This window comes from Dyella ginsengisoli LA-4, from assembly GCF_000334915.1.
Lineage (GTDB): Bacteria > Pseudomonadota > Gammaproteobacteria > Xanthomonadales > Rhodanobacteraceae > Dyella_A > Dyella_A ginsengisoli_A.
Genome location: NZ_AMSF01000098.1, coordinates 1 through 55726, shown reverse-complemented (window position 1 = coordinate 55726; position 55726 = coordinate 1). Strand labels below are relative to the sequence as shown.

Genomic DNA, 55726 nt, shown 5'->3' with positions numbered 1-55726 from the left:
GGGCATGACGATGGGCGCCATGCAGGGCGGCAAGGCCCCGCCGGATGCGCGCAGTCCCGATTATTCCGACGGCGTTGGCTACGGCGGCATGCCGGGCATGGACATGGTGCCGCCCAAGGTGGGGCGATTGCTGCTGGACAACCTCGAAGCCGTGCACGGCCGGGACGCCAACGGCCAAGCCTGGGAGCTGCAGGGCTGGTACGGCGGCGACACCGACAAGCTGTGGCTGCGCAGCGAGGGCGAGCGCAGCGCTGGGCGTGTGGAAGACGGCAGTGCCGAAGTGCTGTGGAACCACCTGATCGCCACCTACTGGTCGACCCAGCTGGGTGTTCGGCGGGACCTCGGCGTGGGCCCCGGGCGCACCTGGGCCGCCTTCGGCGTGGAGGGCCTGGCGCCGTACTTTTTCGACGTGGAAGCCACGGCCTACGTCGGTCAGTCGGGTCGAACCGCAGCGCGCTTTCGGGCCACCTACGACGTGCTGTTCACCCAGCGGCTGATCCTTACGCCGGAATTCGAGCTCAACGCGTACGGCAAGGCCGACCCGGCGCGTCGCCTTGGCGCAGGCGTCTCCGACGCCTCGCTGGGGCTGCGCCTGCGCTATGAGATCCGCCGGGAGTTCGCGCCGTATGTCGGCGTGAACTGGGTGCGCCGCTTCGGCGCCACCGCCGGTTACGCGCGGCGCGACCATCAACCCGTATTCGACCCGCAGCTGGTGGCGGGCGTGCGCATCTGGTTCTAAGGGGAAATCCATCATGAAAAAACACATCAAGCATCACGGCATCACGGTGGCGGTCGTTCTGGGCGTGCTGGCCATCGGTGCCGGGGCGTTCGTCTATTCAGGCGTCTACAACATCGGCGCCGACGACCACCACACCAAGCCGGTGTTTGCACTGCTGCAGACACTGCGCGAGCGCTCCATCCAAGCGCGTTCGGCCGACCTCAAGGTGCCCGACCTGAACGATCCGCAGCTCATCCTCAAGGGTGCCGGCCAGTACGCGGCGATGTGCACGCAGTGCCATCTCACTCCGGCAATGAAAGACTCCGAACTGCGCCCGGGGCTGTATCCACAGCCGCCCAACCTGAGCCAGGTGCGGGTCGATCCGAAAGAAGCATTCTGGGTGATCAAGCACGGCATCAAGATGAGCGCGATGCCGGCGTGGGGCGCCAGCCATGACGATCCGACCATCTGGAGCATGGTCGCCTTCCTGCAGAAGCTGCCGGACATGACCGCCGCGCAGTACAAGGACATCGTCGCCAAGGCACCGCCGGACGACGACATGGACATGGATGGCGGCGATGGTGGCCACAGCCACACGCATGGGGACGCGGCGCAGGCGATGCCGGCCATGGCGATGCCGGATGAGCACAGCCACGCCGACGCGCACGACCACGACCAAGGCGCCAAGGGGCCTGCCGCCGAAGCCCCGATCTCGCTGGAAGGCCTGCGTGCCGGCGCCGCGCCGGGTGCCGAAGCGGTTGCACGCCGGTTCCATGAGGCCCTTCAACGCGGCGATCGCGAGGCGGTGCTCGCGGTGCTGGCGCCCGACGTCAGCATCCGCGAAGGCAGCGAGACGCAAACACGCGATGCGTATGCCGGCGGCCATCTCGATGCGGATATTGCCTTCCTCAAGCAGGCCAAAGTGACTTCAGGAGCGTTCGGCTCCATGGCGATGGGCGACACCGCCATGGTCGGCAGCGAAACCACCATCGCCGGCACCGCCAAGGGCAAGCCGTTAACGGTGCGCAGCCGCGAGATGCTCACCCTGCGCCAGCACGACGGCGCCTGGCAGATCACAGCGGTTCAGTGGCAGTCCGCGCCGGTCGAAGGAGACTCCCGATGATCCGCGCGGGAGTGCGCGGTGCGCTTGGCCTGGCACTCGCGCTGGGCCTGCCGCTGGTGGCCATGGCCGCGGGGACTACGGCCGTCGTTTATCGCGATCCCTCGTGCGGGTGTTGCCACGCGTGGATCAGCTACCTACGCGATCACGGCTTCGATGTCAGCGTGCACGAGAACGAGCCCATGTCCGCCGTCAAGGCGCGGTTGGGCGTGCCGGTCCAGCTGGCGTCGTGCCATACCGCGCGCATCGGCCGGTATGTGATCGAAGGCCACGTGCCTGTGGAGGACATCCAGCGACTGCTGGCCGAGCGTCCCGACGCATGGGGGCTTGCCGCACCGGGTATGCCCATGGGCTCGCCCGGGATGGAGATGGGGCCAGCCCAGTCTTACGACGTACGGCTGGTCGATGGCGACGGAAGCTCACGCGTATTCGCCCACCACGGATCGCCCGGCTGAGGCTCAAGGCAAGGGCGGCCATTCGGCCGCCCTTGCGCATGATCGGTTTGCGGGAACAACAAAGCGTCGGCGGGCTGATGATGGACGCCAATGGCCTTCGCTGCTCAGGCCGCCTATCTGATGAACCGAAGCACCAGTAACACTGGTTGCATGAACTTGACCTGCGTCAGCGCGCGCCTATCGCCAAGGGATACACTACTGACCTCATGCTGCATCATCGCCGCCTCCGACCGATCACCCGTCGCCGCCTGACTTGGGCGATGGTGCTGTGGCTGGTGTGCCAGCAACTGGCGCTGGCGGCGTACGCGTGTGCTGGTCTGCCCGTCACTGAGCCGCTGGCCGCGGCGACCGGCACCGCGATGCCGACGACGGCCCACCGCGAGGCCGCCGGCATGCGCATGGCCGGCATGGACATGGCCGACACCGGGGTGACCGGCGCCGAAATGGGCCCGGACTGCGCCGACATGCGCACCGGGGCGCCGGCGCATGCTTTGTGCGAAGGCCACTGCCATCCCGATCAAACCGTCCAGCCGGACGCGCGCACGCCGTCGGTGCCTCTGGCGATGGTCGGCATCCTCACCCCGCTGCCGGTGATGCCGGCGATCGTGCAGACATCCAGCGGCCATGTGCGGCTGCGCGCCGAGCGATGGTGTCCCCCCGCGCCACCCCACACGCTCCTGTACTGCTCGCTCCAGATCTAGCCGGCCGCTGCTGGCTGCCTTGCGTTCGCTGGGCCATTGCGTCCCTGCGTTTGTGGATCCCTGGAGTGTCTGACCATGTTTTCTCGATTGCTTGTCCGGCGCCTGATGCCGGGCCTGTTTCTATGCGTTTTCGCTGCGGCGTTGACACCGCGTGCCCATGCCGACGATGCGCAGCCGCTGACCCTCGACCAGGCGGTACGCCTCGGCACGCAGCGCGCGCCTCTGCTCGACAGCCGCGACGCCGAGATCGCCGCCAGCCGTGACGATGCGGTGCGCGCCGGCCGGCTGCCCGATCCGGTGCTCAGCTTCGGCGTGGCCAATTACCCGGTGAGCTCGCCCGGGGCCTTCAGTCTGCGCTCGGACGGCATGACCATGCGCACCGTCGGCGTGATGCAGGCCATTCCCTCGCGTGCCGCCCGCCAGGCCGAGAAGAACGCCGCCGCCGCGGGGGTGGAAGCGGCGCAGGCCGATCGCCTGGCGCTGGCGAAGGACGTGCGCCAGCAGGTCGCCGAGGCCTGGATAGAAACCTGGGTGGCCCGGAAACGGCTCGACCTTCTGCACGCATTGCAGGAAGAAAGCGACCTCGCCGTGCGCATGGCACGGGCGAGGCTGCGCGGCGGCGAAGGCGGCGCGACCGATGCGCTGGCCGCCCGCGCCGAACAGGTAGCGCTGGCCAACCGCATTGATGCGGCGAGGGCCGGGCTGGATCGCGCGCGGGCGAGTCTGGCGCGCTGGCTTGCGCCACCGCAGGCAGACGCCCCGCTGGCCGATCCACCCGATTTCACACGGCTGCCGGTGCCGTTGCCGACCCTGCAGCGTGAGGTGGACCGACAGGCGCCAATGCAGCCGTGGCAGGCGCGTGAGCAACAGGCACAGGCGGCGCTTGATCAAGCCAAGGCCAGCTTGCATCCCGACTGGAGCGTCAACCTGATGTACGGTCAGCGCGCCCCGCGCCTGTCGAACATGGTCACGCTGCAGGTGGGCGTGAGCCTGCCGCTGTTCACTCGCAACCGGCAGGACCGTGCCGTCAGTGCCCGCCAGGAGGCCCGTGACGCGGTGCAGTTCGCCCGCGAGGACGCGCGCCGCGCCCAGCACGAAGCGGTGGCGCGGACGGCCGCCGATTGGCAGGGCTGGAATCGCCAGGTGGCTCGCGACCGCGAGGTGCTGTTGCCGCTGGCGCGTGACCGTGCGCGGGTGGCGCTGGCGGCGTACCGGGGAGGCGGAGCGCTGCAGCCTTGGCTCGATGCCCGCCGTGACGACATCCAGTTGCTCCTGGACTACACCGACGCACTCGCCGCACAGGCCCGGAACTGGGCCGCGCTCGCTTACCTGCTGCCCGCCGCGGAGACCGCCCCATGAAGCGCTGGACCCTTGTTCTCGCCGCGATCGTGGTGGCCATCACCCTGCTCGCCATCGGCATCCTGGTCGGCCGGCACAGCGCTCCTGCGCCCACCGCCCCGGCCGCGGCCGCAGACGCAGGCAGCGGTGGCAAAAAGATTCTCTACTGGTACGACCCGATGGTCCCCGCGCAACATTTCGACAAGCCGGGCCTGTCACCGATGGGCATGCAGATGGTGCCCAAGTACGCCGACGGTGCGGGCGCCAACGACGCGTCTGTGCGCATCGATCCGGCCGTCCAGCAGAACCTCGGCCTGCGCACGATGAAGGTCGAGTCCGGACGGCTGCAGCGCGATGTCAGCGTCCCCGGCACGGTGGGCTGGGACCTGCGGCAAGCGCAGACTGTCAGCGCGCGGGCCAGCGGCGTGATCAACCAGCTGTTCGTCCGGGCACCGTACGAGTCGGTAAAGGCCGGCCAGCCCCTTGCTGCGCTGATCTCGCCGCAATGGAACGCGGCCGCGCAGGAGTACCTGGCGCTGGCCGGCGCGCCATCCGCCGATGCCCGCGCACTACGCGGTGCGGCCCGTGCGCGGCTGCGCGCACTGGGCATGGACGAGCAGCAGATCCGGTCCCTGCACGGCAACACCGTCCGGGTGCTGATCCGCGCACCGAATGACGGCGTAGTGAGCGCGCTCGATGTGCGCGAGGGGCAGCAGGTCGCCAGTGGCATGCCGTTGATGACCATCAACGGCCTCGACACAGTGTGGCTGGAGGCGGCCCTGCCGCAGTCGCAGGGTGCGAATGTGGCTGCCGGCACGCCGGTGCAGGCGCGGGTCAGCGCGCTTCCCGGCACCATCATTCGGGGCCGGGTCGAATCGCTGCTGCCGGACGTGGATCGGACCACGCGCACGCAACGCGCCCGCATCGTTCTCGACAATCCCGGTCACCAGCTGGCGCCGGGCATGTTCGCGCAGGTGAGCTTCCGCGGACCGGACGACAGCGCCACCCACCCTCTGGTGCCGGACGAAGCATTGATCAGCACGGGCACCGATACGCGGGTCATCGTCGCCGACGGCAAGGGGCGCTTCCGCCCGATCGCCGTGCGACCCGGACGCTCGGCCAACGGCATGACCGAGATCCTCGCCGGCCTGCAGGGCGGCGAACAGGTCGTGGTCTCCGGCCAGTTCCTGATCGACTCGGAGGCCAGCCTGTCCGGAGCTCTGCAGCGGCTGGACGCTGGCGCTGCGGACGCAGCCGCAGGCCCGATGTCCGGGATGGCCATGCCCGCGCCGGCGAACTCGTCATCGGCCGCCCCAGGCAAGGCGATGGAGGTGCATCCCGACGGGACCGCCGAACCGGCCCGGTCCATGCTCGCGGACGACCCCTCCGGGCCAATGAAACCGATGGATGGCCTGCCGATACAGCAGACGCCCACGAAGAGCGCGTCCGCCCGGCAGGGCGCCATGTCGGACATGGCCATGCCGGCCGCGGCCGCCAGTGCGCCGGAGCATGCGCGATGATCGCGCGGCTGATCCACTGGTCCATCGCCCACCGCATCATGGTGCTGCTGGGAGCGCTGGTGCTGGCCATCGCCGGCGTGCTGGCGGTGCGCAGCACGCCGCTGGACGCCCTGCCCGACCTGTCCGACACCCAGGTGATCATCCGCACCTCTTGGCCGGGGCAGTCGCCGCAGGTGGTCGAGGACCAGGTCACCTATCCGCTGGTCACCACCATGCTGTCCGTGCCGGGGGCGAAGGTGGTGCGCGGTTACTCCTTCTTCGGCGACTCCTACGTCTACATCCTGTTCGACGACGCTACCGACCTGTACTGGGCGCGCTCGCGGGTGCTGGAGTACCTCAGCCAGGCGCGCAGCCAGCTGCCCACTGGCGTCGATCCCACGCTGGGACCGGATGCCACCGGGCTCGGCTGGATCTACGAGTACGCCCTGGTCGACCGCAGCGGCCGGCACGACCTCGGCCAGCTGCGCGCGCTGCAGGACTGGTTCGTGCGCTACCAGCTCAAGACGGTGCCGGATGTCGCCGAAGTGGCCAGCCTCGGCGGGATGGTGCGGGCGTGGCAGATCTTGCCCGATCCGGCCGCGCTGGCCGCGCGCGGCATCACCGTGGCGCAGCTGACGGCAGCGGTGCAGGCGGCCAACGGGGCCGACGGTGGCTCGGTGATCGAGCAGGGCGAGGCCGAGCTGATGGTGCGCAGCCAGGGCTACCTCACCACCCCCGCCGAGTTCGAACGGATTCCGCTCGGCACCGGCGTCGACGGCGTGCCGGTGCTGCTGCGCGACGTGGCCACGGTGCGCCGCGGGCCGACGTTCCGCCGCGGCATCACCGAACTCGACGGCCAGGGCGAGGTGGCCGGTGGCGTGGTGCTGCTGCGCAGTGGCAAGAACGCCCGGGCGGCGATCGCCGCAGTCAAGCATCGGCTGCTCGAGCTCAAGCGCAGCCTGCCGCCGGGGGTGGAGATCGTGCCGACCTACGATCGCTCGCAGCTGATCGACGCGGCGGTGGACAACGTCCGCGGCAAGTTGCTGGAGGAGTTCGTGGTGGTGGCACTGGTCTGCGCGTTGTTTCTTGGCCACCTGCGCTCGGCGCTGGTGGCGGTAGTGACGCTGCCGCTGGGTGTGCTGGCGGCCTTCATCGTGATGGATCTGCAGGGCGTGTCGGCCAACCTGATGTCACTGGGCGGCATCGCCATCGCGATCGGTGCCATGGTCGATGCGGCGATCGTGATGATCGAGAACGCACACAAGCACCTAGAGCACTGGCGCGCCGAGCATGACGGCGAGGATCCCCGCGGTGCCGTGCGCTGGGGGCTCATCGGTGACGCGGCGGCCGAGGTCGGGCCGGCGCTGTTCGTGAGCCTGCTGATCATCGCGCTGTCGTTCATGCCGGTGTTCGCGCTGCAGGGCCAGGAAGGCAAGCTGTTCAAGCCGCTGGCGTTCACCAAGACCTACGCGATGGCCGCGGCGGCGGGTCTGGCGGTAACCCTGGTGCCGGTGCTGATGGGATACCTGGTGCGCGGGCGCATCCGCGCCGAGCACGACAATCCGCTCAACCGCATGCTGATGCGCGCTTACCGTCCGATCCTGGACGCGGTGTTGCGCTTTCCCCGCTCCACGCTCTTGATCGCCGCGCTGGTGATGCTCAGCGCACTGGTGCCGCTGCACCGGCTCGGCAGCGAATTCATGCCGGCGATGGATGAAGGTACGCTGCTGTACATGCCCACCGCGCTGCCCGGCCTGTCCGCCGGCAAGGCCGCGCAACTGCTGCAGCTGACCGACCGCATGATCAAGACCGTGCCCGAGGTGGCACACGTGTTCGGCAAGGCCGGGCGTGCCGACAGCGCCACCGATCCCGCACCGCTGGAGATGTTCGAGACCACCATCACCTTCAAGCCGAAGGCGCAGTGGCGGCCGGGCATGACCATGGACAAGCTCAAGGCCGAGCTGGACCGCGCGGTGAAGGTGCCGGGACTGACCAACCTGTTCGTGCCGCCGATCCGCAACCGAATCGACATGCTCTCCACCGGCATCAAGAGTCCGATCGGCATCAAGGTGCTCGGCAACGACCTGGACACGCTGCAGGCCGTCGCCGATCACGTCGAGGCGGTGGCGAGCACGCTCCCCGAGGTCGCCTCGGCGATCGCCGAACGCCCCGCCAGCGGCCGCTATCTGGATATCCACGTCAGGCCCAACGCCGCCGCGCGCTACGGTCTCACCCAGCGCGACGTGCAGCGGCTGATCGCTACCGTGGTCGGCGGCGAGCCGATCGGACAGACGGTGCAGGGCCGCGAGCGCTTCCCGATCGTGCTGCGTTATCCGCGCGCGGCGCGCGACTCGGTGGCGGCGATCAGGCAGCTGCCGATCGTGGCTCCCGGCGGCGCCCAGCTGGTTCTTGCGCAGGTGGCCGGCGTGACGGTAACCAGCGGTCCGTCGATGCTTCGAAGCGAGGACGGCCAGTTGGCCACCTACGTCTACGTCGATACCGCCGCCGGCAGCGACCTCGGCGGCGTGGTGGCGCGGCTGAAGCGGGCCATGGCCGACCGTGTGCCTCTGCCGCCCGGCGTCACGCTGGCGTGGTCGGGCCAGTTCGAGTACCTCGTCAGCGCGATGCAGCGACTGAAGCTGGTGGTGCCGGTCGCGCTGGCGATCATCTTCGGGCTGATCTACGCGGTGTTCCGCCGCGCCAGCGAGGCCGCGCTGATCATGGCCAGCGTGCCGCTGGCGCTGGTTGGCGGGCTGTGGCTGATCTGGGCGCTCGGACATGCCGTGTCGGTGGCGACGCTGATCGGCTTCATCGCGCTGGCCGGCGTAGCCGCCGAGTTCGGCGTGGTTATGCTTCTCTACCTGCGCCAGGCCTGGGACAGACGGCTGGCGCTCGATCCCCATGCGGATGCGGCCGCGCTCGATGCGGCGATTCGCGAGGGCGCCGTGCAGCGCGTGCGGCCCAAGGCGATGACCGTGGCGGTGATCCTCGCCGGCCTGCTTCCGATCCTGCTCGGCCACGGCGCGGGGTCGGAGGTGATGCAGCGCATCGCCGCGCCGATGATCGGCGGCATGGTCACCGCGCCGCTGCTGTCCATGCTCGTGCTGCCGGCCGCCTACCGGCTGCTGGTGCTGCGCCGGTTGCGCCGAGCCAGCTCCCCCATAGCCACCGTTTCCAACCTCTCAGTTTCCAACCCACCCGGAGAAGCACCATGAAACATGGTTTCCACATCGCATCGGCCCTCGTTGCTCTCACCCTGGCCAGCACCTCAATGGCAGCGACTCAGGCCAAGCCCATGAAAGGCATGGCAGGCATGCAGGACATGCAGAGGATGCAACATCCTCAAGAAGCTCAGGGTATCGGCATCGTCAAGGCCATCGACATCCCCAACGGCACGATCACCCTGCAGCATCAGGAAATCTCCTCGATCGGCTGGCCGGCTATGACAATGGCCTTCAAGGTGGCCTCACCGCATCTGCTCCAAGTCGCCAAGATTGGCGACACGGTGAATTTCACTCTGCACCCGAGCGGCATGACGAGCACGGTCACATCCATCACGGTGCAGCCATAAACCGATACACGCACACCTGCACGGACTGGCGGAAGCTACTGCTGTCGCAGCAATTCCAAGGTGGGACAGTGTCCACCACGTGGTGCGTGCACACAGTCGTCGGCAAGCTGAACGAGCTCCGCCTCCAACCGCTGCAGTTCCTCCAGCTTGCGGCGTACGTCGAGGAGCTTGAGCTCGGTCAGCCGACGTGTCTGCGCGCAGGCCCGCTTACCCCTCAGTTGCAACAGCCCGGCAATCTCCTCCAGCGTAAAGCCCATGGTCTTGGCGCGTCGGATGAACTGGAGGCGCGCCAGATCCTGACGCTCATAACGACGCACCCCGCCCAGAGGGCGCTCGGGCTCACGCATCAGTCCGACACGCTGGTAATAGCGCACGGTCTCAACGTGCACGTAGGCGGCCAGGGCCAACCCGCCAATGGTGAGGGCAGAAGCCATGCTTGACTCCGTAGTCAGGTACGGAGGTTAGTATGCGGCCATGACTACGCTGCCGGCCAAATCGTCGCTGCCCGCCATGATCGTCGCGTTGCTCGCGGCGATCGGCGCCTCCGTGTGTTGCGTGGTACCGCTGGTGCTGGTCTTGCTGGGCATCAGTGGCGCATGGATTGCCCATCTCACGGCGCTCGATGCCTGGCGGCCGTGGTTCGTCGCGGCTACCTTGCTTTGCCTCGCGCTCGCGTTCTGGACGTTGTATGGGCGCGGGTCTCGTTGCCGTACGGATGGCGCTTGCGTTGATCCGCTGGCCTTGCGCCGACGTCGGCGCTGGCTATGGCTGGCCACGGCGCTGATCGTGCTTCTATTGCTATTTCCCTATGCGGTGGGCTGGTTTCTGTAGGAGATGAACGATGCGTAACGTGATAGCTGGAATGGTGGCAACGCTGTGGCTTGGCCTGGCGCAGGCGGCAACGCCAACGACGGCGGTGCTGCATGCAGCAAATATGACCTGTCCGGCCTGCAACGTGACGATCAAGAAAGCTTTGAGTCGCGTACCCGGGGTGACAAGCACGAAGGTCGACCTGAAAGCCGAGACAATCACTGTGACTTACGATGCCGATCGCACCACGGTGCCGGTGCTTATGCATACCGTCACCGATGCTGGTTTTCCGGCTACGGCGCAAACTCATGGCGGCTGAGCCGGTCCTGCAGAGCACGCTCACCTGTCCGCATTGCGGCCATCGAGTCAGCGAGACCATGCCGACCGATGCGTGTCAGTTTTTTTATGACTGCAAGGGTTGCGGCGAGTTGCTGCGTCCTCGACCCGGAGACTGCTGCGTGTTCTGCTCTTACGGTAGCGCACCATGTCCGCCGATCCAGCAAGAGAAATCCTGCTGTCGCTGAGCTGGTTACCTATGCCGGCACGGCATTCTGTGTCGTTCTTTAAGCAATGCAGCAGCACGGTCGGGCGCGGCACGCTCGATCAGCATGAGCGAGCTGTCCAGGTGCAGCCGATACCAGCTGACCGCGTCGGCGGCCGAGGTGCTATACACACCGTCCCAGTGCTGCTGGCAATTCATGTCGTGGCGGCTTCAGTGGTCATGACGATGATGCATATCCGGATAGTGCGGATGACTGTGAGTCATCGGTTCGTGCACGTGCGGATGCGTGTGCGGCTCTTCACCGTTCCAAAGGAAATCATGGGCGTGCTGGTGATGCGCGTCATGCCGATGCTGATGGTAATGCTCCAGTGTGTGGTGTTCATGCAGATGATCGTGGTTTTCGCTCACGTGCAGCCACACGCCGATAGCCATCAAGCCGCCAGCCAGCCAAAACGCCGTATTCGGTTGTTCGGTGAAGAGCAGCAGCGATAACGCAGCGCCCAAGAACGGGGCGGTGGAAAAATACGCGCCGGTGCGCGCGGTACCGAGCCCGCGCAAAGCCAGGACGAACAGTACCAAGCTCAACCCGTACCCCATGAAGCCGAGTACTCCGGTGGCCAACAGTGGCAGTGCGCTGGGAAAGCGGTAGCCCATGAGCAGCGCCAGCAGCACGTTGATGGTGCCGGCCACACCGCCCTTGATCGCGGCGATCTGCATCGGATCGCCGCCGGCCACCTGGCGGGTCAGATTGTTGTCGATCGCCCAGCACAGGCAAGCACCGGCGATCGCCAGGGCGCCCCATGGAACTTCGGTAGGCGTTTGTCGCTGCCAGGAAAGCAGCACGCTGCCGGCAATGATCGCCACCATGCCGAGGAACACCCGCCGGTCGACGTTCTCGCGAAACACCACCCACGCGATGACGGCGGTCAGCACACCCTCCAGATTGAGCATCAGCGAAGCGGTCGACGCCGATGTGTGGGTCAGACCAAGCATCAGCAGGATCGGACCGAACACGCCACCAGCCAACACCGCGCCAGCCAGCCACGGCACATCGCGACGCACCAGCGGGGCTTCGGTGATTGGCTGGCTGCGCAGGGCACGCAAAGCTATCAACAAGGCGAGCCCAATGCCTGAACCGGCATACAGCAATCCGGCTAGCAGCAGCGGAGGGATCGTGCCGACGAGCAGCTTGGCCAGCGGCGTGCTCAGTCCGAACAGGGCGGCCGCGGCCAGCGCCTGCAGAACGCTGCGGGTTTGATCACGTGTGGCGTTATTCATGGCCCATCATAAAACGATGTCCGTGCCGCGGATTGGTGGCGTCGTGAATGAGGTCAACTGCCCGGCGAGCCGGCCTTGGCTGTACGTGTCGTCATAGAAACCCTGGCCGATGAGACGATCATTCGGGAACGGCACACTGTCATGCTCGACGAGCGTTTTCATATCGAGCATGTCACGCTCCAGTTGGAACAGAGGGAGGTAACATGCTCCACTCCCGCCTGTGATGCTCACGACGTGCCCCATGGCGGCCACTTCCCTTAAAACCGCGGACACGGGAAACGTCCTAGCCCTAGCCTGACCATGCCCCCTCATACCCTTGAAACCTATCTGGAGGCGGCGCAGCGGGAGAACACCCAACGCAGCTACGCCTCCGCGGTTCGTCACTTCGAGGTGAGCTGGGGCGGGTTGCTGCCGGCCACAGCCGACACGGTGGCGCAGTACTTGGTGGCCCATGCGACCACGCTTTCGATAAACACGCTTCGGCAACGGCTGGCGGCGCTGTCGCAGTGGCACCAAACCCACGGCTTTGCCGACCCCACCACGGCGGCGCGGGTCAAACAGACCCTCAAGGGCATCCAGGCGCTCCACCCAGCCCGCGAGAAGCGTGCCGCTCCCCTGCAGCTGTCCGCGGTGGCTAGGGTTTCCGATTGGCTTGATGCCGCTGTCATTGCAGCGGACCAGCGACATGACCGAGCCGAAGGACTGCGCTGCCGTCGCGACCGCGCCATGCTTCTACTTGGGTTCTGGCGAGGCTTTCGCGTGGACGAGCTGGTCGGCCTGCAGACCGCAGATGTGGCCGCGGTACCGGGACAGGGCATGACCTGCTTCCTGGCCCGCAGCAAAACAGACCGGCAACTCGTTGGCACCACCTATCGGGTGCCCGCGCTTAGTCGGTGGTGCCCGGTGGCGTCCACGCTCGACTGGATTGCTGCAGCCGACCTCACCGAGGGGCCGCTTTTTCGCGGCATCACCCGTGCGGGCGGGATCAGGGAGGGCTCGCTGCACTCCAACAGCGTCGTGCCCCTGCTGCGGCGGCTTTTCACGCGCGCGGGCATGGCGTCGCCGGAGACCTACAGCGGCCACTCGCTACGACGTGGGTTTGCTGGCTGGGCCAGCGCCAACGGTTGGGACGTGCGCGCCCTCATGGAATATGTGGGCTGGAAAGACATGCACTCGGCCATGCGCTATATCGATGCGCCGGATGCGTTCGGCCAGCAACGCATCGAAACAGCACTCGCCAGCATGCCGGCTCCGGTAACGGGTGCTCCGCCGACGCCCTTGCCGCCACCCTCCGGCTCATCGTCAGTTACCGTCACCTTGATGCTAACGCTGCGCCTAACACCCCGCCGGAAGGGCCGCAGCGTCGCCAAGGCACGGCGGACAATCGAGACCCTTTGCCTGTCGCCACACCAAGGCGTTGCGGTGAATTCTGAGTGCACCCGGTACCGGCTCAAGGTCGATGTATCCGATGACGTCGATCTGGACGAGGTGGCATCGGCGCTGATCGAAGACCTCTACCGGATCGCCGATAACCACGACCTGCAGGCGGACGCCTCGCTTCACGATGAAGCGGGAGAGCGCCACTGGAACTGACCTCTCGTTCGATATTGGAGATGCACCGCGCATGACCGCACCTCACGAGACTGCCTATCCGCGACTGAAGCAAGACCCAACAGCCCGCGAGCTGAATCTGCACTTCACGCCCTCCGCGGACGACCTGGCCTTCGTGCAGGCGTTGAGCAAGCAGCCGGCCATCCGCTTGGCGGTGATGCTTCACTTGAAAACCCTTCCGCACCGCGGCGGCTTTGGCGCGCTGCGCGACATTCCCGAGCGCGTTGTGCGCCATGTGGCGGAAGCGTTGGGTTATCGTCGAGCTTTCACCGTCAGCGATCTGAAGGCTTACGACGCCTCGCGCATGAAGCGCGAGCACGTGGCCAAGATCCGGCACTACTTGAACGTGCGCCCGCTGGGAGAGCTTGGACGGCAGTGGCTGCGGACGGTGGCTGAGCAGGCTGCCCAGACCAAGCACATGCTGCCGGACATCATTAACGTGATGGTCGAGGAGCTTTACCACCACCGGTACGAACTGCCGGCCTTCCGCACGCTCGACGACATGGCCGCCGCCGCCCGCGAAAGCGTTCACGAAAGCCATTTCGAACGCATCAGCGCTCTGTTGGCGCCGGCGGCGCGCAAGAAGATCGACGAGTTGTTATCCGTCACGCCGGGGGACACCCATAGCGGCTGGCAGGCCCTGAAGCGCGAACCCAAGCGCCCAGGAAACAAGGAGGTGCGCTTTTATCTGCAGCACATTGACCGACTGCAGAAGCTAGCGGCGATGATCCCAGCGCTCGATGTACCGGTCCCCAAGCTGAAAAACTTTCGCGCCATGGCGCGGGCACTGGATGCCGGCGAGTTGGCCGAGCTCAAGCCCGCCAAGCGCTATGCGCTGGCGGCCGTGTTCATTCGCTCCCGGCACGGCAAGGCGCTGGACGATGCAGCGGACCTATTCATCCGATTGATGCAGAACCTGGAGAACACGGCCCAGAAGAACCTCATGGTCTACCAGGTCGAACATTTGAAGCGGACCGATCACCTGGTGGCGCAATTGAAGGAGATCCTTCGGGCTTATCAAGTCGACGGAACCGACAGTCAGCGAATCTCCGCCATCGGAGACGTGATCGGGCCGGACTTGACCCGAACACTTGCCGAATGCGATGAGCACATGGCCTACGCCGGCAAGAACTACCTGCCGTTCCTGGCCAAACCCTACGCTCAACAGCGCGCTTTGCTGCTCAACTGCCTGGACGTGATCGACCTGCGCACCTCGTCCCAAGATCCTGCCATGGAGCGCCTGATCAAGGCGCTAGCGACGTTGCGATCCCAAAGAAGAGACGTGGTGGAGGTGGCACCGCTGGGACTTAGCTTGGACCAAGACTTTGGCTGGATGACTGCCAACTGGCGCCGGCATGTGTTCCCGAAGGATTGGGGCGTGGATCGGGAAGGTTGGATGCAACGGCGGTACTTCGAGTTGTCGGTGCTCTTTCAGATCAAGGACGAGCTGAAGTCCGGTGACCTGTTTATTCCCGGAGGCGAGCGCTACGACGACTATCGCGAAGAGCTGGTCGACGAGGGCACTTTTCAGGAGGAGCTGGCCAGTTACGGCGAGGTGTCCGGGATCGCGACCGAGCCTGCGATCTTTATCCAAACGCTGCGCGAGCAGCTGCGAACGAAGTGCCGTGAGGTCGACGCTCGTTTCCCCGAGAACGCACACGCTGATATCGTTGATGGCAGGTTGATTCTTCGCAAGCTACCGCGAACGGAGTTGTCCAAAGTGATCGCCTTGGTCGACAGCCTCATCACCGAGCGCCTGCCCGAGACGAGCATTGTTGACGTGCTGGTGGATGCAACCAGCTGGGTGGAGCTGACCCGACACTTCAGGCCGCTCGCCGGAACCGAGGCACGCGTACGTGACTTGCACCACCGCGTGGTGACGACGCTGTTCTGCTATGGGTGCAACCTGGGGCCCACCCAGACGGCGCGGTCAGTCCGTGGGTTCAGTCGGCGGCAGACCGCTTGGCTGAACCTCAAGTACGTCACGGAAGATACCCTCCAGCGTGCCACGGTGGACACTATTAACCTTTATAACAAGTTCGAGCTCCCTGGCTACTGGGGTAGCGGCAAGTCCGCCTCGGCCGACGGCACGAAGTGGAGCGTCTACGAGCAGAACCTGCTCTCCGAATACCACATACGCTACGGCGGCTACGGTGGCATCGGCTACTACCATGTGTCGGACAAGTACATTGCGCTTTTCAGCCGTTTCATTCCCTGCGGCGCCTACGAGGCCATCTACATCCTCGATGGCCTGATCGAGAATCGATCTGAGATCCGGCCTGACACTGTGCACGGCGATACCCAAGCCCAGAATTTCCCCGTGTTTGGCTTGGCTCACTTATTGGGCATCGAACTCATGCCTCGCATCCGCAACATCAAGGACCTCGCGCTGTCCAGGCCGGACCCGCAAGTGTCGTATCCGCACATCCAGGCACTCTTCGGGGACGGAAGCATCGACTGGAACTTGATCGAAACCCACCTGCACGACATGCTGCGTGTGGCTGTTTCGATCAAAACCGGCAAGATTTCTGCCTCTACGATTCTGCGTCGGCTGGGTAATTACAGCCGCAAGAACAAGCTCTATTTCGCCTTCAAGGAACTGGGCCGTGTCATCCGCACGCTGTTCCTGTTGCGTTACATCGACGATGTCGAGGTGCGCAAGACCATCCAGGCGGCGACCAACAAAAGTGAGGAGTTCAATAACTTCACCAAGTGGGCGTTTTTCGGCGGGCAGGGGATCATTGCCGAGAACGTGCTGCACGAGCAGCAGAAGATCGTCGGCTACAACCACTTGGTGGCCAACCTCGTGATCCTGCACAACGTCGAGCAGATGTCGCGGGTTCTTGCCGAGCTCCGAGATGAGGGTGTCGAGATCAGCCCGGAAGTGCTGGCCGGCCTATCGCCATACCGAACCGCGCATATCAACCGCTTCGGGGATTACACCGTGGACACGAGCAGGGAAGTCACACCTATCGATTTTGCACGTCGAATTCTTCGTGCAGCCGAGGAGGCCGCAGCCGCCGGTCGTGACAAAGAAGCGGCGCTGGCGCACCAGATGTAACCTACGGCAAATCCTAAGCGCAGCGCGAACTTAGGCGACGAATTGCCGGTTTTTGGGTGAATCCCTGCCTACCCTCAACACCGATACCCCGGACCCGGGGCATGGGCACGCAGCGACGCCCCGAACGACAGGGGAACGACTGCGCTGGCCGTTGATGCTCGCGCTGCCGCTGGCGTTGATCCTGGGCGGCGCGGTCTGGCTCATCGCCGGCAGGCGCTACGTCTCCACGGACGATGCGTTCGTCCGCGCGGCGCGGGATTCGATCAATGCCCGGGTATCCGGCCAGGTGGTGGAGATCCGGGTGAAGGACAACCAGCGGGTCAGGAAAGGCCAGCTTCTGTTCCGCGTCGATCCGCAGCCGTACCGGATCGCCGTGGCCCAGGCGCAGGCGCGGCTGGCCAGTGCGCGGCTGCAGATCCGGGCGCTGAAGGCGACCTATCGGCAGCAGCTTGCCGATTCCCTCTCCGCACGCGATGCGGCCGATTTCGACCGGCGGGAATTCGCGCGCAAGAAAGGCCTGCTCGCATCCAACTTCGCCTCGCGCGCCGCCTATGAGCGGGCCGAGACGGACTTCAAGGTCGCCCGGCAGCACCTCGCGTCGGTGCAGCAGGAAGTGGCGCGAACCGTCGCCAGCCTCGATGGCGATCCGGACATCGATACCGACAGCCACCCGGCGGTGCGCGAAGCCCGGGCCGCGCTGGACCGCGCACGGCTGGAGCTCTCCTACACGAACGTCGTCGCGCCCGATGACGGCATCGTGACCCATGTCGATGACCTCCAGGTGGGCGACTTCGTCCACGGCGGGGCACCGGTCTTTTCGATGATGTCCAGCCGCGACGTCTGGATCGAGGCGAATTTCCGCGAGACCGGACTGACCCGGATGCGCCCCGGCCAGCCGGCGACCGTGGAGGTGGACGCCTATCCGGGGCATCCCTTCCATGCGCACGTGGTCAGCATGAGTCCGGGTACCGGGTCGGACCTCTCGGTGCTTCCGCCGGAGAACGCCACCGGCAACTGGGTGAAGGTGGTGCAGCGCCTGCCGGTGCGCCTCGAGCTCGACGCCCCCGATGCGCAATGGCCGCTCTACTCCGGCATCAGCGTGACCGCGCGGGTGGATACCGCCGGGGACGCACGCCGGTGAACGCGTTCCCTGCCCCGGCCAGCGCCCCGGGTAGCCATCGCGCCATCGTGGCGGCCGCCCTGCTCGCCACCTACATGCAGGCGGTCAACATCTCGCTGCCGAATGCCGCGGTGCTGCATATCCAGGGCAGCCTGTCGATGACCGACGACGAGATCGGCTGGGTGTTCACGTCCTACATCGCGGCCAGCGCCATCGTCATGCCGCTGATGCACTGGCTGGCCGCGCGCTTCGGGCGCAAGACGGTTTTCCAGACCTCCATCGCCCTGTTCGGCGTGGGGCTGCTGCTCGACACCCTGGCGACAACACCGCTGCAGTTCGTCGCCGCGCGCATCTTCCAGGGCGCCGCGGGCGGCACGCTCGCGCCGCTGTCGATGGCGATCCTGTTCGACGAGCTGCCGCCGTTGCGGCACGGGCGGATCGGCATGGTGTGGAGCGTGACCTCGCTGCTCGGCATCCTCAGCGGGCCGGGCATCGGCGGCTGGCTCAGCGAGTACTACGGCTGGCATGCGCTGTTCTGGTTCAGCCTGCCGATGGTCGCGTTCATCGGGCCGGCGATGGCGCTGTGCCTGCCGGAGAAGAAATTCGCCAAGGGGCCGCCCTTCGATTTCTTCGGCCTGGCGACCTTCACCATGGGCGTGGCGGGGCTGCAGATGCTGCTCGATCGCGGCGAGCGCCTGGAATGGTTCGCCTCGACCGAGATCCGGGTGGACGCCGTCGTCTCGGCGCTGGGCTTCTGGCTGTACATCGTGCACGCCCTGACGCGGCACGAGCACTTCCTGCACAAGGCGCTGTTCCGGGACCGCAATTTCGGGCTCAGCACGATCATCTTCTTCGCCTTCGGCTTCGTGCTGCTGCCGACGCTGGCGCTGACCTCGCCGATGCTGGAGGAACTGCTCGGCTACCCGGCCGACACGGCGGGCTACCTCACGATTCCGCGCGGCGCCGCGCTGATCGGCGCGCTGATCCTGACCTGGCGTGCGCCGCGGGTGATCGACAACCGGCTGCTGCTGGCCTTCGGCATGGCGCTGGTGATCTACGCCAACTGGCGCATGCTCGGTTACTCGCCGCTGATGGATGGCATGCCGGTGATGGTCGCCGGTGCGCTCCAGGGCGCGGGCCTGGGCATGATGATGCCCGCGCTCACCCGGGAAGCCTTCGGCACGCTGGACCCCAAGTTCCGCGCCGAGGGCACGGTGCTGTTCAACCTGTCGCGGCTGTACGGCAGCACGATCGGCGTCGCGATCGTGCAGATCTACTTCTACAACAACACGCAGAGCGTGCACCTGGCGCTGGCCCGGCATCTGCGCCCCTACGGCGTCGCCGCGCAGACGACCGGCACGCTCGCGGGGCCGGCACTCGGCGCGATCAACGAGATGGTCACCGGCCAGGCGGCACTGATCGCGGTAATCGGCCAGTTCAAGCTGCTGATGCTGGTCATGCTCGCAGCCAGCCCGCTCGTGCTGTTCCTCCGCAAACCCCGCCAACGCCTCTGACAGGCCGGAGCCGCACATGAAACTGTCTGGATCAACCCTTCTCCGGCGCGTCGCCCGGACGGCGCTGTTCGCCGCCCCGGCCCTGCTGCTGTCGGCCTGCATGGTCGGCCCCGACTTCTCGCGGCCGGCCGCACCCGCTTCGCGCCACTACGACCGGCAGGCCGAGCGGGCGCTCACCGCGCCGGGCGTGCCGGGCAGCGCGCAGCGCATCGGCGCGGATCGCGCGCCCACGGACGACTGGTGGACGGTGTTCGGCTCGCCGAAGCTGGACCAGGTCATGCGCCAGGCGGTCGCCGGCAACCTGGACCTCGACGCCGCCGATGCGACCATCGCCCAGGCGAACGAAGCCGTCGCCGCGGCCGGCGGTGCGTTGTGGCCCCAGGTGGATGTGGCCGCCCAGGACGGACGCCAGCACACCGGACGCGGAAGCACCGCCACCCGGTACGCGATCGGCCCGCAGGTCAGCTTCGATTTCGACCTCTTCGGCGGCAACCGGCGGCGGATCGAGGCGCAGGCGGCGCTGGCCGAACTGCAGCGCCATCGATTCGATGCCGCCTACCTGACCGTGACCGGCGATGTCGCCCGCCAGGCGATCCTGCTTGCTTCGGCGCGGGCGCAGATGGATGCGCTCGACGAGCTGCTGGCCGACGACCGCAGGAACCTCGAGCTGGTCCGCTCCGCCGAGCGCTACGGCAGCGCGACCCAAGTGGACGTCGCGCTGGCCCGAAGCCAGCTCGCGCAGGATGAAACCCTGCTGCCGCCACTGGCGCAGCAACGGGATACGGCGCGGCACGCGCTGTCCGTGCTTGCGGGGAAAGGTCCCGACGACTGGACGCCGCCGGACTTCGCACTGTCCGATTTCGTGCTGCCGGCCGACCTTCCCCTCACCCTGCCCTCCGAACTCGCGCGTCGACGCCCGGACATCCTCGAGGCCGAGGCCGAACTCCACGCGGCGAGCGCGGCAATCGGCGTCGCCACGGCGGACCTCTATCCGCACCTGCAGCTCTCCGCATCGCTGAGCCGGGCCGGACCGGGTGCAGCCACGCTCTGGGGTGTCGCCGGGGCGTTGACCGCACCGCTCGTCCACGGCGGCGCCCTCCGGGCGAATCGTCGCGGCGCCGTCGACGCCTACCAGGCCAGCTTCGCGATCTACCGGCAGACGGTGATCCGCTCGCTGGGCCAGGTGGCCGACCTGCTGCAGGCGATCCATCACGACAACGAGGAATATTCGGCGCAGCAGCGCGCATTGGACGCCGCCGGAACCGGCCTGCGGATGAGCCAGGCGGGCTACCGGGCGGGCGAGACCGGTCTGCTGCAGGTGCTCGATGCCCAGCGGGCCTACCAGCGCGCACGGATCGGACAGGTCCGTGCGCGGACCGCGCAGTATCTCGATACGGCGCAGCTGTCGGTCGCCCTGGGCGGCCACTCGCGCGGAGCGCTCCTTGCGCGCGAGACAGCCAACGACAACGCACGATGACCTGGAGAACCGACATGCAACCTGCAGAACATCTTTACGAAACCACCCTCCCGCTGGCCCACGGCGCCGGAACGCTGCCCGCGGTCGGATTCGGCACCCTGATCCGCGACCCCGTCGCGGCCCGAAAGGCGATCCGGGTAGCGCTGGAGACCGGCTTTCGCCACCTCGACTGCGCCGAGCTCTATCGCAACGAGGACGTCGTCGGCCAGGCGATGCGCGAGGCCTTCGAGGCCGGCACGCTGAAGCGCGAGGATCTGGTGGTCACCACCAAGCTGTGGAACAACAACCATCGTCCGGAGCGGGTGGGCCCCGCGCTTGAGGCGAGCCTGAAGCGCCTGCAGCTCGATTACGTGGATGGCTACCTCGTCCACACGCCCTACGCCTTCCAGCCCGGCGACGAGCAGTATCCGACCGACGAAAACGGCCAGCCCGCGTACGACCCGGAGGTGACACTGGTGGAGACCTGGCGGGCGATGGAGCGGCTGGTCGACGAGGGCAAGTGTCGCTTCATCGGTCTTTCCGACATCCGCCTGGAGCGGCTGAAGGAGATCGTCGCGGTGGCCCGGATCATGCCTGCCGTGGTGCAGGTGGAGTGCCATCCCTACCTGCCCGAGTGGGAACTGCTGGAGTTCTGCCAGGCCCACGGCATCGTGCTGCTGGCGTTCGCCCCGCTGGGGCATGGCATGGAACCGCGGATCACCGAGGACCCGGTGATCACGGCCATCGCGCAGCGCGTCGGCATCACGCCGGCGCAGGTGGCCCTGGCCTGGGCCGTGCAGCGCGGCGGTGCCTTCCTCACCACCTCGACCAACCCCGAACACATCCGGGAAAACTTCGCGATCTCGCCCCTGCCGGAAGACGCGATGCAGGAGATGCGCCGCGCCATCGCGACGAGCGTGCGGCTCAATGCCGTGGTGGATACCGGCGTACCGGGATTCGTTCCCAAGGCCGGTTGATCCGGTGACCGATGCGGCCGTGGTTGGTCGCATCGGTCACCAGGCTCCGGGCGGAATTCAAGGCGGCTCCGGAGTGCGCATGCAGCGCCGGCGCGCGACGAGGGACGCCCGGGAAGCGGCGCCCTGCGTCGACTCCTCCGGCCCACAGGGTCGGCCATCAATCTCCGTGGCGCAGGACGACCATCTTGTCCTGGGACATGTCTTCCATCGAATACGGGATGCCGCCCACGCCGTAGCCCGATTGCCGGCGACCGGCGAACGGCATCCAGTCGGTGCGGAACGCCGTGTGGTCGTTGACCAGCACCGTGGACGCATCCAGGCGCCGGGCGGCGCGCAGCGCCGGAGCGATGTCGGAGGAGAACACGCTGGCCTGGAAGGCGAACGGCAGCGCGTTGGCGGCATCGATCGCCTGATCGAGATCGCGGTAGCGGTAGACGCAGGTGACCGGGCCGAATATCTCCAGCTGCGACACCTTCGCCTCGGTCGGTGGGTCGAGCAGCACGGCGGGAGCGAGCGTGGTTTCGGAGAGGCGCCCGCCACCGACGATCGTCGCGCCGGCGGCCACCGCTTCCTCCGTCCACGACAGCACGCGATCCGCTTCGCGCGGGGCGATCAGCGGACCCATCTCGGTGTGCTCGAGCAACGGGTCGCCCACCCGCAGCGCCTGGACACGGGCGGCCAGCCGCTCGATGAAGCCGTCCGCGATATCCGCATGCACGAAGATGCGCTGGGTGGACACGCAGACTTGGCCGGCGTGGTAGTAACCGCCCTTCACGATCGGCTCGATGATCGTATCGAGCGGCGCGCTGCGATCGACGATGACCGGCGCGGCGCCGCCATGCTCGAGCGCGCAGCGCGTCCCGGCAGGCAGCTTGCTGCGCAGGTACCAGCCGACCTTGGCCGAACCGATGAAGCTGAGGAAGGCCACCCGCGGATCGGTGGCCAGACGCTCGGCCAGCGCGTTGTCGTCGGTGATGAAGGTCTGGCACCACGCCTCGTCCAGCCCGGCCTCGCGCAGCAGGTCGACCAGGCCGAGACACGACAGGGGAGTGACGGCCGCCGGCTTGACGATGACCGGCGAGCCGACGGCGATCGCCGGTGCCACCTGGTGGACGATGAGGTTCAGTGGGTGATTGAACGCGGAGATGGCCGCGACCACCCCGATCGGTTCCTTGGTGGTGAAGGCCCAGCGCCCTTCGCTGGCCGGCGTCAGGCCCATCGGGATCTCGCGACCGGCGAAGGTCCGGATCGCCTCGGCCGCGTTGCGCAATCCGTCGACGGCCCGGATCACTTCCACCGCCGCATCCGGCCACGGCTTGCCGCCTTCGCGGGCGATCAGCCGGGTGAAGTGGTCCTGCCGCGTTTCCAGCAGGGTCGCCGCACGCAGGAGGACGGCGCTGCGTTGATGGGGCTTCAGCCACGCGTCGCGGTCGGCCAGCATGCGGCTGGCCGAGGCGAGCTTGGCCTCGAGGGCGGCGGCATCGTCGACGGGCAGCTCGGCAATGAGGGTACGGTCGAATGCCTGCACGACCTGCAGTGGACGGGTCATGATCAGTCCTCCTTCTGGATGGGCAGGCGCTGCTGCAGCTCGTCGACCAGCACGCGCTTGTTTTCCGAGTAGTCGATGGGCACCACCACGAGCTGCACGCCGCCATCGGTGAACGCCTTTTCCAGCGTGGAGCGCAATGCGCCGACCGTCTCCACCCGGGTGCCGGTCGCACCGTAAGCCTTCGCATAGGTCACGAAGTCCGGGTTGTCGAAGGTCATGCCGTAATCGGGGAACGCATCGACCGCCTGCTTCCAGCGGATCATGCCGAAGGCACGGTCCTCGATGACCAGCACCACCAGGTTGAGCTTGAGCCGGACGGCGGTCTCCAGCTCCTGGCTGTTCATCATGAAGCCGCCGTCGCCGCACACGGCCATCACCCGGCGCCCGGGATACAGCATCGCGGCCATGATGGCTGAGGGCAGGCCCGCGCCCATGGTGGCCAGTGCGTTGTCGAGCAGGAGCGTGTTGGCGACCTGCGTGCGGTAGTTGCGCGCGAACCAGATCTTGTACATGCCGTTGTCGAGGGCGAGGATGCCATCGGCCGGCATCACCTCGCGCACGTCGTGCACCAGCCGCTGCGGCGTGAAGCGGTCCTCGGTGGCGCGCGCGGCGACCCGGCTCAGGATCCCCTCGCGCAGCGGCAGCAGTGCCCGGGCGTGCGGGATGTGTCCTTCGACGCGATCGGCAAGTTGCCGCAGCGACGGTCCCAGGTCGCCGACCACCTCGGCCTGGGGGAAGTAGACCTGCTCGACATGCGCGGGCTCGTAGCCGATGTGCACCACCTGCGGCCCCTTGGCGCCCATCAGGAACGGCGGCTTCTCGACCGTGTCGTGACCGATGGTGACGATCAGGTCCGCCCGCTCGATCGCCTCGTGCACGTAGTCGCGTTCGGAAAGCGCCGCGGTGCCCATGTACAGCGCGGTGCCGCCCGGCACCGTGCCCTTGCCCATCTGCGTGGTGAAGTACGGGATGCCGGTGCGCAGGACGAACGTTGCCAGATCGGACGAGGAGCGCGGACGCGACGCCGCCGCGCCCAGCATCAGCAGCGGGGCCTGCGCCTGCATGATCAGCTGCGCGGCGCGCTCGATGGATTCGGCGCTCGCCACGGGCAGCTCGATCGGATGCGCCGGGATCAGCGCGGTCTCTTCGCAGGACTCCGCGGCGATGTCCTCGGGCAGTTCCAGCAGCACCGGCCCGGGCCGTTCCTCCGCGGCGACGCGGAACGCCTCGCGCACCATCGCCGGAATCATGGTGGGCGAGACGATCTGGCGCGACAGCTTGGTCAGCGGCCGCATCGTGGCGATCACGTCGACGATCTGGAACCGCGCCTGCCGTGATGAGCGGATCGCCTTCTGGCCGGTGATCATGATCATCGGCATCGCGCCGAGGAGCGCGTATCCGGCCCCCGTCGCCAGGTTCAGCGCACCGGGCCCGAGCGTGGTGATGCACACCCCGGGCTTGCCGGTGAGCCGGCCGTAGGTCGCCGCCATGAAGGCCGCCGCCTGTTCGTGCCGGGTCAGCACCAGCTGGATCGACGACTTGCGAATGGACTCGACCAGGTCGAGGTTTTCCTCTCCGGGGATGCCGAAGATGCGCTCCACGCCCTCGTTCTCGAGCGCGGCGACGAACAGATCCGAAGCTTTCAACATGACCTATCTCCAGGGTAGCCGGGCGATCCGGTGCGCCTCCTGCAAGCCGCCGCCGGGATCCCGGCATGGGCTTTCATCCCGACGGCGTGCAGACCAGCTCGATGCGCGCGCCACCGGGCTCGCGGATCATGCAGTGCACCCTTGGCCCCTTGCCTACCGGCTCGGGGGCAAACTCGACCACGACATCCGGCCAGGCCGACACCCGCGCGTGGAGATCCGAAAGGATGTCGAGGTCCGCGATCTTCAGGGCCAGGTGATGCAGGCCGACGTTGCGGCGCCGGTCGAACGCGGCGTGGCCGGGGTCGGCCTGCCACAACGTCAACCGCGTGGTGCCGTCCGATACGAAGACGGCCGGGTACGCGGGATTTCCGCCCACCACCGTCCAACCCAGGCACTCGACGAAAAAGCGGCGGGAGCGCTCGATGTCGCTCACGGTGAGGCCGACGTGGTCGACACCCAGGGTGTAGGGATTCGCCTCTGCCACGTAACGTACTCCTGCGTGATGACCGGGCGGTGCGCCCGGACCGATTCGCCGGTAACGCTACGCTTCATGCGTTGCCAAACGAATAGCCGACGCCCGGCAGACACTCTTGCGCATACCGGAAGAATGCCAGCATCGGCGCGGCAGGCTTTCGGGCAGCGCCGCTGCTCATGCGCCGGATCGATGCTTTCCGCCAGCATGCGGTGCACCGGCGCGACCCGTGCGTGCCCCTGGGCATGCCGGCCGACGGCGCGGCCAGCGGCGACGCGGCGGGGTTGAAAGTGTCGCGACGCGCGGCCAGGGCGGGATCCAGAGCGATGTCGGCGTCCTTGCAGCGTGGCGTGCTGCCGCGGCGCCGATACGTGGCAGGCCGCCTTTTTGCGGGTGCCGCTGATCGCGTATTCCCTGGTGTGGGGCAAGAGCGCCCGGGCGGTCAACGTGCGGGTTGAAGGGCGGTTCGTCTTCGATGACATCGCCGCCATTTCCGGTCGCCTCGACGGCTCGTTGTCACCGAAAGTGGCCTGAAACGCCGTAACCACGTAGATTTGGCGGGCCAAACGGCCATCGCTCCATGAGGGGCGGTGCATTGCATGAGACCGAAGATCATGGCCACCAAGACCACTGCCAAGAAGACCACCAAAGCCAAGGCCGCCCCGAAGGCGGCTCCCACCATCAAGCCGATCAAGGACGCGATGAGCAAGTCGGCGCTGATCGCGCACCTGGCCGAGCAGGCCAGCGTCGAGGCGAAGCACGTCAAGGCCGTGCTCGCCGCCCTCGAGCACACGGTGCTCGGCGCGGTGCACAAGAAGGGTGCAGGCAACTTCACCCTCCCCGGCCTGTTCAAGATCAACGCGGTGAAGGTTCCGGCCAAGCCGAAGCGCAAGGGCAAGAACCCCTTCACCGGCGAGGAACAGGTGTTCGCCGCCAAGCCGGCCTCCGTGAAGGTGAAGGTGCGGCCGCTCAAGAAGCTCAAGGACGCGGCACTCTAAGCCGTCCGGTTGCCTGCGCGGCGCAGTCCGCGCAGGCAATCCCGTAACAGGCGATCGCGGGCGGACGAGGCATCGCCTGATCGCGGAAGAATGATTTGCTGGCTCGACTCCCGAGGAAAAACATGGCTATCAATCTCGACTCGCTCTCCCCCGCTGAACTCCAGGCGCTCATCAAGAACGCCGAGGCGCAGATGGAATCTGCCCGCAAGAACAAGGCCCAGGAGGTCCGCACCAAGATTGACGCGCTTCTCAAGAGCGCCGGCCTGAGCATCGACGAGGTCTACCCCCGGCGCGGCGGCAAGGGCGCCAAGGCCGTCGTCGCACCGAAATATCGCAACCCGGACAACGCCGCGCAGACCTGGTCGGGCCGCGGCAAGCGTCCGGTGTGGTTCTCCGAGGCCCTGAAGAAGAAGGGCGTCACGGCGGAAAGCCTGCTCATTGCCGGTGCCGCGCCGAAGGCCGCGCCGGCCAGGAAAGCGGCCAAGAAGGCCGTCAGGAAGGCTCCGGCGAAGAAGGCGGCGAAGAAGAAGTAAGCGCCGCCTCCGCTGGAAGCCAGGCCCCGCAGCTCGCTGCGGGGCTTTTTTTTCCGAAGTCCTGCCGCGTCTAGGTGTCCTTCGCGACCTCCGCGCGGAATCTAGCTGCCTGCGAGGTAGCGGTCGAGCACGTTCGAGGTCACCCGGGCGACCATCGCATCGTTGCGCAGCAGCGCCGCAACCCACTCGCAGCTCCCGGCGTGGAACACTTCTCCGGCGCCGCGCGTGAAGTGCACGATCATGCCGCAACCGCGCTTGACGCGATCGACCGATGCCGCGCTCGCATCACCGAAGCGCAACCCGGCGACGTAGGTCGCCTCCTCGTCGCCGATGAAGCGGTCGTCGATGTCGGCTTGCGAGCGGGGTTCCTCGATCAGCGAGGACATCCCGAGCGCCAGGATCGAGAGACCCTCCGGCGCACCGCCCGTGGGCAGGGCCTCAGGCAGGCCATCGCGGATCACGTAGGGCAGACCGTCCACTTCGTAGCCGAATGCGTGACCCTCGGCTCCAAGCAGGTCGCCATAGGAGAGGTCCGTGCCACGGAAGGCCCAGTGCCCGGGCCGGTAGACGGGAAAACCGCGCACGCCGCGTGCGGCGCACCCACCCCAGCCGGCATACAGGCCGTCGATGGCGTTGAGACCGAACGTGGCCGCGCCCGGCCGGCCGGTCTCCGGCGCCTCCCAGGAGCCGGTCGTGCGCGAGTTGTCGCGCTCGCGATAGACCGGGTCCTCGGCGCGTGCGCGGTACTTGTAGCAGACCTGGCGCCTGCCGCCCTCCTCCAGCCGCGTCTGCCACATGAAGTTGCCGGCGAACCGCGCCACATGTCCGCCGCGATCCACGTAGGCGTCGATCGCGTCGCGCATTTCCCAGCTCCAGTACTCGTCGTGGCCGACCATCACGACGCAGTCGTAGTCGTGCAGCAACCCGGGCTCGTAGTGAAGTTCGTGCTGGCTGACCAGATCCACGGCGTAGCCGGCGCGTTCGGCCCAGCGCATGAAGTGCGAGTCGTAGCTCGCCCAGCCGGCCGACGCGTATTTGGTCGAATGGCCGGTCGCGTAGGCCCACTCCATGTGCGGATAGCGCAAGGGCGCGCCGGGCGGTGGCGAGCATTCGAGCGGCACCCGCGGTGCGTCCGCAGGCAGCACGACGAAGCCGCGGCACCACGGTCGCTCGATGCTGACGGTCGGCGAGTACTGGTCGCGATTCGGTCCGGTCAGGCCCCGGTAGTGGTTCGAGCCGCCCCAGGTGTTGTACGCCGTCCAGGTGCCGGTGGCGGCGACCTGCAGGACCCGGCGCGGCTTGGGGCCGGGACGCGGTTTGACGATGAACAGGTGATGCGAGCGGATTGGCGCGCCATCGTTGCCCGCGGCGACCAGGCTGACGCGGTAGGCGCCGGACGGCCAGTCCTCGCCGATGCGGAACTCGAACGCGCTTTCCCAGCCGCAGCCCACGACCGAGCAGTCCTCCGGCGTCGGCTGCCAGCGCAGACCCGCCAGCGATTGCTGCAGGACGACACGCAGTTCCGCACCGTCACGGGCGATCTCGAGCTCCGCGCGCTCCACGCTCGAGCTGATCATCAACCGCACGAGCGAGCCCGGCGCATAGGCCAATGCATCGCTGTAGCACCACAGCTCGCCGCGGGCGCCATCCATCCCCGGATACTCGTATCGATGGGTAAACACGGCGTCGCGGCGCTGCGCCGCATCCAGTCCAAAATCAGGGTAATCCGTGCTCATCACCGGGGCCTGCTGTGCGTTCGCATTGCGAACAAAAACAATTAGTTGTGGCTGGTGTGTGTTTGTGTTCTCTTCGCACGACACCGCAAACCGAAAAATACTTGCACGCCCATGCAAACCCGCACAAGCACGCCTCGACGTCGCATCGAACAACACACGATCTTTCCGATTCCGCTCGATGAGCGACATGGCAAGGCGCGGCAATTGTTCTCGTTGTGGTTCGGCGCGAACCTGAATGTGCTGACGATCGTCACCGGTGCGCTGGCGACGACCGTATTCGGGCAATCGTTCCTCGCCGGCACCCTGGCGATCGTGCTCGGCAACCTGATCGGCACCTTGTTCATGGCGCTGCATGCCGCGCAGGGGCCGCGTCTGGGCGTGCCGCAGATGGTGCAGAGCCGCGGCCAGTTCGGCGCACGCGGGGCGGCGGCCGTAGTGGCGCTGGTGATCTTCATGTACGTCGGTTACGGCGCGACCGCGCTGGTCACCGGCGGCCAGTCGCTGCACGCGATCGTGCCCACGATCGGCGTGCGCGAAGGCATCGTCGTGGTCGGCCTGGTGAGCCTGGCGATGGCGATCTACGGGCACGACCTGATCCATGCCGCCACGCGCGCGATCGCCTGGATCTCCGGCATGGCGGTCGTGCTTTGCTACGTCGCCCTCGCGGTCGTGGGGCGGATGCCGCACGAATACCTCACGCACGGCTCGTTCTCCGTCGTCGGCTTCCTCGGCATGATGTCGATCGGCGTGTTCTGGCAGCTGGGCTACGCCCCGTACGTCTCCGATTATTCGCGCTACCTGCCTCCCGACACCGGCCCGCGGCAGGCGTTCTGGGCCTCGTACTGGGGCACCACCCTGGGCGCGGTGCTGCCGATGATCTTCGGCGCCCTGATCGGGCCGGCGGTCGTGGGCGGCGACGTCGTCGCCGCGATCTCGGCGCTGACCGGAAAGGCCAGCACGCCGATCGTCATGCTGTTCACGCCGGGCGTGGCCGTTGCCGGTGCGATCTGCATCTACGGCGGCACGCTCGCGGTGATCACCCTGGCCCAGACCTTCGCCCCCGCCTGGCACGCGAACTGGCGCACGCGGGCACCGATCGCGACCGCCATCTTCCTCGCCGCCGTCGCGCTCGGCACCGTCGGCGCCGCGAGCTTCCTGCCGCTCTACAGCCGTTTCACCGAGCTGCTGCTCTATCTGATGGTGCCGTGGACGGCAGTGAACCTGGTCGACTACTACTGGGTGCGATTCGGCGAATACCACGTGCCGTCGTTCTTCGCCGCCGACGGTGGCATCTACGGCCGCTACAACGTGGCCGCGCTCGGCTCCTACGCGCTCGGCATTGTCGTGCAGGTGCCCTTCATCGCCGCCGATTTCTACGTCGGGCCGGCAGCGCGCGTGCTCGGCGGCATCGACCTTTCCTGGCTCGCCGGCCTGGTGGTCACCGCGGCCGTGTATTACTTCAGCGCCCCCCGCCATGCGGTGCCGGCGGTGCTGGTCGACGCCGAAAGCATGGATTAGCCAGGTTCGGTGTCCGGGTGCGAGGGGCGGTTCGCGGACGCGGCCATGGCGATGGGTATCGACGACACGCACCGGCGCGCAGGCGTTGCCTGTGCGGACGTCGAAGCGCACGCCTCACCGGGGCGCGCGTAACTTTCGCGCCGCCGGCAAGGCCCCGGCGGCGGCTCGACCCTCGATGCGCGTCACCACCATGACGCCGGGGGGCGTCAGCCCTGGTCGACGATGAAGCTCACGCGCATGTCCACGCGCCATTCGGTGATCTTGCCGTCGGGCGTGGTGCAGACCTTGATGTCGCTGATCCATGCACCGCGGATGTCCCCGATGGTCTTGGCCACGCGGCCCAGGCCGAAGCGTACGGCCTCCTCGATGCCCTTGTCGGAAGCGGCGTTGACTTCGATCACCTTGGCGAGCTGCGTCCTTGCGGACCTGGACTTCTTCGTGGCCATGGGTGGCTCCTCCGGCACAGGGATGTCGGCCCACCGTAGGTGACGGGCGCAGAGGGACCTTGATCACGATCAAACATGCCGGCCGGCACGAGGCGGCGCCCCTCGGCTGCCCGCATGGCGCAGGCACCCGGCCGCTGCCGCATGCCTTGCGGCGCCATTCCTTGATTGCCGTCAAGGTGACGACCGCGCCGGCGCGCAGGCTGTATCGCGAGTCACTCCTCACCATGGGGTCGTGCCATGCATGCCGCTGAAATCTGCACCCGCCACGTCGTCTACATCGAACGGAAGGCATCCATCCGCGAGGCGGCGCAGAGCATGCGCAGCCACCACGTCGGCGCCCTGGTGATCACCGACCAGCCGAATGGCGAACGCGTGCCGGCCGGCATCATCACCGACCGCGACATCGCCATCGCGGTCGTGGCGGCGGGCATCCAGCCCGAAAACCTCATGGTCGAGGATGTGATGAACCGCAACGTCGCCACCTGCACCGAGAGCGAGGACCTGTTCGACATCATCACCACCATGCTCGCGCGCAGCGTGCGACGGCTGCCGGTCGTCAACGACAAGGGCGGGCTGGTCGGCATGGTCTCGGCCGACGATCTCTACGGCGCGCTGTCCACGCATCTGCGCATGCTCAGCCAGGCGCTGGCCCGCGAGCAGGTGCGCGAGATGGAAGTCCGGGTCTGAGCCGCCGCCATGAAGCCACGCATCCTGCTCGCCTACTACTCGATGACCGGTCACACCCGCGACATCGCCGAGGAACTGCGCTCGGCGCTGCAGGCCGACGTGGAGGAAATCCGCGAGCCGCATCCGCGCCGCGGCCTGCGCGGTGTGCTGCGCGCCCTGTTCGATGCGGTCCTTCGCCGCGAACCGCCGATCGGAACGCCGCGCCACGATCCGGCCGTCTATGACCTGCTCGCGATGGGCGGCCCGGTGTGGGCCGGTCGCATGGCCTCGCCGCTGCGCAGCTATGCCAGGCAGCTGGCCGACCGCGCCCCACGGGTTGCTTTCTTCTGCACCGAAGGCGGACGCGGCGCCGAGCAGGCATTCGACGATCTCGGCAGGCTCTGCGGCAAGATCCCGGAAGCCACCCTGGTGGTGGATGCGCAACACCTTCCGCCGGTACGGCACCGGGATACCCTGCAGCGGTTCGTCGCCAAGCTCGGGGCAGACCTGCCCGCTCCGGGCCACTGAAGGCATGCGGGGCCTGCCATTCTTCGACCGGATCGAGGCCGCCCGACGGCTGGCCGAGCGGCTCGCCGTCTACCGCGATGCCGATGCGCTGGTGCTCGCGATACCGCGCGGCGCCGCGCCGATGGGCCGCGTCATTGCCGACGCCCTGCACGCGGATCTGGACGTGGTGCTGGTGCGCAAGCTCGGTGCACCGGGCAATCCGGAGCTCGCCATCGGCGCGGTCGACGAGTCGGGGACCATGCACGTGGCCGAATACGCCTCGCTCGCCGGTGCCGACGGCAACTATCTCGAGTGCGAGCGCGGACGACAGCTGCAACGCATCAGGGAACAGCGCCGCCGGTACAGCCGGGAACGCGCTCCCATCGATCCGGCCGGGCGCGTGGTGATCGTCGTTGACGACGGCCTGGCCACCGGGGAAACCATGGTCGCCGCGCTCGCTGCCGTGCGGCGGCAGGCACCGGCGAGGCTGGTCTGCGCGGTGCCGGTAGCTTCCGCCGATGCGCTTGCGCGGGTCCGCAGCTTCGCCGACGACGTGGTCTGCCTGCACGTCCCGCAGCACTTCGACGGTGTGGGGGCGTTCTACCTGCGCTTCGACCAGGTCGAGGACGAGGATGTCGTGGCGGCTTTGCGTTGAGTCGCGCGGACGGGCTCAGTCGCGCGCGCGGCTGCCGAGCAGGCCGATCAGGAAGGCCGCAGCCGCCACGCCGCCGAGAACGATCCAGGGCTGCTCGTGCACGTACCGGTTGCCGCGGTCGACGGTCCGGCGCACACGGTCGCCGGCATCGCGTTCGAGTCGGGAAACCCGCTCGCGGATCCCGCGCAGGCGGGTGTGGACGTCCTCGGCACTCTCCCCGGTCGCGGCCGCCACGTCCTTCATCAGCTGCTCGACATCGCTGGCGATCGCGTTCAGGTCGCCCTTCAGGTATTCGGCGTGCACATGTGCCATGGCTGGTCTCCGGTTTTCATCAAGCGGGGTTGTGGTGCTGCAAGGTCGGGGCAACAGCCCGCAAAGGCCCCGGCCCGCGGGGCAGCCCGAGGCTCAGGCCGCCGCCTGCGGCAGGTCGTTTCGGACGGAGCGCGTCGCCTCCCTGCCCCAGACCGCCGACTGCTCGAGCTGTCGCGGGTCGCGGATGCGGATGCTGCGCCCCTGCACATCGACCGCTCCGATCCGGTTGAGGCGGCTCAGCCCGCGGCTGACCGTCTCCAGCTTCAGCCCCAGGTAGCTCGCGATGTCCTCGCGGGTCATGCGCAGCACATACTCGCTGGCCGAGCAGCCGCGCTCGGCATGGCGCCGACCGAGCTCCAGCAGGAACGTCGCCAGGCGCTCCTCCGCTTTTGCCGAGCCCAGCAGCAACAGGGTCTGCTGTTCGTACTCCACCTCGTGCGACAGCTTGCGGATCAGCGCACCATAGATGCCGCGGATATCGATGCCGGCCTGCTCCAGCTGCGGCAGCGGGATTTCCAGCGCCACGCTGTACTCGAGCATGCGGATCGAGGTGGGGTGAACCCCGGCATCGAGCGCATCCAGCCCCAGCAGGTCTTCGGCCATGTAGAAGCGGGTGATCTGCTCGCGCCCGTCGGCGCCCGGGCAGGTCGCCTTGGCCGAACCGCTGGTGAGCAGGAACAACGAACGGAAGGGCGCGCCGGCACAGGCGAGATAGCCGCCCTTCTGCAGCCGGTGCACGTGCAATGTGAAGCGGGCGGCCACTTTGAGAAGCTCCCGCCCGAAGGCGCTGCGATGCAGGGTGTCGTCGGCCAGCTTGCGTGCAGTGGACAAGGAGGCGATCGTCGCGGACATCGGATGGCTCCAGTCAGGGCGGTAGCCTTGATCCTGCACTGCTCGGCACGTGCGACGGCTACAAAGAGGTAACCTTGTGTAACAGCGTGTAACAGCCGGGCAGGTGCCGCCCTGGCTTTGCAGCGCACCGGAGCGGTCATGCGAGTAACCTGCCGCAACCGGGATACCCGGGCGCAAGCCTCGCCGCTCGGGGGTGAATCTGGCCGCAAGGCAGCATACGGAGGCCATCGTGACGTCGACGGAAGCCGACAAGTGCGGGACGCCCGGCCAGCAGACGCATGTGCTGGTGGTCGATGACGACAGCGAGATCGCTCTGCTGCTCAAGCGTTATCTCGCCGCCCAGGGCTTCGCGGTGAGTGTCGTCGGCTCCGGCCGGGAGATGCTCGCCTTGCTCGCCGAGAGCGTGGTGGACCTGATCCTGCTCGACCTCGGCCTGCCCGGCGAGGACGGTCTCGACCTCACCCGGCATCTGCATGAGCACTGGCACGGACCGGTGATCATCGTCACCGGGCGCGGGGATTCGGTCGACCGCATCGTCGGGCTCGAACTCGGCGCCGACGATTACGTCACCAAACCGTTCGAGCTGCGCGAGCTGCTGGCGCGCATCCGCAGCGTGCTGCGCCGCGTCGGCGAGCGCCGGCGGGAGAACGAAGCGCACCCGCCCACCTATCGCTTCGCCGGCTACCGCCTGGAATCCCACAGCCGGACGCTGACGACCGATGCCGGCCAGCCGGTCGCACTCACCAACGGCGAATACGAGCTGCTGCAGGTGTTCGTCACCCATCCGAACCGGGTGCTGTCCCGGGACGAGCTGATGAACCAGCTCTACGGCCGGGACTCCGGTCCCTTCGACCGTGCGGTGGATGTGCAGGTCGGCCGCCTGCGGCGCAAGATCGAGCCCGACCCGGCCGTGCCCACGCTGATCAAGTCGGTGCGTGGCGCCGGTTACATGTTCAGCGACACCGTGCAACGGGAGTAACGCCATGGCCAGCGTCAGCATCGCCGGAAACGAATACCTGTTGCGGACGCTTTTCGACACGGTGCCGGACGCCATGGTGGTGGTCGACCGCAGCGGCGACATCGTGCTGGCCAACCCGCAGGCCCACCGCCTGTTCGGCTATGTGCCCGACGGCCTGCCCGGCCTGGCCATCGAGGCGCTGCTGCCGGAGGGCGTGCGCGCCGCGCATGCCCGGCATCGCGAGCGCTACATGAGCCATCCCCGTGTCCGCCCGATGGGCGCGGGCTACGAGCTGACCGGGTTGCGCCGCAACGGGGAAACCTTTCCGGTGGAGGTCGCGCTGAGCCCGATCGGCCGCGAGCTGTTCGCCGCCTCGATCCGCGACATCTCCGAAACCCAGCGGGTGCGACAGGCCCTGCAGCACGCCCGCTACGACAGCTACCTGGCCCAGCTGGGCCGGCTGCTGCTGGAATCGAGCCAGGACGAGTCGGCGCGTACCGCCGTGCCCGCACTGATCGCCGAAGCACTGGGCGTGGAGGCAGTGGCGGTCGCCGTCGGCCTGCCGGACGGCGAGGCCTTGCCGATACGTGCCTCCCACGGGGTGCCTCCGCGACTGGCGGATGCACTGCCCGAGGCCTTCGCCAGCGACCGGTTGGCCGAGCGTCTCGCCGACTTCCGGTCGAGCGGCATCTGGACGCTCTCGCGCAGCCCGGCGCACGACCTGCCGGCGTTGCGCTCGACCCTGGATGCCCATGGTTTCGCCGACATGGCGATCGTTCCGCTGCTCGACCGGTTCAAGCCCACCGGTGCCCTGCTCGCCATGTCCCTCGCATCCGATGACTGCGACAACGACAAGTCGAACTTCCTGCGCTTGTCCGCGCACCTGCTGGCGTCGGCCATCCAGCGCAGCCGGAGCGACCAGCAACTGGCCCACGCCCATCAGCTCGATGCCCTTGGCCAGCTCAGCGGCGGCATCGCGCACGACTTCAACAACATGCTCACCATCATCTCGGGGAATCTGCAGATGCTGGATGCGGAGCGGGCCGGCGACCCGGGCGCGCATCCGTTGATCGAAAGTGCGTTGCGCGCGGTCGATCACGGCGCCGCGCTTACCCGCAAGCTGCTGGGGTTCTCGCGCCAGCGGGCGCTGTCCCCGCGTGCGCTGCGCCCGCAACGCGTGCTCGCCGAACTGGGCGAGATGCTCGTCCACACCCTGGGCGAGCGCGTCCGGCTGAGCATGGACTGCGCGGCCGACGTACCGGCGGTGCTCGCCGACGCCAGCGAGCTGGAGACCGCGCTGGTGAACCTTGCGCTCAACGCCCGCGATGCGATGCCGGACGGAGGCGCGCTGAGGATCACCGCGCGAGCCCGCCCGACTCCCCCCGAGGGGCCGGACGGGCTGCCGCCGGGCAGCTATGTCGCGTTTACCGTGGCGGATACCGGCACCGGCATGTCGCGGGACGTGCTCAAGCGCGCGATGGATCCCTTCTTCACCACCAAGACCGCCGGCAAGGGCACCGGCCTCGGCCTGAGCATGGTCTACGGCTTCGTCAGGCAATCGGGTGGCAGGGTGAGGATCGAGAGCATGCCCGGCCAGGGAACCCGGGTCGAACTGCTGCTGCCGACGTCACCGATGCCGCCGCAGGAAGAGGACGAGCCAGACACGGCCCCTGACGCCGGAGTGCGCCGGGATCCACCGAAGGTGCTGGTGGTGGAGGACGAGCCGGACGTGCGCCGGGTGGCCATGGGGCTGCTCCGTGCGCTCGGCTATGAACCGGTCGAAGCCATCAGCGCCTCGCAGGCGCTGGCGCGGCTGCATGACGACCCGGCGATCCGGCTGATGTTCTCGGACGTGGCCCTCGGCGACGGACACACCGGATTCGAGCTGGTGCGCGAGGCACGGATGATGCGACCGGGCCTGGCCGTATTGCTGACGTCCGGGTACGAGCAGGCTTCCGCGGGTGCCGCGGCGGCGCAGCGCGACGGCATCCAGCTCCTGCGCAAGCCGTACCGGCAGGGCCAGCTCGCCGAGGCCGTGGCCAAGGCGCTCGAAGGCAAGGTGCACTAGCTGCCGGCGACGCCCCGGGACCGGTTCATGGCACCAGCACGGCAGAGCCCTGGAAGCGGCCGTGGCGCAGGTCGTCCAGCGCCTCGTTCGCCCGCTCCAGTCGATAGCGCCGGGTGGTGGCGCGCACGCAGGCGCGTCTTGCCTGGTCGAAGAACGCCCGCGCGTCCGACCGGGCCAGGTTGGCCACTGACACCAGTTCCCGCTCTCCCCACAGCCACTGATAGGGCATCGACGGAATGTCGGACATGTGGATCCCGCCGCAGACCACGCGTCCGCCCTTGCGCACCGCGCGCAGGGCCTGGGGCACAAGCTCGCCGCTGGGCGCGAAGATGATCGCCGCGTCGAGCAGCTCGGGCGTCGCCGCGTTGGAATCTCCGGCCCAGGCAACGCCGTGCGCACGGGCGAAATCCTGTGCCGCTTGGTCTCCCGGCCGGGTGAACGCCAGCACGCGACGCCCCTGGTGGCGCGCGATCTGGGTCATCAGGTGCGCCGCCGCGCCAAAACCGTAGATGCCGATCGTGCCGGCCTCGTTGGTCCGGTCCAGCGCGCGCCAGCCGATCAGGCCCGCACACAGCAGCGGCGCGCAGGCGACCGGGTCGACCTCGCCCAGTGGGATGCAGAAGTCGGCACGGGCGACCAGGTGACTGGCGAAGCCCCCGGGCCGGGTATAGCCGGTGAACTCCGGCGCGTCGCAGAGATTCTCGCGCCCACCGCGGCAGTAGTCGCATGTGCCGCAGGTCGCCCCCAGCCAGGGCACGCCCACGCGCTGGCCCGGAACCAGCGCCTCGACGCCCGCTCCCACGCACTCGACCCACCCGACCACCTCGTGCCCCGGCACCACCGGCGGGGCCAGCCCCGGCAACTCGCCGTCGATCAGGTGCAGGTCGGTGCGGCAAACGCCGCAGGCCTCCACGTGGATGCGTACCTCGCCGGGACCCGGCACGGGATCCTCGTGATGGCGAAGCACCAGCGGCCGTCCCGCCGCTTCAAGCGTCATGGCGCGCATGGCGTGTCCTCAGTGATGGAACAGCACGGGCAACGACGCCTTCCACAGCACGTGCCGGGTAGCGCCGCCGAGCACCCGCTCGCTGAAACGGCTTCGCCCGAACGCGCCCATCACCAGCAGGTCCGCATCGAACCGGCCCGCATGCTCCAGCAGCGCCTCGCCGACCTCCCGGCCGGTGGTCTTCAGCTCCAGCGAGCGTGGCTGGACCCCGTGTCGGTTGAGATAGGCATCGATGTCGAAGGGCGGCTTCCAGGCGATGTCGCGAAGGGGCTCCCTGGGAGCGCCGCGCAACAGCAGCACGTCTTCCGCCCGCTTCAGCAGCGGCAGCGCCGAGTGCACCGCGCGGATCGCCTCGGGGGCGCCGTTCCAGGCAATCGCGATGCGGGCCAGCGATACCTCGCCGACCGGCCGCGGTGGCACCACGATGCACGGCACCCCGACCGAGAGGATCAGGCCGGCCAGGTCTTCGGGGGTGGACCAGGTCCGGTCCTCGTCCCGCTCCACGACGAGCAGGTCATGCCAGCAGGCGATCCGCGAGAGCACGTCGCGCAGATCGCCCTGCGCCACCACCCAGGTAGCCTGCTCCACGCCGAGGCTTTTCGCCCAGTCGACGAATGCGGCTCCGGCGCCGAGCGCGCTCGCTTCCAGTATCCGCGACATCCCGACCACGGTCTCGATCACCTCGGGCGTGCCGAACTCGGGCGCGGCGTAGAGCGGCGGCGGATAGGCGTACAGCCCGGTGACCGAGCCGTTCACCAGGGCGGCCAGCCGGGTGCCGTACTGCGCGTCGCGGGACCACGTCTCGAAGTTGATGGTGTTGACGAGGATGTCGTACATCGCGAGCCCTCCATTTGCCCGTGCCGTTCGTCGATGGCACCAGGGGAGCACGCTGGAGCATGTCGGCAGTGGTCTTGGTGACCCAGATCAAGGTTGCGATCGGTTGGCCTCCCCATCCCGGGGCATGATCTGGATCAAGCCCGGCGGCAGCGGCAGATGCATGCTGGCGGTCATCCGGCGCTCTGCGCAGCCGGCTTTGCGAGGGGCATCAGGTGCGCGACATCGTCGTCCACAGCCCGGACTTCCGGCATTGGCCAGCCGCCGTGCGTTACGCCGCCCAACTCGCCGCGGACACCCACGCCGGGCTGACCGGCCTGTACGTCGCCGCGCCGAGCCCGTCCCTGTCCGGCCCGCCGCAACTGATGCAGGAGGTGCTTGCCTACGCTCAGGACGAACTCCAGCAGGCGATGCTCGCCGGACCGGCCTTCGCCACCTGGGCGGCGACGCTCGGCGTGCGCGAAGCGCGCTGGCAGGTCGCTCAGGGGCCGGCGGCGGATGCGCTGGTGCTGGCGGGCCAATGGAGCGACGTGGTGATCCTGCAGGGCAACGTGCCGCCCTGTTCCATCGAAGAGCGCCCGGTGCTGGAGACCCTGCTGTCCGGTGTGGCCTGCATCCTGGTTCCCTCTGCCGGCTTCTCGCCCGGTCGCGTGGCTCGCGCCGTGGTGGCCTGGGACGGCAGCCCCGCGTCGAATCGCGCCCTGCATGGCGCCCTGCCGTTGCTGGTCGCCGCGACCACGGTCGCCCTGCTGCAGCCGCCGCCGGAGCGGCGGTCCGCCCCCCCGCTGTTCGACCCGGCCGCGCACCTGCGGGCGCACGGCGTGAACGTCACCCGCCTCCAGACCGTGACCGAAGCCGATGAGGATACCGGCGAACAACTGCTGGCCATCGCCGCCGACGAACGGGCCGACCTGCTGGTGCTCGGCGCCAGCGGATGCCGGCGTCCTGGCGGCTGCAGTTTCGGTGCCACCACACGGGTGGTGCTGTCGCGCAGCCATCTGCCGCTCTATCTCCGGCACTAGCGCGGCGTCACCGACGTGGCCCGGATGGCCCGGCGTCGACCGGCATCAAAGGCCCGCGCGGGGGAACCCGGGCCACCGGCATCGCCACCCGCCGCTCGTGGCAAGAGGCTGATCTGGATCAAACCGCGCGCCGCGCGCGGCCCCAGCATGGTGGGGCGACCCGACGACGTGGAGTCCCCGTCATGAGTTTCCTGATCGAAGTGAGCTTCCTCGACATGCGGCCGTCCAAGGCGCTGTACGAAGACATATCGCGCCACGCGCTGCAACTGGAACACTTCGCTCCCACGCTGACCGACTGCCGGATCACGGTGCGCCACGCCGAGGCGCGCCACCGCAGCGGACACCACTATCGCGTGCAGGCCCAGGTGAGCCTGCCCGGCGCCCAGTTCGAGGCCAGACGCGAGACCGGCAACGACACCCATGCCGACGTCCACGTGGCGGTGCGCGACACCTTTGCCGCGCTGCGGCGCCAACTGCAGGACTTCCTGCGCGTGCGCCGCGGCGAGGTGAAGCACCACGAGCGACCCGATGCACGATGAAGGCCGGCGCGCGCCTGGCCATTGATGCAGGTCAAGTGGCGCGGCCGACCCCGCACCTAGCATCGGGACACCCCATCTCATTGGCCCGAAGGGCGGGAGGCAACATGGCATCGACCTGGATTCTGGTGGCGGATGCCGCCCGCGCGAGGGTGTTCGAGTCCGACCGGCGTGGCGGCCCGTGGACGGTGGTGTCGTGCCTTGCCAATCCGGATGGAAGGGCTCCGGGCCGCGATGCCACCACCGAGCGTGCGCCACGCACCATGGAGAGCGTCGGCTCGGCGCGGCATGCGATCGAACCGCACACCAGCCTGCGCGACAAGAGCAGCGAGCGCTTCGCGCGCATGCTGCGCGACGAACTGGAACGCGGCTGCACGGAACGCCGCTGCGAACAACTGGTGCTGGTTGCCCCGCCGCGCTTCCTCGGCACCCTGCACGGCGTGCTGGACAAGGCGCTGCGCGAGCGCGTCAGCGGCGAGTTGCACAACGACTTCACCGCGCTGGAGGAGCTCGATGTCCGCGAACGCGTACTGCGGGAACTGAGCGTCTGACCAGCGTCGACGGCGGACGCATCGCAGAAGGCGATGCGTCCGTCCCGAGCCTCAGCTCACCATGACGCGGTGGCTGCTGCTGTTGCTCTTCTTCGGCAGGGTGAGCGTGAGAACGCCTCCCTGGTAACGCGCATCCGCCTTGTCGCTGTCCACCTCGGCCGGCAGGCCGAAGGAGCGATAGACCCGCCCGACGTAGCGCTCGTTGACGAGGGTGTGTTCGTTTTCCTTTTTCTCGCTGCTGTGCCGGGACTCCGCGCTGATGGTGACCTGGCCACCATCCACCGAGATCTCGATGTCATTCTTGTCGACGCCCGGGATGTCGGCCTTGACCACGTAGGCGTCGTCCTTTTCGATCACGTCCAGGCGCATGTCGGGGACCATGTCCACGTCGCGCCAGAACGGGCGATTGGCCATCGAGCGGAACACGTCGTCGATGCCGCCAAGCGGGAAACCGGCCAGCGGATCGATGCGCGGCGAGCTCTTGAAGGGGTTCCAGTGTGTGAGGGTGCTCATGGTGTGTACCTCCGGGTAAGCGCAGCAGAACGGTGGCGCGACCGCGCCACAGGACACTCTGCGTCCGCCGCGATGCCCCGGGCTTGATGCCGATCAAGCTTGCGTGTCGGACACGCGACGCAAATTCGTGCTGCCGGAGAGCCGCGCCGGGTGTACCGTTCACGGGTTGCTTCGTCGCCCGTTGTCGCCTGGCGCCGCTGCCATCCTGCCGGCGTCTGCCGCTTTCCGGAGGTAAGACCGCATGTCCCAGCGCAATCCGCCCCAGCCGCCCGCGGGCGATGCTCCCGCTCCCGCCGTATCGATCAGCCGCCGCGGCTTCCTGCAGATGGTCGGCGTCACCGGCGCCGCCTCCACCCTCGGCCTCGGCGGCCACGCCCTGGCAGCGACCGCGATGGCGCACCTGCCGCCGGACGCGCCGGGCAAGGAGGGCGACGGCACGGTCACGGTGAAGCTCACCGTCAACGGCCAGCCGCGCACGCTCACCGTCGATCCGCGCACCACCCTGCTCGACGCCCTGCGCGAGCACTTCGCGCTCACCGGCACCAAGAAGGGCTGCGACCACGGCCAGTGCGGCGCCTGCACGGTGCACGTCAACGGCCGCCGGGTGAACGCCTGCCTCAGCCTGCTGGCGATGCACGAGGGTGACCAGGTCACCACCATCGAGGGCCTCGGCGCGCCCGGGCGGCTGCACCCGATGCAGCAGGCCTTCCTCGAGCACGACGGCTACCAGTGCGGCTACTGCACCTCCGGCCAGATCATGTCGGCGGTGGCGATGCTGGACGAACCCTGGGGCCCGGACGACGCGGCCATGAAGGAGGCGATGGCCGGCAACATCTGCCGCTGCGGCGCCTATCCGAACATCCACGCCGCGATCCGGCAGGTCCGCAAGGGCTGAGGGGGACACCATGCAGGCCTTCACCTTCCTCCGCGCCACCGACGCCCGCCAGGCGATCGACGCCGGCGCCCGTTCCCCCACCGCCCAGCAGGGCGCCAGCGTACGCTTCGTCGCCGGCGGCACCACCCTGCTCGACCTGATGAAGCTGCACGTGGAAACGCCGCAGCAGGTGGTGGACATCAACCACCTGCCGCTGGACCGCATCGAGCGCACGCCCGACGGTGGCCTGAAGATCGGCGCGCTGGCGCGCAACAGCGACGTGGCCAACCACGCCGAGGTGCAGCGCGACTACGCGGTGCTGTCGCAGGCGCTGCTGGCCGGCGCCTCGGCGCAGCTGCGCAACATGGCCACCACCGGCGGCAACCTGCTGCAGCGCACGCGCTGCATGTACTTCCGCGACGAGCACATGCCCTGCAACAAGCGCCAGCCCGGCAGCGGCTGCCCGGCGATCGGCGGCGCCAACCGCACGCTGGCGATCCTGGGCGCCAGCGAACACTGCATCGCCACCAACCCCAGCGACCAGAACGTGGCGCTGGCCGCGCTGGAGGCACGCATCGCGATCCACGGCGCGCACGGCGAGCGCGTCGTGCCGATCGCGGATTTCTTCCTGCTGCCGGGCGACACGCCCGACCGCGAGACGGTGATGCAGCCGGGCGACCTGATCACCCACGTGCTGCTGCCGCCGCCGAAGGCCGGCACGCGCTCGCACTATCTCAAGCTGCGCGACCGCGCCTCGTACGAGTTCGCGCTGGCCTCGGCCGCGGTGGTGCTGGGCGTGGACGGCGGGCGCATCCATCACGCCCGCGTCGCGCTTGGCGGGGTCGGCACGCGCCCCTGGCGCGCGCCCGAAGCCGAGCAGTCCCTGCTCGGCCAGCCCGCCACGCCGGCCAGCTTCGCCGCGGCCGCGACCGCGGCGCTGCGCGACGCCCGCCCGCAGAGCGAGAACGGCTTCAAGGTGGAGCTGGCCCGCCGCTGCCTGGTGCACGCCCTCACCACCGTGGCCACCGCCTGAGCGCCCCGCGAGGAGAACCGACCATGTCCCCCGACGCCACCTCCACCCGGCCCGCCATCGGCGCCTCCATCCCGCGCGTGGACGGCCCGCTGAAAGTCAGCGGTCGCGCCACCTACAGTTCCGACCACCACTTCCCCGGCCTGCTCTACGCGGTGCCGGTGGGCGCGACCATCGCCCGTGGCGAGATCGCCGCCATCGACGACTCTGCCGCCGCGGCCATGCCCGGCGTGCGCAAGGTCTACACCCGCGCCAACATCGGCACGTTCTACAAGCCCGGCAAGTCCGGGATGATCGACGAGAGCCGGCCACCGTTCGAGGACGACACCGTCCACTACTACGGCCAGTACGTGGCGCTGGTGGTGGCCGACACCTTCGAGCAGGCCACCGCCGCGGCCCGCGCGGTGAAGGTGGATTACCGCAACGTCGCCCCGCCGGACGTGCGCCTGGCGTTGAGTCCGGAGGAAAACCAGACCACCGATTCGGAACGCGGCCACGTCGACGCGGCCCTGGCCAGCGCCCCGGTGACGGTCGACCAGACCTACACCACGCCGCCGGAAACCCACAATCCGATCGAGCTGCACGCCAGCGTGGCGGTGTGGGACGGCAAGGCGTTCACGCTGTACGAGACCACCCAGTCGATCATGAACCACCGCGCGGTGATGGCGCAGATGCTCGGCGTGCCGAAGGAGAACGTGCGGATCGTCACCGAGTTCCTCGGCTCCGGCTTCGGCGGCAAGCTGTGGCCCTGGCCGCATGCCCTGCTCGCCGCCGCCGCGGCGCGCGACCTCGGCAAGCCGGTGAAACTGGTGGTGACGCGCCAGATGATGTTCCACAACGTCGGCCACCGCACCAACACCCAGCAGCGCGTGCGGTTGGGCGCGAACCACGACGGCAAGCTGGTCGCGCTGCGCCAGGATTTCATCTACCGCACCTCGCGCATCGACGACTCCAAGGAAGACTGCGGCGAGGTCACCGGTTTTCTCTATTCCACGCCCAACCTCAAGGTCACCAGCGCCCGCGCCCGCCGCGACATCGCACCGAACACCGCCATGCGCGGCCCCGGCGCGGTGCCGGGCCTGTTCGCGATCGAGTCGGCGATGGACGAGCTGGCGCTGGCGCTGAAGATCGACCCGGTGGAACTGCGCCTGCGCAACGAGCCGGCCATCGACGAGAGCCTCGGCATCCCGTTCTCCTCGCGCCACATGAAGGAGTGCCTGACCCGCGGCGCCGAGCACTTCGGCTGGTCGCGGCGCAACCCGGCGACCGGGTCGATGCGGCAAGACGGTGTGGTGCTCGGCTGGGGCATGGCGGCCTGCGCGTGGATGGCGCAGCGGCTCGACGCGGAGGTGTCGCTGCTGCTCAATGCCGACGGCAGCGTGCGCGTGGCCAGCGGCACGCAGGACATCGGCACCGGCACCTACACCATGCTGGCGCAGATGGTGGCGTACGACCTGGGCGTGCCGATCGAGCGCATCCAGGTGGTGATCGGCGACAGCGCGCTGCCGCCGGGGCCGCTCTCCGGCGGCTCGATGGTCACCGGCTCGCTGGTGCCGGCGGTGGCGCAGGCCGCGGCCGACGCGGTGCAGCAGCTGCTGGACACTGCCGCCGGCCACGGACCGTTCGTCGGGGCGAAAGCCGAACAACTCGCCTTCACCGAGGGCCGCGTGCACCTGCGCAGCGGCACGCCGGCCGACGGCGTGCCGTTCGCCGACATCCTGAAGCAGGCGCGGCTGGCGCACGTCGAGGGCAAGGGCAAGTCGCGCAACACCTTCGGCGACAAGGAGGCGAAGAAGTTCTCCATGCACTCCTACGGCGCGCACTTCGTCGAAGTGACCTGGGATCCGGCCATCGCCCGGCTGCGGGTCAGCCGCGTGGTCACCGCGATCGACGCCGGGCGCATCCTCAACCCGCTCACCGGGCGCAACCAGATCGAGGGTGCGATCGCGATGGGCGTGGGCATGGCGCTGTTCGAGGACACCCGCTACGAGCCGCTGCACGGCAAGGCGATCAACAGCAACCTGGCCGACTACATCATGACCACCCACGCCGACATGCCGGACGTGGACGTGCTGTTCCTCGACTACCCCGATACGAAGCTCAACGCGCTCGGCGCACGCGGCATCGGCGAGATCGGCCTGGCCGGCGTGGCCCCGGCGATCGCCAACGCGGTGCACCACGCCACCGGCGTGCGCGTGCGCGAGCTGCCGGTGAAGATCGAGGACCTGCTGGCCTCGCACGTGGTCTAGCTGCGGCGCTCAGGGCGATGACTCCCTCCTGGTCGGGGGAGTTGCCTGTCACCCGTTTCGGGCCCTGTGCCGAACGGCGCCGCCGCCAGGCGTGGCGCGCCGCCGGTCGCGCCGGGCGGCCTGGCCGTCCGCGGTGCCCGATCGACCGTGCGTGGCAGGTCACGCAACCGCGGTCTGGGCGACGCATCCGTCGCGCCCGACCACCGCCGGCAGGCGGCCAACAATCGGGCTGCCCGACGGCGATGAAGCCGCGCGACCCCACTCGCCGCATCGGACTCAGGGACCGCAGCGGCCACCGAACGGCCGGCCGCATCAGCCCGGCCTCGACTCACTGCAAGAACGGGACACTCCACGTCGCGCCAGGCCTGCGGGTATCACCCGCACCCGCGCGGGAACGCTGCACCCACGCGGGTGGGTCCAGGCGTACCCGCCTGCGCCCTGCTTCCGGGTCCGCGAATACCCGGCCACGTTACTTGCTGTCATGGGCGGCGAGGACGCGTCGCGCGCTCCGGCACGGGCCGCACACCGCAAGAGCATGCGCCTTCGCGCCGAACGGGGGGATCGTCCAGGCGATGCCCGGCACGCGCCGTACGCGTGGCACGGCTATTGCGACAGCAGGGCTCGTTGCACTGCCCCACCTGCCCGACGGCAACCATGCGATCCGGCCGCATGGCCCTGCCAGTGGCGGATGCCGCTGCATCCTGGATGGCGCGATCGGTCATCGCGGCAGGGACGCGGCGGCAGCGGATCCGAATTTCCTCTGCCAAGGAGCGATCTCATGCCAGCTTCCCTCACCTACCCCGGGGTCTATGTCCAGGAGGCGTCCAGCGGTGTACGCACCATCACCGGGGTGGCGACGTCGATCGCCTTGTTCATCGGCTGGGCGGCACGAGGGCCGGTCGACCGCGCGGTGCGCATCGCCAGCTTCGCGGACTACGAGCGCTACTACGGCGGCCTGGATACGCGAACCTATCTCGGATACGCCGTCCAGCAGTTCTTCGACAACGGTGGCTCCGATGCCTACGTGCTGCGGGTGGCCGACGCCGGAGCGAAAACCACCAAGGGCAGCACCGGCAACCTGAGTTTCAGCGCCAGCTCGCCGGGCCAGTGGGCGAACGGCTACGGCATCGCCATTACCCTGCGCGCCGACGACGTCACGCGGTTCCGTCTTCAGGTGCTCAGCGATAGCGCCGACGCCACGTCGGTGGTGGAGACGTTCGAGAACCTGTCGATGACCGCTACCGACCCACGCTTCGTCAAGAACGTGATCAACGGCCGTTCGCTTTACATCAGCGCGGATACCAGCGGATCGACCACGCCCGCCGCCGGCACCACACCGCTGAAGAGCGTGCAGGCCGGCACCGACGGCGCACAGTGGTCCGCGGCCGACGCGGCGTTCCGCACCGCGGTGACCGCCAGCTTCGCCACCGGCGGCGTGATCGACCGCATCGACCTGTTCAATCTGGTTTGCGTGCCGGGGCTGACCGACGCCGGCACGATCTCCACGCTGCAGGGCAAGTGCAAGGCACGTCGCGCCTTTCTGCTGGTGGATGCCCCGGAGGGCACGACCGTCGGCAACATGCCTGCGGCGCTCACCGGCATGACCGGCTCGGACGCCAGCTATGCCGCCATCTACTATCCGTGGGTGCGTGCCCCCGACCCGTTGCGCCAGGGCGCCTTGGCCAGTTTTCCGCCGTGCGGCTACGTGGCCGGGGTCTACGCCCGCACCGACGGCGCCCGCGGCGTGTGGAAGGCCCCGGCCGGCGCGGATGCCAGCGTCAACGGTGCCGCATCGCTGGAGCTCTCCATGAGCGATGCGGAGAACGGCCAACTCAATCCGCTCGGCATCAACTGCCTGCGCAATCTACCGGTGTACGGCTCGGTGGTCTGGGGCGCACGCACCCTGCAGGGCAACGATGCGCGCGCCTCGGAGTGGAAATACATCCCGGTGCGCCGGATGGCGCTGTTCCTGGAGGAGAGCCTGTACCGGGGCACGCAGTGGGTGGTGTTCGAGCCGAACGACGAACCGCTGTGGGCACAGATCCGGCTCAACGTCGGTGCCTTCATGCAGAACCTGTTCCGCCAGGGCGCGTTCCAGGGGCGTTCGGCGCGCGAGGCCTACTTCGTCAAGTGCGACCGCGAGACCACCACGCAGAACGACATCAACCTGGGGATCGTCAACATCCACGTCGGCTTCGCTCCGCTGAAGCCGGCCGAGTTCGTGGTGATCCGTCTGCAGCAGATCGCCGGCGACATTGCCGTCTGAGGAGCGAGAGACATGGCCCAGTTTTCCGTCAACCCGCAGCGCTTCGATCCATACAAGAACTTCAAGTTCAGGCTCAAGTGGGACGGTCGCTACGTCGCCGGCGTGAGCAAGTGCTCGGCGCTCAAGCGCAGCACCGAAGTGGTGGAGCACCGCGAAGGCGGCGACCCCAGCACGTCGCGCAAGTCGCCCGGGCGCACCAAGTACGAGGCCGTCACGCTGGAGCGCGGCGTCACCCACGACACCGAGTTCGAGAAGTGGGCCAACCGCGTCTGGAACTTCGGCTCCGGTCTGGGGCTGGAGAGTTCGCTGTCGAACTTCCGCAAGGACGTGCTGCTGGAGGTCTACAACGAGGCGGGCCAGCTGGTGCTGGCGTACCGGATCTTCCGCTGCTGGGTGTCCGAGTACCAGGCGCTGCCCGACCTGGACGCCAATGCGAACGCAGTGGCGATCCAGACGCTGAAACTCGAAAACGAAGGCTGGGAGCGCGACTACGACGTGGTCGAACCGGCCGAACCGTCCTTCACCGAGCCGGCCTAATGCGGATCGCTCCCGAATCGGCCCTGGAGCTGTGGGAGTGCGTCGTCCATCGCCCTCCCGCGCAGCGCGACATGGCGCTGCTGGGTGCCATGCCCCGCTCGCTGACCGAGCGGAACGCGCTGGCGCTGCAGCGCTATGCGGCGCTGGTCGGCGCGTCAGCGGAGCTGCTGGGGCGCTGCCCGGAATGTGACCTCACGGTGGAGTTCGCCATCGACGTCCAGGCCTGCAGACACGGCCTGATGCACGAGCGCGGCGAGGACACCTGGCAACAAGTCGAGGCGGACGGCGCGTCCTGGCGCTTTCGATTGCCGGTGCCGTCCGACCTTTACGCGCTCGAGTCGATCGACGACGACCTGGCGTTTGCCCGGGCCCTGCTCGGCCGCTGCGTCGAGGGCGGCACGCCCGCCTCGCTGCCGGCATGCGAGGCGATCAGTCGCCGCATCGAAGAACTGGCGCCCGGTGCCGGGCTCCATTTCGCGCTGACCTGTCCGGCATGCGGACACGGATGGAACGCCCCGCTCGATCCGGTGGAGCTGCTGTGGCGCGAACTGCGCGACGTCGCCGAACAACTGCTCGCGCAGATCGGCGTTCTGGCCAGTCGCTGGGGCTGGAGCGAGAGCGACATCCTGCGGCTGAGCCCGATCCGGCGCGCCGCCTACCTGCAGCTGGCCGGAGCCTGAAGCGGTGCCCGACTTCCTGCGCCTGCTGACCCCACGCCACCACGATGCGCTGCGCCCGGCTGCGCCGCTGCGCCGGCTGGCCACGCCCTCCCTGATCGATGCGGATCCGGACCCGCTGGCGCCGTCCGGAGAGAGGCCGGCCGCATCGGCGGCGTGGCGATCGGAGCAGCACCACCGGACCCCACCCACCACTGCCCCGGTCGCGCGGGCCGCGCACGCGAGCGAACCGATGCCGGCTGCGGCGAAGCGCCCGATCACGGCGGCTCCCGACGCGCCGCTGAGCGACCGCGTCGTCGACTCGCCGGCACCGACGGCGCGGGAGTCCGTCGTCGCATTGCAGCTCGACGCGGATGTCCTGCCCCCATTGCCACTGGCCCGGCCGGATGCCCGCGCCGCACAGGCGGTCGGCGAGGTCCAGTCGCCGCTCGATCCACGGCAGGTGTCGCCCCCGCTGCCGTCCACCTACACCGGGCACGCCCGGCAGGTTCCGGCGGGGGCGCCGCTGTCGTCCGCCACCGTGGCGCTGTATGCCGGGGCGGATGACCAACGCAGCACGGCCCCCGTCGTCCACGTCAGCATCGACCGTATCGAGGTGCGGGCTCCGCATGGTCCGAAGCCTGCCACCACGACACGGCGGCGGACACCGCCGGCGCAGAGCCTGGGCGACTACCTGCACGGTCGCGAGAGGGATCGGCCATGAGTTCGCCGCTTGCCATCGGCGCGGTCAGCGCGGTGCTGCGCAACCTGCTGGACAACGGCATGATCGAGGCCGGCAGCGCGGTCGGCACCACGGTCAACGTCAGCGCCGTCGCTCCGGACACCATCGACCTGGAGGACGCCGAGGCGCCGCCGCGGCTCAACCTGTTCCTGCACCAGGTCACCCCGAACGCCGCCTGGCGCAACGCCGCGATGCCCTCGCGCAACGCCGCCGGCGAGCGCCAGAGCAACGCCCCGCTGGCGGTCGACCTGCACTACGTGCTCACCGCCTACGGTCGCACCGACTTCCACGCCGAGATCCTGCTCGGCTACGCCATGCACCTGCTGCACGAGCGCCCGTGGCTGGACCGTGCCTCGATCCGTCGCGCGCTGGACCCCAGCCCGCTGGATGTGAGCATGCTGCCGCCGGCATTCCAGGCGCTGGCGGCATCGGACCTGGCCGACCAGGTCGAGTCGATCAAGATCACCCAGGCCGCACTCGGTATCGACGAAATGAGCAAGCTGTGGTCGGCGATCCAGAGCCACTATCGGCCGTCGGCGGCGTACATGGTGTCGGTGCTGCTGATCGAGGGCACGCATCCGGCACGACTGCCGCTGCCGGTGCTCTCGCGCGGCACGGTCGACCCCGCCACCCAGCGCGACGCCGGCGTCCAGGTCCATCCGGACCTGCTGCCTGCGACCCCGACCCTGTTTGCCGCCACGCCGCCGCACAGCCAGAAGACCGCGCGGCTCGGCGAGACGGTGGAGGTCACTGGCATTCGCCTCAACGGCACCGGTGCGACCGCGCGGCTGATGCATCGCCTGCTGGAAGACCCACTGGAGATCGCGATCGCTCCCAACGCGACCGGCACCGGCTTCAGCCTGTCGCTGCCCAATGACGGCCCCGCGCAAGCCGCGCTGCCGGCCGGCGCCTGGCAACTGAGCGTGCGGCTGACTCCCGACAGCGAACTGCACCCGCGCGAGACCAATGCGATACCGCTGCTGCTCAGTGCCGCCCCGGTGATCGCCGCGACCGGTGCGCCGCTGAATCTGCCGGCGGCGAGCGTGATCCGAAGCAGTTCACCGGCACGGGTGCGGGTCACCCTCGCCTCCCGTCCCCTCGTGCACCGGGAGCAGATCGCGCTGCTCACCCTGGGCACCGCGCAGAGCACGGCGAATCCGCGTGCCGCGACCGCCGATCCGCTGGTGTTCGACTTCCCCGATGCGCTGGCAGCTGGAACCTACCCGGTGCGCCTGCGCGTCGACGGTGTCGACAGCGAACTGGTGCTGATCGTGCCCGGCCAGGCGCCGGTCTTCGATCCGGCCCAGCAACTGGGGGTGCCGGCATGAATGCCCAGTTGCATGCGGCCATTGGCGAGGCTTCGTGGGCAGAACGCAACCAGCAGTGGCTGGTCGCCCGCATCGCCGACCTGCGCGCACGTATCGAGCAGATGCAGGCCGGCGCAGCACCGGTACCGCCACGCGCCGGCCCGGCAACCGACTTCGTCCCGGCGCTGGACCGCTGCGCGCAGCTGTTCGGCCTGAGCCGCTTCGAGAGCGAATTGCTGCTGCTCTGCGCCGGCGTCGCGCTGGACTCCGGACTGGCCGCCCAGGTGGCGGATGTCACCGGCCACCTCGACGGCGCGCCGAGCTTCTCCATGGCCACGGCGACGCTCGACGACCCGCACTGGGATGCGCTCTCGCCGCAGGCGCCGCTGCGCTTCTGGCAGTTGATCGTTACCTCCGGTGACCAGCTCGTCCGGGGTCCGTTGCGCATCGACGAACGGGTGCTGCATTACCTCACCGCCGTGAGTGCGGTGGACGAGCGCCTCGACGGGCTGGTCGAACCGCTGCGCGCGGACACCGGCGAGGCGGCGTCCGCGCCCTGGCTGGGCGAGGCCGTGGCGACCCTCCACCGCGCGGGAAAAGTGCGACTGGAGCGCGCCGGGGTGCCGATCGCCCAGGAAGACTGGCTGCCCCTGCTCGCGGATGCCGGTCGCAGCGGCCTGCTTGTGCGGCTGCGCGATCTGCCGGAGGACCCCGCCACGCTGGTGCGCACCCTGCGCCTGATCGATCGCGAAGCCGCCTTCGCGTCGGCCCTGTTGATACTGGATTGCGACGGTGCGTCGGCGCGGGCCGGACATGTCTCCGAACAACTGCGCACCATGCAGGTGATCGTCGGTGCCGGTGCCGACACCGGCACCCGCTTGCAGGCCCGGCGGATCGAGCTGCCCGCCTGGACCGCGTCCGGCCAGGCCGGGATGCTCGCCCATCGGGCCGTGGCCCTCGGCACCCCGCTCGACGAAGCGCGCATGCACGAGGCGATCGCCGACAGCTGCGAACAGTTCATGCTCGCCACGCCGCAGTCGCTGGACGATGTGGCCGGCGGACTCGCCACGGCCGGGGACGACCCGGCGCGCATCGCCAAGGCGAGCTGGGCCCTGTTGCGCCGGCACAGCCGGGCCGGGCTGGACGACCTCGCCCAGCGCATCGACTCGACCACCACGCTCGACGACCTGGTGCTTCCGCCCGCGCAGCTGAACCTGCTGCGCGACATCGGCCACCAGCTCCGCCACCAGCGCCAGGTCTATCGCGACTGGGGTTTCGCCACGCGCTCCGGTCGCGGCCTGGGGCTGGCCGCGCTGTTCGCCGGAGAGAGCGGGACCGGCAAGACCATGGCGGCCGAGGCGATCGCCAACGCGGCGGCACTGGATCTTTACCGGATCGACCTGGCCAGCACGGTCAGCAAGTACATCGGCGAGACCGAAAAAAACCTCCGGCGCATCTTCGACCAGGCCGAGCGCGGCGGCTGCGTGCTGCTGTTCGACGAGGCCGATGCGCTGTTCGGCAAGCGCACCGAAGTCAAGGACAGCCACGACCGCTACGCCAATATCGAGGTGGCCTACCTGCTGCAGCGGATCGAGGCCTACCGCGGACTGGTGATCCTCACCACCAACATGAAGAGCGCCCTGGACCGCGCCTTCCTGCGCCGCATCCGCTTCGTGGTGCAGTTCCCGTTTCCCGACGAGCGGGCGCGCGAGGGGCTCTGGCAACGGCAGCTGCCGGATGCCGCTCCGCGCGACGGCGACATCCGCTGGGGCGAGCTGGCACGCCTGCACCTGGCCGGCGGCAACATCCGCAGCGCCACGTTGCATGCGGCCTTCATCGCCGCCCACGAAGGCACCGCGATATCGCAACGGCATCTCACCTGCGCGGCCCACGCCGAGCTGGCCAAGCTGGAACGCAGCACCGGCGTGCGCACGGGAGCGACGTCATGAGCCGGCCCGTGCCCGCCGCGTCGGCGATCCACGTGCACATCCGGCGACTGGTGATCGACGGCGGCGCGCCCGGCTCGCCGGCGGCCGCGGACGATCTGTCTGCGCAGTTGCGCGCGGCGCTGGCGCCGCTGCAGGGGCAGCAGGCACCCGCCCAATGCCCGGGCACCTGGGCCGCGCCCGCAGCGACCGAGGTGGTCGAGCGGGTCCGTGAGGCCTTGCCGGGAGGTGATCGGTCATGAGCCGCCTGGCCCCGCCACAGACCGTGCGCAATATGCCGCCAACGCGGCGCATCCAGCGCGCCTGTGCCTGCGGCGGCCACTGCGACAGCTGCCGCAAGAAGAAGCTGCAACGGCAGGCTGCAGACAACGCCCGCCCCGCATCGTCCGGGCTGACCGGACTGGACCAGGGGGGCGCACCGCTGCCGCGCCGCTGGCGGCAGCAACTGGAGCCGCTGTTCGGCACCAGCCTGGCCGACGTGCGCATCCACGACGACAGCGCCAGCCATCGTGCCGCCCGTGACCTGCACGCCAACGCCTTCACCTGGGGCCAGCACGTCCATTTCGGCGCCGGCCGCTATCGCCCGGACAGCAGTCATGGCCTGCACCTGCTGGCCCACGAGCTGACCCATACCGTGCAGCAGCGCGGCAGCACGCCGGTCGCGGCAACGGATGCGATCGACGTGGATGCACCCGATGCACCGATGGAGCGCGAAGCCGACGCCGCCGCGGACGCCATCCTCGCCGGCCAGCCGATTGCGGTGGCCTCGTCGCCGGGGTCGACGGGGCGGCTGCAGCGCGACGCGATTCCCGGCGAAGCCGAGATCGACCACCCCGACGGCAGCGGTGGCGGCGTGCGCATCCATCGCACCATGCGCGACCGGCCCTGCGACGATCCGCAGCGCGTCGCCCGCACCCAGTCCACGCCCAGCGGCCACGTCTTCGAGTGGGACCAGCAGGCCAACGCCCTCCGCCTGCACTACACGATCTGCCACGGCAGCGTTCGGCTGACCACCGACGGCGACATCGACTACTCGCGGGTGGTGGATGCCGGGCAGCGCCTGCTGCACACCCTGGAAAGCCATCCCGAGGCCGGTGCCACCCTGCCGACGCTGGGCCGCACCGCGATCGATCAGGCCTCGCTCAGTGCCAGCGGCTCGGTCACCCTGACCGTGGACGGTATCCTGCAGGCCAGCGTGTCCGCCCACGCCACCGCCGGCACCGCCGAGCAGGACATCCGCGTGACCGGCCAGCTGCGTATCACCCCGCAGGGGGTCAGCTTCACCATCACCGGCTTCGTCGACGCCTCGCACCGGCCCACGCTCTCCGCGAACCAGTACTCGTTGAACCTGCGGGTGGGCACGCGCTGGTTCGCGGTCAACCTGGGCTACCAACGCGAGGAGAGCACGCCCACCGGCGGACCCACCGACACCCGCCAGACCCTGCACATCGGTGCGGAGATTCCGCTGCCCGACCTGCCGGGACTCAGCGACCTGCAGCTGCGTCCGGGTATCGACATCGACCCGGGCAACGGTCAGCCCCAGCTGGCGCCAGGGCTGTTCGTCCATGGCCGCTTCGGCGGGCCGGACCGGACGCCGCGGGTGGACTGCTATACGTGCACCTGCCCGCCGCCGTTGCCGGAATACGCATGCACGCCGTACGGCCAGCGCGAGGTGGTCGACCGCGCCGCCGATACCCAGCGCCCCGCCCTGCTCTACCAGTACGACAACGCCCAGCCCGCCAACCCCACCGAGTTCAACAGCCAGGTGGCGTCGATCGCCAACCTGGCCGGCCAGGGCTACACGGTCAACTCGATCCGCGGCTATGCCTCGCCCGAAGGTGCGGTGCCGTACAACCAGGCGCTGGGCCTGCGTCGCGCCGAGCAGGCCCGGACGGCCATCTCGAGCCAGTTGCCGGCCACGGCAGGGGCGCTGCCCGCGGCCGAAGGCATCGGCGAACTGCTCGGCGAATCCTCCACGCGGCCGGGCCAGGAAGCCCGCAACAGCGAGCTCACCCGCCAGCTCGTCGCCCAGCTGTCCGGGCTCGGGCCGGACGAACGGCTCGACCTGCTCGGCGTCGAGGGTGCCCGGCGCACCGATCCGATACAGCGTCAGCAGGCGCTGGATGATATCGAGGCCTTCGTGCAAGGGCGCGATGCCCACGGCCGGCGCATCGCCGGACGGGCCCGCTGGGAGCGCGTGTTCCCGTTCCTGCGTCGGGTCGAGGTGGAGCTGCATCGCGACGCCGCGACCCACCACGAGCGCGTGGACCACCCCGAACAGGGCACCGGCTGCAGTGATGCGGACAAGGCCTATATCGACGCCCAGCGCCCGATTCCCGATGCGGCACGGCTGCCCAGGCACAGGTGCGACGAATGAGGGACCACGACCTGCTCCCGTCGCAGAACGAGGCGCAGCGCGCCGACCGCGCCCCCGACGTGCGCCGGGTCGTGGCCGGGTCGGGCTCGCGCCTGCCGGATGCAGTCAACGCGGAGCTTGCCGGTCGCTACGGCCGCGACTTCGGCGATGTCCGTGTCCACGTCGACGAAGAGGCCGGGCGCAGTGCGCTGGCCCTGGGCGCAGAGGCCTACACGGCCGGTCGCGACATTGTCTTCGCCCCCGGCGCGTACCGGCCGGACAGCGTGGCGGGACGACGCCTGATCGCCCACGAGGCCTTCCACGTGCAGCAGGACGGCCATCCGTCAGCGGCCGGTCCCTGGCGGGTGTCGTCACCGGACAGCGCCGGGGAGCACGCGGCCGAACGCGCCTCCGCGACGCCTGGCGCAGCCCCCCGCGACGCAACGGCGGCCACCCGGGACAGCACACCCACCCTCCACCGCTCCCTGCTCGGCTCGATCGTCGGCGGGCTGCTCGGCGGCGGCGCGGGCGCCGGAATCGGCATGGCGGTCGGCTCCCTGCTCGGGCCGGTCGGCATGATCGTGGGCGGCATCGTCGGTGGTGTGGCGGGACTGGTCGGCGGCGCGATCGCCGGCGACATGGCCACCCGCC

55 protein-coding genes (1 of these 55 cut by a window edge) are annotated in these 55726 nt (G+C 68.7%); 42 read left to right on the top strand and 13 right to left on the bottom strand.

From position 1 onward, the window contains the following. The 8 genes from C693_RS23315 to C693_RS0120585 all read left to right on the top strand — a co-directional run. On the top strand, positions 1 to 739 hold the 3' portion of the coding sequence (locus C693_RS23315) for a copper resistance protein B (protein ID WP_017464179.1). Its footprint begins 698 nt before the window's first position; 739 of the gene's 1437 nt are visible here — the last part of the coding sequence; its start codon lies off the left edge, out of view; its stop codon occupies positions 737 to 739. A 13-nt stretch (positions 740 to 752) separates the two neighbouring features. Beyond that, a complete protein-coding gene (locus tag C693_RS0120615) occupies positions 753 to 1841 on the top strand; it encodes a c-type cytochrome (RefSeq protein ID WP_017464178.1) in 1089 nt (362 codons plus the stop codon). Next, positions 1838 to 2293 carry a DUF411 domain-containing protein gene (locus C693_RS0120610; RefSeq protein WP_017464177.1) on the top strand — a complete coding sequence of 152 codons (456 nt, stop codon included), beginning with the start codon at positions 1838 to 1840 and terminating at the stop codon, positions 2291 to 2293. Before C693_RS0120615 ends, C693_RS0120610 begins: the two co-directional genes overlap by 4 nt. A 260-nt stretch (positions 2294 to 2553) precedes the next feature. Continuing rightward, a complete protein-coding gene (locus C693_RS0120605; RefSeq protein WP_126536271.1) occupies positions 2554 to 2994 on the top strand; it encodes a hypothetical protein in 441 nt (146 codons plus the stop codon). A 75-nt stretch (positions 2995 to 3069) separates the two neighbouring features. Beyond that, a complete protein-coding gene (locus C693_RS0120600) occupies positions 3070 to 4353 on the top strand; it encodes a TolC family protein (protein WP_026107597.1) in 1284 nt (427 codons plus the stop codon). Next, positions 4350 to 5852, top strand: a complete 1503-nt coding sequence (locus C693_RS0120595) for an efflux RND transporter periplasmic adaptor subunit (protein ID WP_017464174.1) — start codon at positions 4350 to 4352, stop codon at positions 5850 to 5852. The genes C693_RS0120600 and C693_RS0120595 overlap by 4 nt, the downstream gene beginning before the upstream one ends. After that, positions 5849 to 9046 (top strand): efflux RND transporter permease subunit, encoded by a 3198-nt coding sequence (locus C693_RS0120590; RefSeq protein ID WP_017464173.1) that lies wholly within the window; start codon positions 5849 to 5851, stop codon positions 9044 to 9046. The genes C693_RS0120595 and C693_RS0120590 overlap by 4 nt, the downstream gene beginning before the upstream one ends. Continuing rightward, complete coding sequence (locus tag C693_RS0120585; RefSeq protein WP_017464172.1) at positions 9043 to 9402, top strand: copper-binding protein; 360 nt, start codon at positions 9043 to 9045, stop codon at positions 9400 to 9402. The genes C693_RS0120590 and C693_RS0120585 overlap by 4 nt, the downstream gene beginning before the upstream one ends. A 35-nt stretch (positions 9403 to 9437) precedes the next feature. On the opposite strand, the gene C693_RS0120580 is transcribed toward C693_RS0120585, so the two are convergent. Beyond that, entirely contained in the window at positions 9438 to 9836 is a 399-nt protein-coding gene (locus tag C693_RS0120580; protein WP_020379888.1) for a MerR family DNA-binding protein, read from the bottom strand. Between the two features lie 40 nt (positions 9837 to 9876). Between C693_RS0120580 and C693_RS0120575 the strand changes: the two genes are divergently transcribed. From C693_RS0120575 to C693_RS24325, 3 genes are read left to right on the top strand one after another with little or no spacing between them, the layout of a single operon-like run. Next, complete coding sequence (locus tag C693_RS0120575; RefSeq protein WP_017464171.1) at positions 9877 to 10233, top strand: mercuric transporter MerT family protein; 357 nt, start codon at positions 9877 to 9879, stop codon at positions 10231 to 10233. A gap of 10 nt (positions 10234 to 10243) precedes the next feature. Beyond that, complete coding sequence (locus tag C693_RS23310) at positions 10244 to 10531, top strand: heavy-metal-associated domain-containing protein (protein ID WP_241762716.1); 288 nt, start codon at positions 10244 to 10246, stop codon at positions 10529 to 10531. Then, the gene (locus C693_RS24325) at positions 10521 to 10736 is read left to right on the top strand and encodes a GDCCVxC domain-containing (seleno)protein (protein ID WP_083868389.1); all 216 of its coding nucleotides are present in this window, start codon (positions 10521 to 10523) and stop codon (positions 10734 to 10736) included. The genes C693_RS23310 and C693_RS24325 overlap by 11 nt, the downstream gene beginning before the upstream one ends. A 188-nt stretch (positions 10737 to 10924) precedes the next feature. On the opposite strand, the gene C693_RS0120570 is transcribed toward C693_RS24325, so the two are convergent. Further along, positions 10925 to 11992: a DMT family transporter gene (locus tag C693_RS0120570; RefSeq protein WP_017464170.1), complete on the bottom strand. Its 1068-nt coding sequence runs from the start codon at positions 11990 to 11992 to the stop codon at positions 10925 to 10927. 6 nt (positions 11993 to 11998) lie between these two features. After that, the gene (locus C693_RS0120565) at positions 11999 to 12163 is read right to left on the bottom strand and encodes a hypothetical protein (RefSeq protein ID WP_157798685.1); all 165 of its coding nucleotides are present in this window, start codon (positions 12161 to 12163) and stop codon (positions 11999 to 12001) included. Positions 12164 to 12292: 129 nt separating this feature from the next. Between C693_RS0120565 and C693_RS22390 the strand changes: the two genes are divergently transcribed. The 6 genes from C693_RS22390 to C693_RS0120535 all read left to right on the top strand — a co-directional run bounded on the left by C693_RS22390 (position 12293) and on the right by C693_RS0120535 (position 21731). Beyond that, positions 12293 to 13585, top strand: a complete 1293-nt coding sequence (locus C693_RS22390; protein WP_017464168.1) for a tyrosine-type recombinase/integrase — start codon at positions 12293 to 12295, stop codon at positions 13583 to 13585. A 31-nt stretch (positions 13586 to 13616) separates the two neighbouring features. Continuing rightward, positions 13617 to 16664 carry a Tn3 family transposase gene (locus C693_RS22385; RefSeq protein ID WP_052329428.1) on the top strand — a complete coding sequence of 1016 codons (3048 nt, stop codon included), beginning with the start codon at positions 13617 to 13619 and terminating at the stop codon, positions 16662 to 16664. Between the two features lie 154 nt (positions 16665 to 16818). Next, the gene (locus C693_RS0120550) at positions 16819 to 17805 is read left to right on the top strand and encodes an HlyD family secretion protein (RefSeq protein ID WP_017464166.1); all 987 of its coding nucleotides are present in this window, start codon (positions 16819 to 16821) and stop codon (positions 17803 to 17805) included. Next, positions 17802 to 19298: a DHA2 family efflux MFS transporter permease subunit gene (locus tag C693_RS0120545; RefSeq protein ID WP_017464165.1), complete on the top strand. Its 1497-nt coding sequence runs from the start codon at positions 17802 to 17804 to the stop codon at positions 19296 to 19298. The genes C693_RS0120550 and C693_RS0120545 overlap by 4 nt, the downstream gene beginning before the upstream one ends. 16 nt (positions 19299 to 19314) lie before the next feature. Beyond that, entirely contained in the window at positions 19315 to 20775 is a 1461-nt protein-coding gene (locus tag C693_RS0120540; RefSeq protein WP_017464164.1) for an efflux transporter outer membrane subunit, read from the top strand. 14 nt (positions 20776 to 20789) lie between these two features. After that, complete coding sequence (locus C693_RS0120535; RefSeq protein ID WP_017464163.1) at positions 20790 to 21731, top strand: aldo/keto reductase; 942 nt, start codon at positions 20790 to 20792, stop codon at positions 21729 to 21731. Between the two features lie 157 nt (positions 21732 to 21888). Here the strand turns inward: C693_RS0120535 and C693_RS0120530 are convergent, their stop codons facing one another. From C693_RS0120530 to C693_RS0120520, 3 genes are all read right to left on the bottom strand, one after another. Continuing rightward, positions 21889 to 23280: an aldehyde dehydrogenase family protein gene (locus C693_RS0120530; protein WP_017464162.1), complete on the bottom strand. Its 1392-nt coding sequence runs from the start codon at positions 23278 to 23280 to the stop codon at positions 21889 to 21891. Between the two features lie 2 nt (positions 23281 to 23282). Then, the gene (locus C693_RS0120525; protein WP_017464161.1) at positions 23283 to 24929 is read right to left on the bottom strand and encodes an acetolactate synthase large subunit; all 1647 of its coding nucleotides are present in this window, start codon (positions 24927 to 24929) and stop codon (positions 23283 to 23285) included. 73 nt (positions 24930 to 25002) lie between these two features. Further along, positions 25003 to 25413 carry a VOC family protein gene (locus tag C693_RS0120520; protein WP_017464160.1) on the bottom strand — a complete coding sequence of 137 codons (411 nt, stop codon included), beginning with the start codon at positions 25411 to 25413 and terminating at the stop codon, positions 25003 to 25005. 333 nt (positions 25414 to 25746) lie between these two features. Here C693_RS0120520 and C693_RS0120515 point away from each other — a divergent pair, with 333 nt between their 5' ends. From C693_RS0120515 to C693_RS0120505, 3 genes are all read left to right on the top strand, one after another. After that, complete coding sequence (locus C693_RS0120515; RefSeq protein WP_017464159.1) at positions 25747 to 25935, top strand: hypothetical protein; 189 nt, start codon at positions 25747 to 25749, stop codon at positions 25933 to 25935. Between the two features lie 65 nt (positions 25936 to 26000). Next, positions 26001 to 26399, top strand: a complete 399-nt coding sequence (locus tag C693_RS0120510) for an HU family DNA-binding protein (RefSeq protein WP_198506917.1) — start codon at positions 26001 to 26003, stop codon at positions 26397 to 26399. A 122-nt stretch (positions 26400 to 26521) separates the two neighbouring features. Next, positions 26522 to 26932 (top strand): H-NS family nucleoid-associated regulatory protein, encoded by a 411-nt coding sequence (locus C693_RS0120505; protein ID WP_017464157.1) that lies wholly within the window; start codon positions 26522 to 26524, stop codon positions 26930 to 26932. A gap of 101 nt (positions 26933 to 27033) precedes the next feature. On the opposite strand, the gene C693_RS0120500 is transcribed toward C693_RS0120505, so the two are convergent. Further along, positions 27034 to 28668, bottom strand: coding sequence for a N,N-dimethylformamidase beta subunit family domain-containing protein (locus C693_RS0120500; protein ID WP_017464156.1), 1635 nt, complete (start codon positions 28666 to 28668; stop codon positions 27034 to 27036). A 111-nt stretch (positions 28669 to 28779) separates the two neighbouring features. Between C693_RS0120500 and C693_RS0120495 the strand changes: the two genes are divergently transcribed. After that, the gene (locus C693_RS0120495) at positions 28780 to 30186 is read left to right on the top strand and encodes a purine-cytosine permease family protein (RefSeq protein ID WP_026107595.1); all 1407 of its coding nucleotides are present in this window, start codon (positions 28780 to 28782) and stop codon (positions 30184 to 30186) included. 206 nt (positions 30187 to 30392) lie between these two features. Here the strand turns inward: C693_RS0120495 and C693_RS0120490 are convergent, their stop codons facing one another. Further along, positions 30393 to 30632 carry a dodecin family protein gene (locus C693_RS0120490; protein WP_017464154.1) on the bottom strand — a complete coding sequence of 80 codons (240 nt, stop codon included), beginning with the start codon at positions 30630 to 30632 and terminating at the stop codon, positions 30393 to 30395. A 59-nt stretch (positions 30633 to 30691) separates the two neighbouring features. On the opposite strand from C693_RS0120490, the gene C693_RS24085 reads away from it, so the two are divergent. From C693_RS24085 to C693_RS0120475, 4 genes are read left to right on the top strand one after another with little or no spacing between them, the layout of a single operon-like run. Continuing rightward, positions 30692 to 30883, top strand: a complete 192-nt coding sequence (locus tag C693_RS24085) for a hypothetical protein (protein WP_198506916.1) — start codon at positions 30692 to 30694, stop codon at positions 30881 to 30883. After that, positions 30870 to 31319: a CBS domain-containing protein gene (locus C693_RS0120485; RefSeq protein WP_017464153.1), complete on the top strand. Its 450-nt coding sequence runs from the start codon at positions 30870 to 30872 to the stop codon at positions 31317 to 31319. Before C693_RS24085 ends, C693_RS0120485 begins: the two co-directional genes overlap by 14 nt. A 9-nt stretch (positions 31320 to 31328) precedes the next feature. Beyond that, positions 31329 to 31826, top strand: coding sequence for a flavodoxin family protein (locus C693_RS22380; protein ID WP_017464152.1), 498 nt, complete (start codon positions 31329 to 31331; stop codon positions 31824 to 31826). A gap of 4 nt (positions 31827 to 31830) precedes the next feature. After that, positions 31831 to 32460, top strand: coding sequence for a phosphoribosyltransferase (locus C693_RS0120475; RefSeq protein WP_017464151.1), 630 nt, complete (start codon positions 31831 to 31833; stop codon positions 32458 to 32460). Between the two features lie 15 nt (positions 32461 to 32475). Here C693_RS0120475 and C693_RS0120470 read toward each other — a convergent pair whose 3' ends face one another. Both C693_RS0120470 and C693_RS22375 read right to left on the bottom strand, forming a co-directional pair. Next, on the bottom strand, positions 32476 to 32772 hold the full coding sequence (locus tag C693_RS0120470) for a DUF883 family protein (protein WP_017464150.1): 297 nt from the start codon (positions 32770 to 32772) through the stop codon (positions 32476 to 32478). Between the two features lie 93 nt (positions 32773 to 32865). Continuing rightward, positions 32866 to 33624, bottom strand: a complete 759-nt coding sequence (locus C693_RS22375) for a helix-turn-helix domain-containing protein (RefSeq protein ID WP_017464149.1) — start codon at positions 33622 to 33624, stop codon at positions 32866 to 32868. Positions 33625 to 33853: 229 nt separating this feature from the next. Here C693_RS22375 and C693_RS0120460 point away from each other — a divergent pair, with 229 nt between their 5' ends. Continuing rightward, positions 33854 to 34603 carry a response regulator gene (locus C693_RS0120460; RefSeq protein ID WP_017464148.1) on the top strand — a complete coding sequence of 250 codons (750 nt, stop codon included), beginning with the start codon at positions 33854 to 33856 and terminating at the stop codon, positions 34601 to 34603. A 4-nt stretch (positions 34604 to 34607) separates the two neighbouring features. Further along, positions 34608 to 36650: a PAS domain S-box protein gene (locus C693_RS22820; protein WP_017464147.1), complete on the top strand. Its 2043-nt coding sequence runs from the start codon at positions 34608 to 34610 to the stop codon at positions 36648 to 36650. A 25-nt stretch (positions 36651 to 36675) separates the two neighbouring features. Here the strand turns inward: C693_RS22820 and C693_RS0120450 are convergent, their stop codons facing one another. Next, entirely contained in the window at positions 36676 to 37656 is a 981-nt protein-coding gene (locus tag C693_RS0120450) for a zinc-dependent alcohol dehydrogenase family protein (RefSeq protein WP_017464146.1), read from the bottom strand. A 9-nt stretch (positions 37657 to 37665) separates the two neighbouring features. Continuing rightward, positions 37666 to 38493, bottom strand: a complete 828-nt coding sequence (locus C693_RS0120445) for a universal stress protein (RefSeq protein ID WP_017464145.1) — start codon at positions 38491 to 38493, stop codon at positions 37666 to 37668. Between the two features lie 212 nt (positions 38494 to 38705). Between C693_RS0120445 and C693_RS0120440 the strand changes: the two genes are divergently transcribed. The 3 genes from C693_RS0120440 to C693_RS0120430 all read left to right on the top strand — a co-directional run bounded on the left by C693_RS0120440 (position 38706) and on the right by C693_RS0120430 (position 40599). After that, positions 38706 to 39512 carry a universal stress protein gene (locus C693_RS0120440; protein ID WP_017464144.1) on the top strand — a complete coding sequence of 269 codons (807 nt, stop codon included), beginning with the start codon at positions 38706 to 38708 and terminating at the stop codon, positions 39510 to 39512. A gap of 182 nt (positions 39513 to 39694) precedes the next feature. Further along, entirely contained in the window at positions 39695 to 40051 is a 357-nt protein-coding gene (locus C693_RS23935) for an HPF/RaiA family ribosome-associated protein (protein ID WP_017464143.1), read from the top strand. Positions 40052 to 40155: 104 nt separating this feature from the next. Further along, entirely contained in the window at positions 40156 to 40599 is a 444-nt protein-coding gene (locus tag C693_RS0120430) for a host attachment protein (protein ID WP_017464142.1), read from the top strand. 51 nt (positions 40600 to 40650) lie between these two features. On the opposite strand, the gene C693_RS0120425 is transcribed toward C693_RS0120430, so the two are convergent. Beyond that, on the bottom strand, positions 40651 to 41112 hold the full coding sequence (locus C693_RS0120425) for an Hsp20/alpha crystallin family protein (protein WP_017464141.1): 462 nt from the start codon (positions 41110 to 41112) through the stop codon (positions 40651 to 40653). A gap of 241 nt (positions 41113 to 41353) precedes the next feature. Here C693_RS0120425 and C693_RS0120420 point away from each other — a divergent pair, with 241 nt between their 5' ends. The 12 genes from C693_RS0120420 to C693_RS24080 all read left to right on the top strand — a co-directional run. After that, positions 41354 to 42007: a 2Fe-2S iron-sulfur cluster-binding protein gene (locus C693_RS0120420; RefSeq protein WP_017464140.1), complete on the top strand. Its 654-nt coding sequence runs from the start codon at positions 41354 to 41356 to the stop codon at positions 42005 to 42007. Positions 42008 to 42017: 10 nt separating this feature from the next. Further along, the gene (locus C693_RS0120415) at positions 42018 to 43019 is read left to right on the top strand and encodes an FAD binding domain-containing protein (RefSeq protein ID WP_017464139.1); all 1002 of its coding nucleotides are present in this window, start codon (positions 42018 to 42020) and stop codon (positions 43017 to 43019) included. A gap of 23 nt (positions 43020 to 43042) precedes the next feature. Continuing rightward, positions 43043 to 45265: a xanthine dehydrogenase family protein molybdopterin-binding subunit gene (locus C693_RS0120410; RefSeq protein ID WP_017464138.1), complete on the top strand. Its 2223-nt coding sequence runs from the start codon at positions 43043 to 43045 to the stop codon at positions 45263 to 45265. A gap of 778 nt (positions 45266 to 46043) precedes the next feature. Then, on the top strand, positions 46044 to 47531 hold the full coding sequence (locus C693_RS0120405; protein ID WP_017464137.1) for a phage tail sheath subtilisin-like domain-containing protein: 1488 nt from the start codon (positions 46044 to 46046) through the stop codon (positions 47529 to 47531). A 12-nt stretch (positions 47532 to 47543) separates the two neighbouring features. Beyond that, complete coding sequence (locus tag C693_RS0120400; protein ID WP_017464136.1) at positions 47544 to 48068, top strand: phage tail protein; 525 nt, start codon at positions 47544 to 47546, stop codon at positions 48066 to 48068. Further along, positions 48068 to 48748 (top strand): hypothetical protein, encoded by a 681-nt coding sequence (locus C693_RS22360; RefSeq protein WP_017464135.1) that lies wholly within the window; start codon positions 48068 to 48070, stop codon positions 48746 to 48748. The genes C693_RS0120400 and C693_RS22360 overlap by 1 nt, the downstream gene beginning before the upstream one ends. Positions 48749 to 48752: 4 nt before the next feature. Then, positions 48753 to 49448: a hypothetical protein gene (locus C693_RS0120390; RefSeq protein WP_026107591.1), complete on the top strand. Its 696-nt coding sequence runs from the start codon at positions 48753 to 48755 to the stop codon at positions 49446 to 49448. Then, positions 49445 to 50794, top strand: coding sequence for a DUF4255 domain-containing protein (locus C693_RS0120385; protein WP_017464134.1), 1350 nt, complete (start codon positions 49445 to 49447; stop codon positions 50792 to 50794). The genes C693_RS0120390 and C693_RS0120385 overlap by 4 nt, the downstream gene beginning before the upstream one ends. Then, complete coding sequence (locus C693_RS0120380; protein ID WP_017464133.1) at positions 50791 to 52722, top strand: ATP-binding protein; 1932 nt, start codon at positions 50791 to 50793, stop codon at positions 52720 to 52722. The genes C693_RS0120385 and C693_RS0120380 overlap by 4 nt, the downstream gene beginning before the upstream one ends. Beyond that, positions 52719 to 52961, top strand: coding sequence for a hypothetical protein (locus C693_RS0120375; protein ID WP_017464132.1), 243 nt, complete (start codon positions 52719 to 52721; stop codon positions 52959 to 52961). Before C693_RS0120380 ends, C693_RS0120375 begins: the two co-directional genes overlap by 4 nt. After that, positions 52958 to 55096, top strand: coding sequence for a DUF4157 domain-containing protein (locus C693_RS22815; RefSeq protein ID WP_017464131.1), 2139 nt, complete (start codon positions 52958 to 52960; stop codon positions 55094 to 55096). The genes C693_RS0120375 and C693_RS22815 overlap by 4 nt, the downstream gene beginning before the upstream one ends. Next, the coding region (locus C693_RS24080) for a DUF4157 domain-containing protein (RefSeq protein ID WP_198506915.1) at positions 55093 to 55726 on the top strand (634 nt) is incomplete at its 3' end. The genes C693_RS22815 and C693_RS24080, both read left to right, overlap by 4 nt.

What these genes read in the sequence shown, in the direction of transcription:
- C693_RS0120615 (WP_017464178.1), top strand. Translation starts at nt 753, where the DNA reads ATGAAAAAACACATCAAGCATCACGGCATCACGGTGGCGGTCGTTCTG.
- C693_RS0120610 (WP_017464177.1), top strand. Translation starts at nt 1,838, where the DNA reads ATGATCCGCGCGGGAGTGCGCGGTGCGCTTGGCCTGGCACTCGCGCTG.
- C693_RS0120605 (WP_126536271.1), top strand. Translation starts at nt 2,554, where the DNA reads ATGGTGCTGTGGCTGGTGTGCCAGCAACTGGCGCTGGCGGCGTACGCG.
- C693_RS0120600 (WP_026107597.1), top strand. Translation starts at nt 3,070, where the DNA reads ATGTTTTCTCGATTGCTTGTCCGGCGCCTGATGCCGGGCCTGTTTCTA.
- C693_RS0120595 (WP_017464174.1), top strand. Translation starts at nt 4,350, where the DNA reads ATGAAGCGCTGGACCCTTGTTCTCGCCGCGATCGTGGTGGCCATCACC.
- C693_RS0120590 (WP_017464173.1), top strand. Translation starts at nt 5,849, where the DNA reads ATGATCGCGCGGCTGATCCACTGGTCCATCGCCCACCGCATCATGGTG.
- C693_RS0120585 (WP_017464172.1), top strand. Translation starts at nt 9,043, where the DNA reads ATGAAACATGGTTTCCACATCGCATCGGCCCTCGTTGCTCTCACCCTG.
- C693_RS0120580 (WP_020379888.1), bottom strand. Translation starts at nt 9,836, where the DNA reads ATGGCTTCTGCCCTCACCATTGGCGGGTTGGCCCTGGCCGCCTACGTG.
- C693_RS0120575 (WP_017464171.1), top strand. Translation starts at nt 9,877, where the DNA reads ATGACTACGCTGCCGGCCAAATCGTCGCTGCCCGCCATGATCGTCGCG.
- C693_RS23310 (WP_241762716.1), top strand. Translation starts at nt 10,244, where the DNA reads ATGCGTAACGTGATAGCTGGAATGGTGGCAACGCTGTGGCTTGGCCTG.
- C693_RS24325 (WP_083868389.1), top strand. Translation starts at nt 10,521, where the DNA reads ATGGCGGCTGAGCCGGTCCTGCAGAGCACGCTCACCTGTCCGCATTGC.
- C693_RS0120570 (WP_017464170.1), bottom strand. Translation starts at nt 11,992, where the DNA reads ATGAATAACGCCACACGTGATCAAACCCGCAGCGTTCTGCAGGCGCTG.
- C693_RS0120565 (WP_157798685.1), bottom strand. Translation starts at nt 12,163, where the DNA reads ATGCTCGATATGAAAACGCTCGTCGAGCATGACAGTGTGCCGTTCCCG.
- C693_RS22390 (WP_017464168.1), top strand. Translation starts at nt 12,293, where the DNA reads ATGCCCCCTCATACCCTTGAAACCTATCTGGAGGCGGCGCAGCGGGAG.
- C693_RS22385 (WP_052329428.1), top strand. Translation starts at nt 13,617, where the DNA reads ATGACCGCACCTCACGAGACTGCCTATCCGCGACTGAAGCAAGACCCA.
- C693_RS0120550 (WP_017464166.1), top strand. Translation starts at nt 16,819, where the DNA reads ATGCTCGCGCTGCCGCTGGCGTTGATCCTGGGCGGCGCGGTCTGGCTC.
- C693_RS0120540 (WP_017464164.1), top strand. Translation starts at nt 19,315, where the DNA reads ATGAAACTGTCTGGATCAACCCTTCTCCGGCGCGTCGCCCGGACGGCG.
- C693_RS0120535 (WP_017464163.1), top strand. Translation starts at nt 20,790, where the DNA reads ATGCAACCTGCAGAACATCTTTACGAAACCACCCTCCCGCTGGCCCAC.
- C693_RS0120530 (WP_017464162.1), bottom strand. Translation starts at nt 23,280, where the DNA reads ATGACCCGTCCACTGCAGGTCGTGCAGGCATTCGACCGTACCCTCATT.
- C693_RS0120525 (WP_017464161.1), bottom strand. Translation starts at nt 24,929, where the DNA reads ATGTTGAAAGCTTCGGATCTGTTCGTCGCCGCGCTCGAGAACGAGGGC.
- C693_RS0120510 (WP_198506917.1), top strand. Translation starts at nt 26,001, where the DNA reads ATGAGACCGAAGATCATGGCCACCAAGACCACTGCCAAGAAGACCACC.
- C693_RS0120505 (WP_017464157.1), top strand. Translation starts at nt 26,522, where the DNA reads ATGGCTATCAATCTCGACTCGCTCTCCCCCGCTGAACTCCAGGCGCTC.
- C693_RS0120500 (WP_017464156.1), bottom strand. Translation starts at nt 28,668, where the DNA reads ATGAGCACGGATTACCCTGATTTTGGACTGGATGCGGCGCAGCGCCGC.
- C693_RS0120495 (WP_026107595.1), top strand. Translation starts at nt 28,780, where the DNA reads ATGCAAACCCGCACAAGCACGCCTCGACGTCGCATCGAACAACACACG.
- C693_RS0120490 (WP_017464154.1), bottom strand. Translation starts at nt 30,632, where the DNA reads ATGGCCACGAAGAAGTCCAGGTCCGCAAGGACGCAGCTCGCCAAGGTG.
- C693_RS0120485 (WP_017464153.1), top strand. Translation starts at nt 30,870, where the DNA reads ATGCATGCCGCTGAAATCTGCACCCGCCACGTCGTCTACATCGAACGG.
- C693_RS22380 (WP_017464152.1), top strand. Translation starts at nt 31,329, where the DNA reads ATGAAGCCACGCATCCTGCTCGCCTACTACTCGATGACCGGTCACACC.
- C693_RS0120475 (WP_017464151.1), top strand. Translation starts at nt 31,831, where the DNA reads ATGCGGGGCCTGCCATTCTTCGACCGGATCGAGGCCGCCCGACGGCTG.
- C693_RS0120470 (WP_017464150.1), bottom strand. Translation starts at nt 32,772, where the DNA reads ATGGCACATGTGCACGCCGAATACCTGAAGGGCGACCTGAACGCGATC.
- C693_RS22375 (WP_017464149.1), bottom strand. Translation starts at nt 33,624, where the DNA reads ATGTCCGCGACGATCGCCTCCTTGTCCACTGCACGCAAGCTGGCCGAC.
- C693_RS22820 (WP_017464147.1), top strand. Translation starts at nt 34,608, where the DNA reads ATGGCCAGCGTCAGCATCGCCGGAAACGAATACCTGTTGCGGACGCTT.
- C693_RS0120450 (WP_017464146.1), bottom strand. Translation starts at nt 37,656, where the DNA reads ATGCGCGCCATGACGCTTGAAGCGGCGGGACGGCCGCTGGTGCTTCGC.
- C693_RS0120445 (WP_017464145.1), bottom strand. Translation starts at nt 38,493, where the DNA reads ATGTACGACATCCTCGTCAACACCATCAACTTCGAGACGTGGTCCCGC.
- C693_RS23935 (WP_017464143.1), top strand. Translation starts at nt 39,695, where the DNA reads ATGAGTTTCCTGATCGAAGTGAGCTTCCTCGACATGCGGCCGTCCAAG.
- C693_RS0120430 (WP_017464142.1), top strand. Translation starts at nt 40,156, where the DNA reads ATGGCATCGACCTGGATTCTGGTGGCGGATGCCGCCCGCGCGAGGGTG.
- C693_RS0120425 (WP_017464141.1), bottom strand. Translation starts at nt 41,112, where the DNA reads ATGAGCACCCTCACACACTGGAACCCCTTCAAGAGCTCGCCGCGCATC.
- C693_RS0120420 (WP_017464140.1), top strand. Translation starts at nt 41,354, where the DNA reads ATGTCCCAGCGCAATCCGCCCCAGCCGCCCGCGGGCGATGCTCCCGCT.
- C693_RS0120415 (WP_017464139.1), top strand. Translation starts at nt 42,018, where the DNA reads ATGCAGGCCTTCACCTTCCTCCGCGCCACCGACGCCCGCCAGGCGATC.
- C693_RS0120410 (WP_017464138.1), top strand. Translation starts at nt 43,043, where the DNA reads ATGTCCCCCGACGCCACCTCCACCCGGCCCGCCATCGGCGCCTCCATC.
- C693_RS0120405 (WP_017464137.1), top strand. Translation starts at nt 46,044, where the DNA reads ATGCCAGCTTCCCTCACCTACCCCGGGGTCTATGTCCAGGAGGCGTCC.
- C693_RS0120400 (WP_017464136.1), top strand. Translation starts at nt 47,544, where the DNA reads ATGGCCCAGTTTTCCGTCAACCCGCAGCGCTTCGATCCATACAAGAAC.
- C693_RS22360 (WP_017464135.1), top strand. Translation starts at nt 48,068, where the DNA reads ATGCGGATCGCTCCCGAATCGGCCCTGGAGCTGTGGGAGTGCGTCGTC.
- C693_RS0120385 (WP_017464134.1), top strand. Translation starts at nt 49,445, where the DNA reads ATGAGTTCGCCGCTTGCCATCGGCGCGGTCAGCGCGGTGCTGCGCAAC.
- C693_RS0120380 (WP_017464133.1), top strand. Translation starts at nt 50,791, where the DNA reads ATGAATGCCCAGTTGCATGCGGCCATTGGCGAGGCTTCGTGGGCAGAA.
- C693_RS0120375 (WP_017464132.1), top strand. Translation starts at nt 52,719, where the DNA reads ATGAGCCGGCCCGTGCCCGCCGCGTCGGCGATCCACGTGCACATCCGG.
- C693_RS22815 (WP_017464131.1), top strand. Translation starts at nt 52,958, where the DNA reads ATGAGCCGCCTGGCCCCGCCACAGACCGTGCGCAATATGCCGCCAACG.